This is a genomic window from Acinetobacter sp. ANC_7655, assembly GCF_056784015.1.
Map to the genome: position 1 here is coordinate 1 of NZ_JBWYJB010000008.1, position 57671 is coordinate 57671.

Sequence of the window (57671 nt, forward strand, 5' to 3'; positions counted from 1 at the left end):
CGGTGAAGGTTTCGAACTCAGAACAGACCAATGGGGTGCAGTACGAGCAGGCGAAGGCATACTCATCTCCACCTACAAACAAGAACAAGCCAAAGCAAACCATTTAGATGCAAGTGAAGCTAAACAACAACTCGAAAGTAGCTTAAACAACGCCAAAGCTTTGAGTGAAGTGGCACAAAATCAACAAACTGATCCACTGAGCTTACTCGAAAACCTACAGGGCTATCTCAAGAACTTAGAGAGCGAAGACCAAAGCAAAGCCGCAGCTTTCAAACAAGCGATCATGCTCTTGGCTTCACCAAGTTCAATTGCCGTAGAAAGTAACGAAGACATCCACCTCAGTGCAGATGGGCAGATCAACCAGATTGCACAAGGAAGCATTAACACCAGTACGCAAGACAGCATCATCGGACATGCCAGCAAGAAGATCAGTTTATTTGCCGCGCAAGAGGGAGCGCGACTGTATGCAGGGAAAGGCAAGATTGAGATTCAAGCTCAAGGGGATGGTGCTGACCTGATTGCAAGAAAGGGTGTGCAGATTATTTCCACGGAAGATACGATTTATATCACCAGTCCGAATGAAATTAATCTAACTGCAGGCGGCTCTCAAGTGAAACTAAATGGTTCAGGGGTATTCTCAACCACAGGAGGCAAGTTTGAGGCGAAGGCAGGGCAGCATAAGTTCGTAGGACCTGTGGTAAGTAATAATATAAATTTAAGTTTACCAAGTCTTATGTGTGAGTATAAAGCATTAGATGCATCAGACAGTGGAAGTGCCGCAATTGAACTCGATTGATACAATAAGCCAAATTACTTTAGATTTTAATCAATTTACTGAGGCTAATTATGCAATCTTAGAGTCTGGTTTTTGGCCAGAACTGCATAAACTTTTTGATGAATTTGGTTTAACATATTATTTTGTGGGCTTAAATGTTTTTAAAAATAAAAATATTTGCCCTATATTAATTGATTTGAACAAAATGTCTTTTGATAAGAAAAAAATGATATGGGATGATTTATTTTTAATTACTACGCATTCCTATTTTTCTGAATTTGATAAAATTTATTTGTTGCAAAATTTAATAGAAACTAAATTGAATTTTGATGAGTTTTCTTTATTTCTTGATTCTATTATATCCTTTAATAAAAAAAATGTTTTTAGGGTTTACGATCCGAGAGTTGCTCTTCATTTAGCTGTTGTATTTCCGAATTTTTTGAATCTATCAAATAAAATTGAACGTTGGAGTATATCTATAAATGGTGGTTGGTACAGGTTAAATCTTTTAAAAAAAAATAATTTTAAAATAAATCTAAGTGATGTTGAAATAATCAATGAGAAACTTAGATATGAAGTAGATAATTCAGTATTAGATGTAAATTTAATATTGAGTAAAATATATGGTGAATATGATGTCTAAACTTCCAGACAATTCAAATTGTAAAACATGTAATAAAAAGGGATTGCCAATATATTTAACTAGAATTGGATATCACTCATCTGCAAATAGAAAGTTAATTATAAATAAGCCTAATAATTATCCAGATCTTTCTGGCAAAGGTTCGTATGAATTAAAAAATCTAAGAAATTTAGGGTATATATATGTTTATGATGAGTTAAAACCTAAAGAGATAACCTGTTATAGCAGACATGGTTTAACAAATACATTAAAAGTTAGTCAATTATCATCAACTAATAACACAATATGTAAAATTTGCTCCACTGATGGCAGTCGAGTACTAAATGGAATGTTAATTACCGTTCCTCAAGCTAACACTAAACGCAATGTCTGGATATGTTTTAGTGCACATAAATGGACAAAAAAAACTATCGATAATCATATCAAAGATTCAAAGTTTCGTAGTCATATGACTAAGATATCAATAGGGTCTACTACAGGTTTAGAATATGTTCCAATTAATAAAATAATGGAAATTCAAGATGAGGTAATAAGTAGATTCAAAAAAAACTTATTTAATACAGCAGAAAGATTGAATAAAGGAAAAGGATTATTGGTTGCATTACATGATCCAGTCATGTTATTGGCAGAAATTGAAACTGCTGTTGAGAAAAAATATGTAGCAGTTAATTCTATTAAAGGATACGAAAAGCAATCATTTACTCATCAAACTTTATTAGCTCTTGAAGAGGGTGTAAGAGAAGGGCTTGTATTAAATTATAAGTTTGGTGAGGTTAGAGATAAAGAGACTCAAAGATCTCGAGCTGCAGATTTAGTTTTAAAATCTGGTGATGTATGGAAAAAAAGTGACTATGATTTTGAAATTAGCAAACATCAGGATTTGAGAAAAAAGATCGAAGAAGAATGGAGAAAATATCATAGTAAAATTGATCATTCAGAAAGAAAGGAATGGCTGAAAAAATTTTCTGATGAAAAGAAGAGGCTACATGAAAATAATGTTTTACCCTTGTCAAAAATTTATGAAAAATGGTTGGATTGTAATAGAGTAGTAGCATACTTTTCTAATCAGTTTGATTCATCTGATATGAATAGTGGCATAGCTTACGGTAAAGAAATTATTTTGATGTTAGGTAGTATGGGGGTGCTTGATAATATTCAAAATAAATTGTTAAAGATGATGAGCTACAATGAATTCTCTTCAAAAAATTATATGCTAAATGTTTTTGTATTGAATCAAGATGTTTTAAAGGCGAAGGTGAGAGATTCATTTAAAAAACTAAAACCAGAAGTTGAAAATAAGTTTAGAGATATACCCTGGGATGGGCTTTGGGGAAGTTTCGCAGGTGCATTTCAAAATACTGTTGAGGGTCATGTTGATAAATTAGGTAGTGGTTTTGCAGTCGTTTTTGGTTCCTTATATATACTGTTAGCTCAAGGTATATTAAATGGATTAAATACAGGTTTAGCCGCAATCAGTTATGCTGGATTGTACAGAGTGAAATTCGAACCATTTATTACAAATAACATCAGAACAAGTAAATTGGCTTCAGTGTTAAGAAAAGAGATGATTCTAGCAGCAGCCAGAGAAAATCCTGCTTTAGCGCAGAGTATTAAAACAGATCCAAGAAATTTAAAATTCATGATTGATCAACATATTTTGGATTTAGCAACAAAAACAAATTTGAAAAAACATGTGGTGAAAAGAAACCTTGTAATTGTAAAAGGAGTTTTTAAGAACGTTACAAGTTTTGAACAAGCTTTAAAAGCGGTGACAGTAGATAATATAGATCTTAAAAATGCAGTCTCAAGTGACTTTGATCTGCAATGGCGTGATAGAGTAAAAACGTCAGTTCAAGAAACTCTAAATAGATCTGCCCCCAATGTAACTAAGATGTTTTTAGCTGGTAGTTCTTTAATTATTGGTGCATTCCAAACTTGGGTTTTTGTAAAGTTATGGGATGATGCCTATGGTGATGAAGTGATGGCGCATGATGCCCAGAATAATAGTTACAGAGCTTATGCAGGTGCGATGGCAGCAATTGCTTCGTTTGCACAGTTTGGTGATGCTCTTACAAAACAAGCTGGATTTATGAAAACTTCACTTAATCTAAGTGCTAGATTGTTAGGAGGAAGTGCATCTATTGCTGTCGGCATCATGGATTTATTAGATGCTCCGGATTCTTTTGCAGAAGGTAATTACACATTATTAAGTATGCAAATGGTAAATGGTTTTTTAGGTGTGGGGCTAGGATATGCATTATTGAGAGGATTAACTGTTTTCGGGGTTTATGGATTAATTATCGCAGCTGTAATGATTGGGTTATCAATTATGATAGCTAAATATAAGGACAATGCTCTTCAAGATTGGGTGGAAAGGAGTTCATTTGGAACTTTAAGAAATCAAAGGTATAAAACTTTAGATCAATTGAAATCTCAGTTTGATATATCATTAAAAGCAATTGCAGCATAGGAATAATATGATTAATCACAGGCTTTATGGTGTAACCACTAAATACCCGAAAAAAAAAGAAAATTATCAAGGTGGATATTATCCTATAAAAGATTTACCGATTGTAGAACCAACTGATTATGGCTATATTCGAGAGCTAAACGAAAATTATATTGAATTTTATGATAAAAGTTTTTTTGCAAGAGGTGGTGTTGTTGGGTTGGGTTTAATTTGCCTATTTTTTTTATTAACGCCACTAACTTATTTATTACCTGATCTTTTTACAAAAACAATAAGTGATGATTTTTTTATAATATTATTTTTAACAATATTTGTTATTGCTGGATGTTTTTTATTTAGTTGGTTTGCTGGATATAAAAACTTTATTTCATTTCGTCAATTTCCCATTAGATTTAATCGGAATTTAAAAAAAGTATATTTCCCTAAAATTGATGATAAAGAGTTTGTTGTTGATTGGGGTGATTTAAATGTGACTGTAGAAAAAATAAATATAAAGTCAGATATCGAATATCATGAAATTAAATTTAAGTCTAAGGAAGATATTGAGCAACCTTTTTATTTAGTTAGAAAAGTCAGTGATGAAAAAGATCTATTAAAGTTTTCCTCTTGTTGGCAATTTGTAGTGAATTATATGGAAGGTGAAGAATATAAACATATTAAGAAAAAAAATTATTATTCAAAAGTGTTTGGTATAATTAAAAAATCTTGGTATACACTCTTTGATAATGATTATGTTTTCAAGGAAAATAACGTTAATTCGAAATATGAATATGTGGTTGATGAGGTTGGAAGTTTAAAAAGAAATAAAATTATTGACTATGCTCGATCTTTCTTTTTCTTTTATTATCTTATTTCATTATTAGGTAATCTATTTATTCATGTGTTTAATAGAAATTATTCTTTTAAAGATGATCATGATGCTTGTGAGGTTGAAGGTGTTAGCTTAAATTCAAATAAATTTGGACTCACTCACTATTTAATATGTATTCTATGCGCTTATATAGGGTTATTGTGTTTTACTTCGTTTATTGAATTTATTATGCAAACACGAGGACGTGGGTTTGATAATTATTTGAAGTTTTGGAATTTTCTATAATAAAAAAGCCCTTTCGGGCTTTTTTGTTTAAGGCAATTGCTGAATCGGACTTCCACCCAATGCTTGCAATAACGTCACATAAGCATTGTACTGAGTTTGTTTGGCTTGAACCAAACTTAAACGTGCTTCACGTGTCGTGCGCTGGGCATCGATCAAATTTTTCAGCGCCACAGCACCATTTTTATAACGGACTTGGGTGAGTTGTTCCGTTTTCTCAGCGAGTTGAACATTACGTTCTTGTAAAGCGACTTGTTTGTCTATTTCATTACGTGCGGATAACGCATTTTCAACATCGGCAAATGCTTTATATAGCGTCTGACGGTATTGAATAATAGACTTTTCATATTCAAGTTCATTGACACGCAAATCAAGCTTCATGTCATTCCATTGCAGGAAAGGGAGCGTAAGACCCGCACCCAATATCGCAGCAGGATTCGACAGCACGTTGCTGAGTGATGTGCTTGCGCCTCCTGTGCTAATGCTGCCAGTTAAATTAATCGAAGGATAATAGCTGGCCTTATTGGCATCTTTGTTCGCCAATGCTTTACGTAAACGTAACTCAGCTGCCTGCAAGTCAGGACGACGGGATAAAAGTTCAGCAGGTAAGCCCGATTGAATTTGAGGTAGGGCAGAACGTGGTAAGCGCTGTGGCTCCGCAATATTCAACTGTTGAACAGGTTGATTCAGTAAAACTGCAAGAGCAGTCCGTGTTTCAACTTTTTGTTGTTCGATCTGGCTTAACGTAGCTTTTTGACTTTGAACTGCTTGTTCGGCTGAAGTCAAATCAAGTCCAGAGACAGCCCCAGCACGATATTGGGTACGCACCAATTCATAAGTTTTCTGCGTACTCGCCAAATTTTGTTGAGCCACAGATAGGCGTTCATTAAGATATCCCAATTGCCAATACAATTGTGCAGTTGTTGCAATCAGGCTTTGTGCAGTGGCTTGTAAATCTTGCTCAGTCGCAAGTGCTTCCCATCGAGATGCTTCAGTTTGATTGGCCAATTTACCGAATAAATCCAGCTCATAGCTTAAGCCAGGATAGTTCAGTGAAATACCATTTGAAGAATCACCATCACCATCTAAACTAAAACGATGACCGACCGATGCACCTGCATTGCCAATACGCACACCTTGCTGACTTTCAGATTGCTTGGCTTGAATGCGTGCTTGTTGCAAATTAATCCCAGCAACAGCTAAATCAGTATTACGGGCAATCACTTGTTCAACCAATTGGTTGAGCTGTGCATCACCAAATAATGTCCACCATTGATCATGAAAAGCCTGTTGGTGGATATTTTGGCTGTGTTGTTGGCTGTTTTGAAAGCCCTGTGGAATATCGGCTGCAGGAGCTTGATAAGGCGTTTTCACTACAGCCGCACAGCCGACTAAAGAGCCTGTTAATGCTAAGGTCATGAACAGTTTATGAAGTTGATTACGCATAGTTATACCTTATTATTCTCTTGACAGTGCATCGACAGGATTTAAACGAGCAGCATTTCGTGCTGGGATAAAACCGAATACGATCCCGATTAAACTTGAACAAACGAATGCAGCTATTATTGATGTGGTTGAATACGCCATTTGGAACGTGCCACCAGCAAAGTGTGTAATCAGCTGACCAATTCCCAGTGATAATAACACCCCAAGGATACCGCCTAAAATACACACTAATACGGCTTCAATCAGGAATTGTTGCAAAATATCGCTTTGTCGAGCACCCACGGCCATTCGCACACCAATTTCTTGCGTTCGTTCAGTGACAGACACCAACATAATGTTCATGACACCGATACCACCAACGACTAAAGAAATCACAGCAATCGCAGAAATGAGTAAAGTCATTGTAGCGGTAGTTTGCTGGATGGTTTCACGAATACTGTCCGCATTTTGAGTGAACACGTCTTGCGCCCCGTGGCGTTGAACGAGTAAATTCAAGATTGCATTTTCAGCAGCAGTGCTTGAATATTCATCTTTTACACGAACGATGATGCTTCTCACATTCGACTGTCCAAGCATTCGACTCATGACGGTTGAGTAAGGGAGATAGACATTAAGACTATCTGAATTACCCATTGCACCTTGTTGAGCATCTACGATACCAATAATACGACTAGGTACACTGCCCAATAGAATTACTTGTCCAATAGGATCCGTACCATCGCTAAAGAATGTCTTTTGGGTATTGGTATCAATCACAACATCTTGGGCTTGTTCAGTAACACTATGTTTGTCAAATGGTTGACCTGATTTAAACGTTAAACCACGCACATAGAAAAAGTCTTCACTCACGCCATTGACTGTCGTGGATGCCTCTACATCTTTATATCTTCCCGTGACAGAACTATTGACTGAAGGACTTACACCATCTACGTAAGGCTGTTCCGCTAATGCATCAGCATCAGCAGGGATTAAGGTCTTGGCCTGAGAAGATCGGGAGTTATCACCAAAACCACGTCCTTGGTAGACCGTAATGGTATTGGTGCCCAAACTACTAATATTTTCTAAAATTTGTTTTTGTGATCCATTACCAAGTGCGACAACCGAAACGACAGATGCGATCCCGATAATGATTCCGAGCATGGTCAAAAAAGTACGCATTCGATGAGCATTCATGGCCAGAAGCGCCATGCGGAAAGCTTCACCTAAACGGTCTAAAGCTGAACGCCAAGACGATGTTTTCTTTTGCTCAGCACGAATCAATTCTTCACGTTCAAAGCCATCATCAATCTCAGGAACATTGGGTTCATCAGAAATAATATTACCGTCTGAAATCTCAATAATACGAGTCGCATTTTTGGCAACATTGTGATCATGAGTAACGAGAATGATGGTATGACCTTTGGCATTCAGCTCGCGTAAAATACGCATCACTTCAATACCGCTGTTTTTATCTAATGCCCCAGTAGGCTCATCGGCGAGAATAACATCACCGCCATTCATCAACGCGCGAGCAATCGAAACACGCTGTTGCTGACCACCTGAAAGTTGACTTGGGCGGTTTTGGGTTTTTTCACCTAGCCCTAAATCGGACAAAAGTTGAACCGCACGATCATGGCGTTCAGAAGCATCAGCGCCGGCATAGATCGCAGGGACTTCGACATTACCAGCTGCATTTAAGTCACCAAGTAAATGGTAGCGCTGGAAGATGAATCCGAAATATTCACGGCGTAATTGAGCAAGTTCATCAGGTTCTAGCTCACGTGTTTCGCGGCCCTTAACCTTGTAGCTACCATTGGTCGGTTTATCTAAACATCCTAAGATGTTCATCAGTGTTGATTTTCCTGAGCCTGACTGACCTACAATGGCAACCAATTCTCCAGGATAAATCTCAAGATTTACCCCTTTTAGAATTTGCACAGTAGATTCACCAGCAGGGAATTCACGGGTCAGGTTTTTGACCTCGAGTAGAGGTGTTCTCGTCTGACTCATAATTACATTCTCATTGGACCAGCGCCACCACGTGCGCCACGTTTAGCTGAGTCATTTGATGAATCAGAGCCATCCGCAATTACAACTTTATCGCCTAATTTTAAACCGCGTAAAACTTGTGCTGTTGCACGGTTATTTAGACCGATAAGAACAGGGGTCGGTTTGGCTGTGCCATCTGCTTGAAGTACGCGTACCATAGCCATGGAAGCTTTACCTTGATCGACTAATGCCTTTTCCTCAGCGGTTAATTCTAAACGCTTAGGACGATCAGCTGATGAACGTTCGGCACGCCCTTCACCACGAGCTTGTTCATTACGTTCTTGGGCATTTGAACCCGCATTTGCACCACGCTGGCGAGCAGGACGATTAGAGCTTTGAACAGCAGAAGATGGAATAGTCAGTGCATTCTTTACTTCATCTAACACGATATAAACTTGAGCAGTCATATCAATACGCAATTTTCCATCTTCATTAGGAACATCGAATAGAGCGTTGTAATACACAGCTGTGCTTGATGAAGATGAATTTGAGTTGTTGGTTTCTGTATTGATTGAGTTAGGTGCAGGTTCAACTTGACGCAGTGTTGCGTAATGCTTTTTCTCGCTATTACCTAAAGTAGTGAAATAAACAGTTTGACCTTCCTCAACACGCATAACATCTGCTTCAGAAATTTCAGCCTTAACCGTCATGGTGTCAAGTTTTGCTAATTTCACGATGGTTGGCGCGCTTTGATTCGCGTTCACTGTTTGACCTTCTTCAGTCACAATTGCCACAATTGTGCCATCCATCGGAGCAACGATACGGGTATAGCCTAAATCTTCTTTAGTCGTAGCCAGAGATAAACGAGATTGCTCGATTTGAGCATTCATCGCGACGATATCGGCTTGAGCAGTTTTATAACTTGCTAATGCGGACTCATATTCGGCACGAGAAGTTGCATCTTGGGCATACATGGCTTTTTGGCGATTATATTCCGCCTCAACTTTAGTCAGATTTGCTTGTTTGACTGCCAATTGAGCCAACTGATTTTTAATACTGGCTTCAGCTGTTTTTAGATCATTTTCCTGACGAACGGAATCGATTTGAGCAATCAGTTGACCTTGTTTAACTTGATCGCCCAATTGCACATACATTTTTTTCACCTGACCTGAAACCTGTGCACCAACGCTAACCATTTTGGTCGCTTCTAATACACCTGTTGCAAGGACAGAGTTTTCAATATCACCACGTGTCACTTCAGCGGTAATAAACTGAGGTTGCTCATCTTTAGGTTTAAAGAAATACCAAGCTAAAGCGATAGCTGCAATCGTAATGATCGCGATGATAATCAATTTCGTTGGTTTTATTTTTTGCATGGCGATATTGAAAAATGACGGAAATTAAGCGAATTATAATGATGAAATAAGGATAAAAAGTGTATTTTTCTTAAATAAAATCAATAATCATTTTTATAGTTATAAATAGACCTTGCTCGTTAACTAAGCAAACAAGGTTTTTCCACATAATTCAGCAATGGCTTGTTGCATGAGGTGTTCTGGATTTTCATTATTTTTGCCTTTGATGGCAGCATCGATTCTTAATAGCAATTGTGGCCATGTGAGAAATTGCTTGGGATTAAGACGTCTCAAGGCTTGTTGATAAAGACTGACTTTGGTTTTCCAGATGCCGAGTTGTAATGCATTTTGTGGTTGCTCAAAAAGTTGCATCAGTAAGCGCATTTCTTTGCTTACCGTCCATAATACTAAACTGTGTGGTTCGCCAGCTTCGACTAAATATTGGTATATTTTGATCGCTTGACTTAGGTTGCCTGAAATTAATGCATCGCTTAAGTCAAAAGTGGTATAGCGTGATTGATCTTGTAAGCATTCGAGCAAATGTTGCATTTCAAGATGCTGTACATCGGGGAACGTGTCTGCCAGACGCATTAAGCTGTTTTTAGCAGCCAATAAATTATGTTCGTGGTGGACTTCGAGCCATTGCCATGCATCTTGGCTCAGTTGAATCCCAATTTTATCAGCTTCTATGCTGAGTATACGCTGACGATCTTGCGCATAAGTTGCTGTAAGAGGAACCAAGACGCCATTGGCTTCAATCGTTTGAAAAAACGCCGACTTTAAGCTACTGCTATCTTGCTTAGGCATAATGATCAACAACAAGTTGTGTTCATTATGCTGGATATAATGCTTGAGTAACTTTAACGCATTGGCATCTGGCTTAATGTTGCCATGGACCTCTACTGCGAGATTTTGTGAAAAAAGAGAAAGGCTGTTGAGTGCATTAAATACATTTTTCCAATCAGCAACGCTTTGGATGTCATAGCGCTCTCTTTCCACGTGATTGATGATCCAACTTTGACGGAAAGCATCTAAAAGATTTTGCTCAAGTAAAGGTTCTTGACCATGTAATACCCATGCACCACGTGCTTCGTTTACACGTTTTAATGCTTGTAGATAATCTAACTTCATTCTGAGTTACGGATTTTCAGAGGCAGTAGGTTCAAAAGTTTGTTGCACAGGTAACAGTACATTTGCTTCTGCTTTTGGCAGACGGTTTGCAGCAATTTGACGAGAGATCTGTTGAGCGACATCGTCAATTAAGATTTCACTGAGATATTTATTTTGTTGATCATCTGTGTTCACGGTTGCAACATTATATTGATATGTACGTGTCGCAGTTAAAGTTCGAGGTTTTGTCACCAAGTTACCTTGACGATCTTCGATTTGGAAAGTCACAGAAAGTCTAAGTAGAACTTCAATGAGTTTGCCGTTGAGCTCATGGCGAATTGGCTTATAGTCGATGATACGTAATACATATGCATCGTTGGAATTACTCAGTTGCACACCTGCAGCAGTGAGATAAACACTGAGTTTACGCTCTAAATCAGAAGTATTGGCAGGGAGTGCTAATTCAAGCTTTGTATAAGCCAGTGGCGTTGAAGTTGGATTGGTCCCTTTTAGATGAAATCCACAGCCGACCATAGTTGCGCTTAAGCCTAAAGTTAGAACAGCAATAGCTAAACGTTTGCTCAAATGCATTGTAGATCCTCTGTGTATTTCCTGAGACTCAGGATAAATTTTGAATATTCTGATTGTATGTGCAAAGCCCGTTGACTGGCAACGGGCTTTGTTTGGGAATTGTGAAATCCTTATATTCCCCTCTTTTTAAAAGAGGTGAGAAGCAATGCTTCGCAATGGAAATTAAATCCCTCCAAAGCTCCCTTTCTTGCGCTTTGATCTAAAGCTGTGCTTTATATCTTACTCAGGGAGGCTTTAAGGTTCTTAAACCACCAAATTCACTAATTTATTCGGAACAACGATTTCTTTCTTGGTTGGACCTGTTAAGAATTGTTGTACTTCAGGCAATGCTTTTGCTTGCGCCAGAATGTCATCTTTCGATGCATCTACAGACACTTCAAGTTTGCCACGAAGCTTACCGTTCACTTGAACCACAATGGTTTGTGTATTACGTGTTAATGCAGATTCATCCACTTGAGGGAATAATGTTGCATTTAACTCGATACCAAACTGCGCCAATAACGTTTCACTTAAATGCGGTGCAAATGGAGCAAGTAAAGTTAAAAGCGTCGTAATCGATTCACGTGCAACAGCAACATCGTTATCATCTTTCGCTTCAAACTTATTGTTTGCATTCAGAAGTTCCATCATCGCTGCAATCGCAGTGTTAAATGCATGACGACGTTCGATGTCATCACCCACTTTTTGGATGGTTTCGTGAGTCTTACGACGTAAGTCTTGAGCCGCAGTTGAAAGCGCAGCTTTATCAATCGCTGATGCAGTATTACCTTGTTCAAGGAAACCAGTTGCCAAGCGCCATACACGTTTTAAGAAACGGTTAGCACCTTCTACACCTGCATCAGACCATTCTAAAGATTGATCTGGTGGCGCAGCAAACATCATAAATACACGTGCCGTATCTGCGCCGTATTGGTCAATAATAGATTGTGGGTCGATACCGTTATTTTTCGATTTCGACATTTTTTCTTGACCGCCAACGATAACGTCTTGACCATCACCTTTGTATTTTGCAGATGTGATACGACCTTTTTCATCACGCTCAAGTTCGATATCCGCAGGGTTGAACCACGTTTTCTTACCTGATTCAGATTCGCGGTAATAGGTATCAGCAAGTACCATACCTTGCGTTAACAAGTTGGTGAATGGTTCGTTACCTTGTACTACACCTTCATCACGCATCAATTTGTGGAAGAAACGTGCATATAACAAATGCAGAATCGCGTGTTCAACACCACCGATGTATTGGTTTACAGGAAGCCAAGTTTGTCCCGCTTCAGGTTTAACCATACCACCAGTAAAGTCAGGCGATGCGTAACGAGCATAGTACCAAGATGATTCTACAAATGTATCAAGTGTATCTGTTTCACGACGTGCATCGCCGTTACAGCTTGGACATTTCGTTTCATAGAACTCAGGCATCTTGTTGAGAGGGTTACCTGAACCATCTGGTACAACGTCAGTTGGAAGTACAACAGGAAGTTGGTCTTCAGGTACTGGCACTTGACCACATGTTGGGCAGTTGATCATTGGAATCGGACAACCCCAATAACGCTGACGAGATACACCCCAGTCACGTAAACGGAATTGAACTTTTACATTTGCAAGACCTTGTGGTTCTAATTTTGCAAGGAAAGCATCAAATGCACCTTGGAAGTCTAAACCATCAAATTCGCCTGAATTGACCAATTTACCTTCTTTTGAACCGTACCATTCTTGCCACTGAGTCGCATCAAAATCATTATCATCAGCGCCTTTCGCATCAATGACTTGCTTAATGGTTAAGCCGTATTTGTTAGCAAACTCGAAGTCACGTTCATCGTGTGAAGGCACCGCCATCACCGCACCTGAACCGTATGACATCAATACATAGTTTGCGATCCAAACAGGAACTTCTTCACCTGTTACAGGGTGCTTAACTGACAAACCTGTTGCCATGCCTTTCTTTTCAGCAGTAGCGAGGTCGGCTTCTGCCACAGAACCCATACGGCATTCTTCAATAAATGCAGCGAGTTCAGGATTATTTTCCGCAGCTTTAAGCGCCATCGGGTGTTCTGCTGCAACTGCAACATAAGTTACACCCATTAAAGTGTCAGCACGTGTAGTAAATACAGTTAGGCCATCTGCATAAATTTCAGGATTTGCTGAAGGGAAGGTAATTTCCATACCCTGTGAGCGACCAATCCAGTTACGTTGCATCGTAAGGACTTGTTGTGGCCAACCGTCTTTGAGTGTGTCTAAGTCATCAAGTAATTCTTGCGCATAGTCGGTAATGCGGAAGTAGTACATTGGAATATCACGTTTTTCTACCAATGCACCTGAACGCCAACCACGACCATTTTCTACTTGTTCATTTGCAAGTACAGTTTGGTCTACAGGATCCCAATTTACCGTTGAAAGCTTACGGTAGATTAAGCCTTTTTTATAAAGCTGAACGAATAACCATTGTTCCCAGCGATAATATTCTGGTGTACACGTTGCAAATTCACGATCCCAATCAACCGCAAGACCTAATTTTTTAAGCTGATTACGCATGTAATCGATATTTTCGAAGGTCCATTTTGCCGGTGCAACTTGGTGTGCAATCGCAGCATTTTCAGCAGGTAAACCAAACGCATCCCAACCCATAGGTTGTAATACAGTTTCACCTTTGAGACGGTGGAAGCGGCTGATCACGTCACCAATCGTGTAGTTACGTACATGACCCATATGCAGTTTGCCACTTGGGTAAGGGAACATCGAGAGGATATATCGACGTGGACCTTCTACAGTGTCGGCAACTTTAAAGGCTTTGCGAGATTCCCAGTCCTGTTGAACTTGGGGCTCAATCGCACTGGCTTGGTATTCAGAGTCAATGTGAGTAGTCATATACGTAATACAAGAGAACGGTTAAAAAATTTAGCGCACAGCATAGCGCAAAAAGCACCTAAAAGTGAATTTTACAGACTGAAAATGGATGCAAAACTTAAATTAAGATCAAAAAGACAAATTCACTCATTTGAAACTTGAGTTTCGCTTAATGGAGCAGCATTTGTGTTTTGTGACTCAGTATTTGAAGCACTCTTTGTTTGCTGTTGCGTTGGTATCGTTTGAGTCTGTGAGGTTTGAGGAGCTTCGCTCTGGTTTGTATTTGTATTGACAGATGTTGTTGGTGCTTTCCAACCATACGTTTCAACTTTCCCTTTCTTTTTTGCTGATTTTGGTGGTGGGGTGGTGGTGTAGTGGGTTGAACCATTTTGATCGACCCATTTGTAATATTCTTTTGCCTGCACCATAGATGAACAAATAGAAACGAAAACGACCGTTGATGCTAAACAAGAAAGTTTTAAAGATGATGCTAGTGAATTCATGACTTCACCTATAAAGAAATAAGAGGGGAATGAGTTTTTTTACACGTTTATATCGCAGTATTTTGCGAGAAACTGATGAAGATTAATTGGTTTTATTTTAATCAAAAAAATCATTTTGCGTATAAATTGTTTTATATAAATATTAAAAATAAGTGTTTGAAATTTTTTTTATAAATCATCCAACCAAAAGTTATCGTTTGAAAAATAATCGGTTGGTAAATAAACAATAAAAAGGTTTCGGCAAACCTTGACTTTGGTCGTGAAAAAACTAAAAATGCTGCTCTAGTTTTATATGTTTTGTTCGATCACCCTTCGAATAAATATCATAGCTTGCAATAACGTTGTCTCTAAGCCGAGACAATGAAATAGCAGAAATATGTTTATCCCAACATGTTGAATATGCAGTCGCAACTCAAACGGTTGTGATCGAAAAATTTTATTATTGCAGCAAAAACGATGAAATATGTGTGCTATAACAGTGCATACAAACGAATGAATGAAACACGACTTATGTCTCCCATAACCGTCGTGGAAATAAGATTAGGGTGAATACGTTGGAACTTTTATCTGGTGGTGAAATGCTTGTTCGCGCATTGGCGGACGAAGGCGTTGAACATGTTTTTGGATATCCAGGCGGCGCAGTTTTACACATTTACGACGCGCTATTCAAACAAGACAAAATTAATCATTACCTCGTGCGTCATGAGCAAGCTGCTGGTCATATGGCAGATGCATACTCGCGCGTAACAGGTAAGACAGGTGTTGTACTGGTGACCTCGGGTCCAGGTGCGACTAACACTGTGACACCAATCGCGACAGCTTACATGGACTCAATCCCAATGGTGATTTTGTCTGGTCAGGTTGCAAGCCATTTGATTGGTGAAGATGCATTCCAAGAAACGGATATGGTTGGTATTTCTCGTCCAATCGTGAAACACAGTTTCCAAGTGCGTCATGCGAGTGAAATTCCAGCGGTTATTAAAAAAGCTTTCTATATCGCGTCATCAGGTCGTCCAGGTCCTGTGGTTGTTGATATTCCAAAAGATGCAACAAACCCTGCTGAAAAATTTGCATACGAATATCCTGAAAAAGTAAAAATGCGCTCTTACCAGCCGCCACATCGTGGTCATACTGGTCAGATCCGCAAAGCTATTGATGAATTGATCAATGCTAAACGTCCTATTATTTATACGGGCGGTGGTGTTGTTCAAGGCAATGCATCACATTTATTGACTGAATTAGCACATCTATTGGGTTATCCAGTAACCAACACATTGATGGGGCTAGGTGCATTCCCTGGTAATGATCCTCAATTTATTGGTATGTTGGGTATGCATGGGACATATGAAGCGAACATGACCATGGGTCACGCTGATGTGATTCTATGTGTTGGTGCGCGTTTCGATGACCGTGTAACCAATAATCCTGCAAAATTCTGTCCAAATGCGAAAGTGATTCACATTGATATCGATCCTGCGACGATTTCAAAAACAATCATGGCGCATATCCCAATCGTGGGTGCTGTAGAGCCAGTTCTTCAAGAAATGTTAGCGCAATTAAAACAGCTGAATATTTCTAAGCCGAACCCTGAAGCTATTGCGGATTGGTGGAAACAAATCAATGAGTGGCGTCAGGTTCATGGTTTGAAATATGAAAAACCAACTGACGGTACGATGAAACCTCAACAAGTTGTTCAAGCTTTAGATAAAGTAACGAACAGCCAAGCAATCATCACTTCTGACGTTGGTCAACATCAGATGTTTGGTGCGTTGTATTACAAATACACACGTCCACGTCAATGGATTAACTCAGGTGGCTTAGGCACGATGGGTGTTGGTCTTCCATATGCGATGGCGGCTAAGCTTGCATTCCCTGACCAACAAGTTGTTTGTATTACAGGTGAAGCATCCATTCAGATGTGTATCCAAGAGCTCTCAACATGTAAGCAATATGGCCTAAATGTTAAAATCTTGTGCTTAAACAACCGTGCTTTAGGTATGGTGAAACAATGGCAAGATATGAATTATGAAGGTCGTCACTCAAGTTCATATGTTGAGTCATTGCCTGACTTTGCGAAGTTGATGGAAGCTTACGGACATGTAGGTATTCAAATTGATCATGCGGATGAGCTTGAATCGAAGCTTGCAGAAGCAATGGCGATTAATGATAAATGTGTATTCATCAACGTGATGGTTGACCGTACTGAGCATGTTTATCCGATGTTAATCGCGGGTCAATCTATGACAGATATGTGGTTATCTAAAGGGGAGCGCACAGCATGAGACATATCATCTCTGTTCTCATTGAGAACGAATCTGGCGCGCTTTCACGTTTAGTGGGTTTGTTCTCACAACGTGGTTATAACATTGAAACTTTGAACGTTGCGCCAACAGAAGACCCAACAATGTCTCGTTTGACATTGACGACTTATGGTGATGATCACAAGATTGAGCAAATCACAAAACAACTCAACAAACTTGTTGAAGTGGTTAAAGTGGTTGACCTTTCTGAAGGTTCACACATTGAACGTGAATTGATGTTAATCAAAGTAAAAGCTTTGGGTTCTGCGCGTGCTGAAATTAAACGCACAGCAGATATCTTCCGCGGACAAATCGTGGATGTAACACCAACGACTTACACGATTCAAATCGCGGGTACAACTGAGAAAATTGATGGTTTTATTGATGCTTTGGCAGAGAATACCATTCTTGAAGTTGTACGTTCAGGTGTGTCTGGTATCGCACGTGGCGAAAAAGTTTTAACAATCTAATTTTTTATTAACAAATTCTTCCCTCCTCCGAGAGGAGGGGGTTGGCGAACCACATTAACATTCGCTAATCAAACGGAAGCCAAAGCATTTTAGCGGAGACAGCAATGCAAATTTTTTATGATAAAGACTGCGACTTATCTATCATCCAATCTAAGAAAGTAGCAATCATTGGTTACGGTTCACAAGGTCACGCTCACGCGCTTAACCTTAAAGATTCTGGCGTTGACGTAACTGTTGGTTTACGTGCTGGTTCTGCTTCTTGGAAAAAAGCTGAAAATTCTGGTCTTAAAGTTGCTGAAGTTCCTGCTGCTGTAGCTCAAGCTGACGTAGTAATGATCTTGACTCCAGATGAATTCCAAGCTCAACTTTACCGTGATGTAATTGAGCCAAACATCAAGCAAGGTGCTACTCTTGCATTTGCTCATGGTTTCTCTGTTCTTTATAACCAAGTTGTTCCACGTGCTGACTTAGACGTAATCATGGTTGCTCCAAAAGCACCTGGTCACACTGTACGTTCTGAATACCAACGTGGTTCAGGTGTTCCTGATCTTATCGCGATTCACCAAGATGCTTCTGGTAATGCACGTAACCTTGCGCTTTCTTACGCTTCAGGTGTTGGTGGCGGTCGTACAGGTATTATCGAAACTTCATTCCGTGAAGAAACTGAAACTGACCTTTTCGGTGAGCAAGCAGTTCTTTGTGGTGGTGCTGTTGAACTTGTTAAAATGGGCTTCGAAACTCTTGTTGAAGCTGGTTATGCGCCAGAAATGGCTTACTTCGAATGTCTACACGAACTTAAATTGATCGTTGACTTAATGTTCGAAGGCGGTATCGCGGACATGAACTACTCTGTATCTAACAATGCTGAGTACGGTGAATATGTTACTGGTGTCGAAGTAATCAACGAACAGTCTCGTGAAGCGATGCGTAATGCGCTTAAACGTATTCAATCTGGTGAATATGCGAAGATGTTCATCCAAGAAGGTGCATTGAACTACCCATCTATGACTGCTCGTCGTCGTCAAAACGCTGCTCACGGTATCGAAGTCACTGGTGCTAAATTGCGTGCGATGATGCCTTGGATTCAAGCAAACAAAATCGTAGACAAAGAAAAGAACTAATTTTCTTATCTAGCTGATTTTTATGCTATAAAAAACCCTGCGAAAGCGGGGTTTTTTTGTGGGATAAGAATAATGATTTTATATAAGTATGTGGGTTTTGAGGCGGGTTTAAAAATATTAGAGACAAATAGCTTGGGGTTTTCAAATCTAGAAGATTTGAATGACCCATTTGAATGTACAGGATTTGGTTTTTATAATTTAGATGTTCCAGTGTCAGTTGCTATTAATGCATTTAGAATTAATTTCTCAAGAAAATATGCGGTCTTGAGCTTAACAAGATCTGCCCTTAATCCATTAATGTGGGCACATTATGGTGATAGTCATAGAGGAATAGTTATTGGTGTAGATACAAAAAAAGCAGGTTTTGATGATGATAATAAATTTATTATACCTTCAACCAAAGGAGAGCTTAGATATTTAAAGACTGTTCCAAAAGGAGTTTTAAAAGCCAATATTGATGACCTAATGATTGTGGGAGATTCTGAAAACTTGAATTGGCGTACTAAGGAGGATTTATTGAAGCATGCTTTGCTATACAAGATGCAAGAATGGGCTTACGAGGAAGAAATCCGAATTGTAAAAAATTTAAGTTCTGTTGAGTTTGGATATCATTCTTCTAAGCTTACTGAAGCGATAATCGATAATCAGATTTGGAGAAGAGTTCAACTGGAAACACGACCAATTTATACATTGCAATTGCCTGCAGAATCCATTGTGGAAGTGTATGTTGGAAAAAATGCTTATATTGATCAACGTAGAAAGCAAGACAAAATCAAACCAATCATAGATCATAAAGTTGAGAGGATTGAACAGTTAAAAATGATTTGTCAGCTAAGACAAATACCATTAAAGGGTGTAAGTGTGAACTTAGAAACTTGGGCTTTGCAAAGCCGAATAATTAGTTTGGATTAATTCTTAATTTTAGTTGTCTATTTCTTATTTTTAAATTCTATCCTTTTTTATATCTCCCAAAAGCTAAATATAAAGTGAAGGTTCATATCTTATTTGGTGAAATTATTTTTATATTGCTAAACCCTATTTAGGCCATTTACTGATTAAATCCAAAACTAATTTTAATAATTTTCATAACCTCAGGATATTGATAATAAGTCACCGATATTTTAGGAACTTTGAATTCTGAGACTTGTCTTTTTGTAATGCATTGAAAAAAAAGACGACAGGCATGATAAAAATAGTCATTAAAAAGTAACTCAATGACAGGTAGATTAAGTTGCAGTCGACAGAGGCTTAGCTAAACACAATAATCAGTATCTAACAAGAACACTTAATAACTCAAGGATTGAGGTTGGGAATGAAATTAACGTTTGTATGTTACTTATTGGCGATCTTGCCAATCTGTGGATGGGCGCAACAAACAACTGATATTGAGCAAAAAACGCCAAATAGTGATGCTGAGCTTGTCTTAGATAATGTTCGCATATCAATGCAGCGGTTATTGAGGTCAACAGACAACGAATATTTTTTGAGTCTTTATATGGATGTGCTTCATCCAAATGCAACGCTTACTTCCTTCAAAGACAACGTCACTATCCAATTAAAAGGGGAGCAAAAAGGCGATCAAGTTCTTTTTAAAGCAGAACAACCGAGTGATGATTCAAATGCAATTCAAGAGTTGAAAGGACAGCTTAACTATAAAACGAATGTATTTAAATCTACATTGGTCAATCATGCGGGTGTGATTCGAATAAAGAAATTCGAGCCTGCTTTTAAAGTAAAAAATATGTCTGATGTGAGTTTTAATTTCTATGGCATATCTAAAGCTAACTATCCTTTCAAACGATTTATGACACGTATCGAGGTGTTTGACAAAGCCAATCAAAAAAGCATGCAAATACTTGAAGGCTTTCAAGCGTTTCCCAATAGTATTGGTTATATGGATGTGAATTTTGATGGTTACTATGATGTAGTGCTCTCTGATCTGTCAGAGGATAAAACGCTTCAAGATCGTCGTTTTATTTACTGGATTTATGATTCTGTTCAACAAAAATTTAACCGTGCAGAGCAGTACGAGCAAATCGTTGGATTTCCACTGTTACATGGTGATAAACAGCACATCGATTTTTCTAATGGACAGGTTTATACAATTGTTGAAGGCAGTTTGAAACCAGTTGCAGTTAACGCTGAACAAGAAACTAAACAATTAGAAGATCGGACATCATCAGAATCCTCTGTAGCACTTCAAGGAGAAAACTTGGAAAAACGGATTGAAGAACCACCAGTTAACTCTGGTCAAAAGCAAGAGAATGAGCTAGGCAGTGATGTAGATCGTGTTCAAGAGCAAGAGCCTTAAAAATGTGAAAATTTGAATGAGCCTTATGACAAGGCTGTCATGAAACCATCATCATATTGAAATTATGTTCTTTTAAATTTTAGGAATAACATTAATAAAAGGTGTGATGATGGCACTCCTAAACATGCAAGTAATAAAACAAAAAAAACTCTTTGAATTATTGGATATCAAAAAAAATACGTTATTTGAGGATTTTATTCTTCTCCCTGAGGCTGATCAGCCTAAACGACATCCTCAATTAAAAATTGCCATTGTGACTGAGACATGGTCACCAGAGATTAATGGTGTTGCAAACTCGCTGATGAATTTATGTCTGGGTTTGCAGAAGCGAGGTCATCAAATTTTGTTGATACGTCCTCAACCCAAAGTGAAATGTAAACGGTTTAAACCTGATGCAGAGTGTTGGGTGCATGCTCAAGCGATTCCGAAATATCCCACCTTACAGTTCGGTTGGCCACAGTTTTCTAAAATCTCAAAAGCGGTTGAGGTATTTAAGCCAGATGTTGTGCATATTGTGACAGAGGGACCATTGGGATTTGCGAGTCTAATGGTAGCTAAATCTCAGAATATTCCTGTTTCAAGTGGTTTTCACTCTGCCTTTCAAGAGTTTAGTCGATACTTTGAGTTTCCTTTTCTCGTTAAACCTATCTCAAAATATTTAACATGGTTTCACAATAAGACAGACGTGACTTGTGTGCCAAGTTTAGATACACAGCATGCTTTAAAACAAATGGGAGTAAGCGGTGAGTTAAGGGTGGTGGGGAGAGGTGTTGATACCCAATTATTTAATCCGAATAAAAGATCGGAGTTGCTCAGAGAGCAATGGAATGCAAATGAGCATACACGAGTTCTGATTTCCGTTGGTCGGTTGTCACCTGAAAAAGAAGTAGACCAGATTATTCGGACTTTTTTGAAAAAGAAAGGTGAGGTTGATCATTATACTAAATTGGTAATTATCGGAGATGGGCCAGATCGAGTAAGGCTTGAAGACCTTGCGAATCATCACCCTGATATTATTTTTATGGGAAGTTTGACTGGTGATGATTTGGCATGTGCATATGCCAGTGCAGATGTGTTTATTTTTCCAAGTCAAGTTGAAACCTTTGGAAATGTCGCGCTTGAAGCATTGGCAAGTGGCTTGCCTGTGGTGGCTTATGATTATGCATGTGCCAAACTGCATGTTGTGCACAATGAAACGGGATGGCTGATCCCTCTCGGTGATCTAGATATGTTCGAACGAGCAATGACAGCAACATTGAATCAACCCGATTTAAAAATAATGGGTGAGAAAGCGCATCTTGCAGTTGCTGCAACAGGATGGTTGAAACCTGTTATTGATTTTGAGCAAGCGTTATTTTTTGCTGTGCATCGTACTTTATTTCACTAAGTTATCTTGAATTTGTAGATTCTTGTCGCGTGTTTGAGGGTGGTCGGTGAATCAGTCATCTATTCTAATTATGACAAGTATTTAATGAAATCATCATCATAATGAAATGATCCATCTCTAAAGTAAAAGTATGAAAAAAATACAAAAGAGGTGTGATGATGGGAATCATGGACACTGTATTGCCTAGATCGACAACGCAATATGATCACCAGAGGCTAAAATTTAAAAATCAAAACTCCGATCGGGATGTATCGGTGCTTGAGCAATTGGGGCGATCTAGATTAAAAATAGCTGTCGTTACGGAGACATGGCCGCCAGAACTGAATGGTGTTTCATTGTCTTTACTACAGATTTGCAAAGGTCTACAGAAACTTGGTCACAAAATTCTATTGGTACGACCTTCACAAAAACAAATATGTTCGGAATTTTCACCGAACCGTGAGTGTTTGGTGAATGGTCAAACCATTCCGAAGTATGCCCATATGCAATTTGGCTGGCCACAGTATGGCAAAGTGGCTAAAGCTTTTGATGAATTTCAACCAGATTTGGTGCATATCGTGACGGAAGGACCATTAGGTTTAGCGGTACTTCAGCTCTCAAAAAACAAAAAGATTCCTGTGAGTAGTGGTTTTCATTCTGCTTTTCATGACTTTAGTCGTTTTTATGATCTTGCATTTATGGTCAAGCCGATTCAGCACTATCTCAAATGGTTTCATAACAATACGCAATTGACCTGTGTACCAAGTCAGGACTCGGCTGATGCGATACGTAACTTTGGTGTTACATGTCAAGTTGAAGTGATTAAGACTGGGGTGGATGTTGAAAAGTTTTCACCTACTTTTCGAAGTGTGCAACTCAGACGACAATGGGATGCTTGTGAGAATACAACTGTCCTGCTTTATGTTGGTCGTGTTTCACCTGAAAAAGAAATTCAGGTGTTAATTGATGCCTATTTAAAACTTAAAACACAAACAACGCGCAGATTTAAGTTGGTCATCGTGGGGGATGGGCCCGATTATTCGCGTTTGGTTCGTCAAAGCAAACATACCGATATCATCTTTACTGGAAGCTTAAGTGGTACAAATCTTGCTGAATCATTTGCAAGCGCAGATGTATTTGTTTTTGCCAGTCAAGTAGAGACTTTTGGCAATGTCGTGCTTGAAGCGATGGCGAGTGCATTGCCTGTCGTTGCTTATGATTATGCTTGTGCTAAGCAGTATTTAGATGCGGAAACAGCATGGTTAGCACCTTTGGGTGAGCCTGCAACCTTGGTTCAATATATTGTTAATCTGCCCCAGAACAAACGCTTGCATGCAATGGGGATGCAAGCAATGAAAAAAGTACAACAAGTCGGATGGCAACATCCAGTTCAACAACTCGAACATGCATTTTATCGTGTCGTGCAGCAGAAAACGCTCATGGCTTGAAGGATAGGAGTAGAGTGAAATGAATTTTAAAAATACCAAAATAAAAATACTCGATCTTGATCTAAGAGGATGTCTCTATTTCAATAATCTATCGCATACACAAAGTATTGCACTCATATTTAAAATTATTAGTCGGCTCGGAGATGGAGTTTTTTGGTACATGATGGTGGCGTTGGTGTGGCTACTGCAAGGACCGCAATACACTATTCAAATTTTATATATTGTTGTTGCTGCTTCGTTAGGTACGCTGATTTATAAAATTTTAAAAACAAAAACAGTACGTCCACGACCATACCAAGTTCACCAAGTTATTCATATCGGCGAAAGACCACTAGATCATTTTAGTTTTCCATCTGGTCATACATTGCATGCAGTAATGGCAACAATCGTATTGGGTTATGTAGAGCCTGTCTTGCTGATTATGATGATGCCATTTACCATTTTGGTTGCGTTGTCGCGCATGGTATTGGGATTGCATTACCCAACTGATGTTTTAGTTGGTGCCTTAATTGGGGCGACGGTTGCGAGTGGTATTATCTTGGCTGCTCCAGCATTGAATATCATATTGTGAGGGTAAGTTGATTGCATGGTAAGGCGTACAAAAGCAATATAATTGTACGTCTTGATTTGCTTTTTGCTAAAATTAAGCCATGAATTTACCAAAGATGATTTAGGAATAAGTATGGGTTTACGTTGGACAGACACCCTTGATATCGCAATTGAACTGTATGAAGCCCATCCAGATGTAGATCCACAATGGATCCGTTTTACTGATCTTCATGCATGGGTTTGTGCGCTTCCAGAGTTCGAAGATGATCCAAACAAATCAACAGAAGGATTGTTAGAAGCAATTCAAATGGCTTGGATTGACGAAGCTCGATAATTCATCGATCGAAAAAAACCATTTTTTTACACGCGAAAAGCAGATAATCGCGCATTATTCGGTATAATGCGCCAAAATTTTCATGTCAATTTGACTAAAGGAGCCAATCATGGCTATTGAACGTACTTTATCTATCGTTAAACCAGATGCAGTTGCTAAAAACCACATCGGTGACATTTTTGCTCGTTTCGAAAAAGCTGGTCTTAAAATCGTTGCGACTAAAATGAAACATTTAACTCAAGCTGAAGCTGAAGGCTTCTATGCTGAGCACAAAGAACGTGGTTTCTTTGCTGACCTCGTTGCGTTCATGACTTCTGGTCCAGTTGTTGTATCAGTTCTTGAAGGTGAAAACGCAGTTCTTGCTCACCGTGACATCCTTGGCGCTACTAACCCTAAAGAAGCTGCTCCAGGTACAATCCGCGCTGACTTCGCTGTAAGCATCGACGAAAACGCTGCTCACGGTTCTGACTCTGTAGCATCTGCTGATCGTGAAGTTAACTACTTCTTCGCTCAAACTGAGATCGCTCCACGTACTCGTTAATTCGCAGTATTCAAACCAGATAAGTGCTATACTGCTTATCTGGTTTTTTTATTTCTGAAAGATTTTATTGCTTGAAAATTGAGCATGTTCTTTTATCCCACATTATGGTTTAGGTAATACTCATGAATTCTGAAGTTGTCGCTTCATCCGTCAATTTAGATGAACAACAGCCCACTACTGTTCAAGTACAGCAGGCTGATACTGTACAGAAAGTGAATTTACTTGGCCTGTCACGTCCGCAAATGGAAAAATTCTTTGAGGAAATGGGGGAGAAAAAGTTCCGTGCGGGTCAGGTGATGAAATGGATTCATCAGTTCTTCGTTACTGATTTTGCTGAAATGACTAATATTTCAGGGAAATTACGTGAAAAACTTGAAAAGATTTGTGAAATTAAAGCACCAGAAGTCGTGCTTAAAAACTATTCTAAAGATGGAACACGTAAGTGGGTATTTCGTGTAGGTGATGGTGCGGGTTCTTTGGTTGAAACAGTATTGATTCCTGCTGAGGATAAAACGGGTTCGCGTAAAACCTTATGTATTTCATCACAAGTCGGTTGTGCTTTGGACTGTTCGTTCTGTTCAACAGGAAAACAAGGTTTCCAACGCGATTTAACACAGGCTGAAATTATTGGTCAGTTGTGGATGGCGAACTATTCCTATATGGAAGATGTGCCAGTTGCTGAGCGTGAGCGCTCTGTGACCAACGTGGTAATGATGGGTATGGGCGAACCATTATTGAACTATGACGCTGTGCTTAATTCAATGCGTATCATGCTTGATGATTTCGCCTATGGAATGTCTAAACGCCGTGTCACATTGTCAACGTCAGGGGTTGTGCCGAAGATAGATCAATTGGCTCAAGACATCGATGTTGCGCTTGCAATTTCATTGCATGCAACCAATGATGAGTTACGTAACGAATTAGTACCAATTAATAAAAAATATCCCTTAGAGCAACTCATTGCAGCGTGTCAGCGTTACATCACTAAAGATGGTAATGAAAGTGCACGTAAGCATGTCACAATTGAATATGTCATGTTAGACGGGGTCAACGATCATCCTGAACATGCACAGCAGATGATTAAGTTGTTGAAAAATTTACCAAGTAAAATTAACTTGATTCCATTTAATCCATTCCCACATGCACCATACGGGCGTTCGAGCCGAAATCGCATCATTTCTTTCCAAAAAACTTTGTCTGATGCTGGTTTTGTGTGTACGATTCGTCAGACACGTGGGGATGATATTGACGCAGCTTGTGGTCAATTGGTAGGTCAAGTGGCTGACCGTACTCGTCGTGCAGAACAATGGAAGAAAAAAGTGCTAGAACGTAATGAAATTATGCGTTCACAAGGCTAGTTGTATCATTTAGATGTGAATGATTAAAAAGAGGGAGGCATCATTTGAGCAAGCCGATGTATAAAAAAATAGTCATGACGATGACAGTCGCTTTATCTGGATTGCTTTTCTTTGGATGCCAAACTACCAGTGGCGATACGAGCAAAAAGGATCCTGAGAAATCAGTGAAAGTTCGTACCCAAATGGCGGCTGAATATATTCGGAATGGGAATTTAGATGCTGCCAAACGTGTGCTTGATCAGGCATTAGAGGTTAATTCGCGCGATTCAACTGCAAATATGATGATGGGGGTGTTGCTTCAGCAAGAAGGAAGTGACATCAACATGCAACGTGCAGATCATTATTTTTCTCGTGCTATTTCAATTGATCCTAAAAATGCGCAAGCACGTAACAACTATGGTACGTATTTGTATCAAGTGAAGCGATATAATGATGCTGTTAAACAGCTTTCAATTGCAGGCGCAACGCTTGGATATGACCAACGTCATCGTGCATTAGAAAACCTTGGGCGGATTTATCTCATTCTAGGGGATATACCGAATGCTGAAAAAACGTTCAAACAAGCACTGCAAGTCAATCGTGACTCGACTGTTTCAATGATAGAGTTAGCAGAGATATTTTATCTGCAAAAGAATAATATTGCCGCGCGTCAGCTATATGAGCAATTTGTACTCAAAGTTGGCCAGCAAAATCAAGGTGCGCGAGCACTCTGGATTGGTTTACGTATCGCACGTGCCAATGGTGATAGAACGGGAATGTATGTGCTGGTGAATCAGTTGCGTACTTTATTTCCAAATAGTCAAGAATTTCAACGTTATTTGCAATTACAGTTCAATACTGAGGCCGTATGGAAGTAAATCCTAATTCACAGCAACCTACTGGTTCAAACGTAGCACCTAATGCTTTAGGAAATATTCAACGCCCTGGCGAGTATTTGCGTCAAATCCGTATTTCTCAACAACGTGATCTGGTCAAAGTTGCTGGTGATTTGAAAATGCCAGTAAAAACGCTTGAAGCGTTAGAGCAAGACGAATACAAATCGTTGCCAGAAGCGACTTTCATTAAGGGATATTATCGTTCGTATGCGAAGTATCTCAAAGTTGATGCCTCTGCTTTGATTCAACGTTTTGATGAAATCTATCAAAATGATACAGGTTTACTGCCAAATCATGCTTTGAACAATTCTCCAATTAAAATTATGGGGAAACTTCCTGGCTCGAAAAGCGTACGTAATCGCAAGTGGATTAAACGCATCGTGATTGCGTTAATTATTTTGGGCGTGGCTTGGCTATTAATCTCCGCAATCCAAAAATGGGCGGCTAAAGGTGATTCGTTAAACACTGATACGAATCAATCGAACAATGTCCAAATTCTGACCTTAAACAATGGTACAGGCACGACTGAAGCAGTATCAGGCGATACGATGAATCTCAGTTTTAGCCGCCCTACATCAGTACACATTGTTGACAGTACGGGTAAAGTTTTAGCAACTGGACGCCAATCAACTGCGATTAGTTTGAATGGACAGTCTCCATTCCAAATTCGATTAGATGATGCTCAAGCAGTTTCATTAAGTTTAAATAATGAAAATATTTCATTGTCACCATATACCGTAAACGGAAAAGCTGAATTCCGTTTATCACGTTAATGGGTTAAAGGTAAAACGATGATCGAGAATCCGATTCGACGCAAACCAACACGTAAAATTCGCGTAGGTTCTGTGTATGTGGGTGGCGATGCGCCAATCAGTATTCAAAGCATGACCAATACTGAAACTTGTGATGTAGCTGCAACAGTTGCACAAATTCAACGTTGTGTGGATGCTGGCGCAGATATTATGCGTGTGTCTGTACCGAGTATGGAAGCCGCTGCTGCTTTTGGAGAAATCCGTAAACAAGTGCAAGTTCCACTCGTTGCCGATATCCATTTTGACTATAAAATTGCTTTGGCTGTTGCAGATTTGGGTGCAGATTGTCTGCGTATCAACCCAGGGAATATCGGTTCAGAAGCAAAAATTCGCGAAGTGGTTGCTGCGGCTCGTCACAACGATATTTCAATGCGAATTGGTGTCAATGCAGGCTCTCTCGAAAAAGATATTCAAAAGAAATATGGTGAGCCAACAGGTCAAGCTTTGCTTGAGTCAGCAATGCGTCATATTGATATTTTAGATCGTTTGGATTTCCAAGAGTTTAAAGTGTCAGTGAAAGCATCGAATGTCTTTTTGACGATGGATGCTTATCGTTTGTTGTCACAACAAATTGACAATCCTTTACATTTAGGGGTGACTGAAGCTGGAATTTACCGTACTGGTTCGGTGAAGTCGGCAATTGCACTGGGCGGATTGTTAATGGAAGGCATTGGCGACACCATGCGAATTTCATTAGCAGCGGAACCTGAGGAAGAAATCAAAATTGGTTTTGATATTCTTAAATCTTTGGGCTTGCGTTCAAATGGTATTAACTTTATTGCTTGCCCAAGTTGTTCACGTCAAGAATTCAATGTCATCAAAGTGATGCAAATGCTTGAAGAGCGTTTGGAAGATGTACGTACTCCAATGGATGTTTCTGTCATCGGGTGTAAAGTCAACGGTCCTGGTGAAGCTAAAGAAGCTGATATTGGTGTAGTGGGTGCAAGTCCACGTTCACTGGTGTATCGTAATGGTGAAAAGAGTCATTTAATTGACACAAATCAATTGGTTGATGAAATCGAAAATATGGTTCGTCAACGTGTTAACGAGCTTGAAAAAGCTAAATCAAAAGAGATTATTCGCACAGGTTTTTCTGAGTAGATCATGAGTTCAATCGTCGCAATCAAAGGTTTTAATGACATTCTCCCAACGCAAACCCCAGCTTGGAGACGTCTTGAACAGCATCTGTCTGGTTTGATGGATGCCTATGGCTATCAACAAATTCGTTTGCCGATGGTTGAACAGACAAACTTGTTCAAGCGTTCTATTGGTGATGCAACGGATATCGTTGAAAAAGAGATGTATACGTTTTTAGATAAAGGTAATCCTCCTGAGTCTTTGACTTTACGTCCTGAAGGTACTGCGGGTTGTGTACGTGCTATGCTCGAACATAATTTGCTTCGTGGTGCGACACCGCGTGTTTGGTATATTGGACCGATGTTCCGTTATGAAAAACCGCAAAAAGGTCGTTACCGTCAATTCCATCAATTTGGTGTAGAAACGTTTGGTGTTGCAACTCCTGATCAAGATGCTGAACTGATTTTGATGACTGCGCGTCTGTGGAAACGGATGGGTGTTGCGGACAAAGTTCAATTAGAGCTCAATACTTTAGGTGAGTCAGATGAACGTGCAGCTTATCGCGCAGCCTTGGTTGAGTTTTTAGAATCACATAAGTCAGATTTAGATGAAGATTCGCAGCGTCGTTTAACGACGAATCCACTGCGTATTTTGGACTCAAAAGATGCAAAAACTCAAAGCATTTTAGAAAATGCGCCTAAACTTCATGACTTTATGGGTGAGGAGACGCTGGCACATTTCCAACAATTACAGCAATATCTAACTGATGCAGGTATTTCATTTGTCATTAACCAAAAGTTGGTTCGTGGCTTGGATTACTATAATAAAACTGTATTTGAATGGACGACGACACATCTGGGTTCACAGGGTACGGTTTGTGCTGGTGGTCGTTATGATGGTTTAGTGGGTCAGTTAAAAGGTAAACCAGATCAATCGGTTCCTGCGGTTGGTTTTGCAATGGGTATTGAGCGTTTATTGCTTCTTTTAGAACAAGTAGAAGACAATAAACCAGTACGTGATTGTGAAGTATTTTTACTTGCAGATCCTGCGACGCAAGGTAAAGCTTTAGTTTTGGCTGAGCAAATTCGAGATCAACTTGAAGCTGCAAGCAGTTCAGTGCGTCTGAAAGTTGGCTCTCAAGGCTCGATGAAAAGTCAAATGAAAAAAGCGGATCAGTCTGGTGCAATTTATGCCTTAATCTTTGGTGAGCGTGAAGCTGAGGCGCAACAACTTTCAGTCAAAGAGTTAGCTACAGCAGAGCAGACACAAGTAGCGGTCAATGACATTGTGCCGTTCATCATTGATAAACTATCTTCAAAATAAATTTAAGAACATAAGGAAAGGGCGATCATATGAGCGCAATGACTGACGAAGAACAACTGCATACAGCAAAGTCGTTTTTTAAGAAATATGGATCGGCGTTGATTACGCTGATTCTTCTTGCCCTGATCGCCTTTTTCGGATGGGAATATTGGAAAAAGAAAAACGCAGCAGAAGATCAAATACAGACTGCTAAAGTACAGCTCTTGGTTGATGAAGCGAAAGCTGCAACAACTGATCCTAAAGTAGCGACTGCTTTGGATGGAACTGCTGAAAAAATTGTAAAAGAAAATCCTGATTCGATTCATGCGGTTCAAACGCAATTTGTAATGGCAAAATTGGCTTATGACCAAGAGAATTATGCCAAAGCTGAACGTGAATTGAAAAAAATTGAAAATGCTCAAATCAAAGATGAAGGTTTACAACACATCATTAAGCTTCGTTTAGCAGATGCTCAACTGGCACAAAAAAAATATGATGAAGCTTTAAAAACATTGTCTGGTTTGACTTTGCCCGCTTTCAAAACAACTGTAGATGAAGCACGTGGCGATATTTATATTGCTAAGAATGATATTGAAAATGCGAAAAAAGCTTATCAGAGCGCATGGGATAACTTAATTGCAACTAAACAAGAACGCCAAATCTTACAAATTAAACTCGAAAGTGTTGGCATATTAGTAGATGATCCTGAAATTGAGCGCCCAATTTTAGATATACAAACGGATGAGTCTTAATGGATAGAAAGTATAAAATTTCTTTTGTTCTAGCGACATTGTCGTGTGCACTAATGGCGTGTACAAGCAATACGGTGAAAGAAGAAAAGGTGAAACCTAATCCGTTGCCTAAAATTCAGCAATCGGTGAGCTTAGCACCTATTTTTTCACATAATGTTTCAGCGACGGATGCTGCTGATCCATTGCGTTTGAGAATGGCGAATGATCAAGGTGTTTTATACTTTTTAGATCCTAAGGGACAGGTTTCTGCATATCAAGGTAAGCAGCGTGTCTGGGAAAAACAAGTTACCAAGCTTGGTTTAAGTTCAGGTGTTGAAGCGGCCAATGGGTTAGTGATCGTCGGTAACAAGAAAGGTCAACTGTTTGCTCTCGATCAAAAAACGGGTGATATCCGTTGGACTGCGCAATTAAGTGGTGCAATTTTGAGTGCGGCGCTTATTCAGACTGGTCGAGTGATCGTTGTTGCAAATGACGGTACGGTGTTTGGTCTGGATGAAAAAACAGGTCAACAAGTATGGACCTATCGTATGCCAAACGAACAATTGAGCTTACGCGGTCAAGCTTCACCTGTGCGCTTAGACCCACGAACAGTGTTAGTGGCCTCGTCAAATGCATACGTGTACGCAATTGATAGTCTCACTGGAACTTTGCGTATGCAAAGACGTGTGGCAGTCAGCGATGGTCGTTCTGATATACAGCGTTTAGTTGATGTGGATGCAGATCCAATCGTTGCAGGACAATTGGTTGTAACCACTAGCTATCAAGGCCAAGTCACTGTACTAGATCTAGTTTCGCAACGTGTGATTTGGAGTGAAGATGCAAGCAGTATTAATCGTGCTGAAGTTGCAGGTCGCCAAGTCTTCGTCACGCAAACAGATGGTAAAATTGTATCGTTTGATCTGGTGACGGGTCAGCCGTTATGGACTAATGATCAATTGCTTAACCGTCAATTAAGCAACCCCGTAATGTTAGGTCAGTATTTAGTGGTAGGTGATTATGAGGGGGTACTCCACCTTGTAGATCCTAAAAATGGTCAACTTGTTGGCCGTGAAAAAACGCGTGGTGAAGTACGTTCGTTGCGTGTAGTGAACAATCAGCTTTACTCAGTGACACGTACAGGCGCACTTACAATTTGGCAGAATCGTTAATTTTTTCTCTGCTTATGGTAAACTAGTCGCTGAATACATATTTTAAGTTCGGGGTGTTGAATTTTCAGACCCCGACATTTTTATTTTTAAGTAGATGATTCGTCTAACTTCTTCCACAGTTTCTGATGCTCAGGCCAATTGAGTTGGCTGATCTTGTTAAAGGTTAATCTATGAAACCCGTTATTGCGCTCATTGGTCGTCCGAACGTCGGAAAATCAACGCTGTTTAACCAGATTACCAAAAGTCGTGACGCGCTTGTTGCAGACTTTGCCGGTCTTACTCGTGACCGTAAATATGGTGATGCAGTTTATCAAAATAAATCATTTATCGTTGTAGATACTGGCGGTATCGGTGAAAACGAAGGTGGGATCGACTCTTACATGGCAGAGCAGTCTAAAACTGCGATTCATGAAGCAGATATGATTATCTTTGTTGTCGATGCGCGTGCAGGTCTTCTAGCTTCTGATGAACAGATTGCGCGTGAGTTACGTACACTCGGTAAAAAAGTATTTTTAGTTGCCAACAAAGTCGATGGTGTCCATGCAGAGGCAGCATTGGTTGAGTTTTTTAAGTTGGGTATGGGTGAACCGATGCAAGTGGCTGCAAGCCATGGGCGTGGTGTTCAACAAATGCTCGAAGAAGTGCTTGAAGATGTGCCAGAAGATGACCTAAGTGAACAGCGTGATGAAGATACTGGGCTTCGTCTAGCGATTATCGGTCGTCCGAACGTAGGTAAGTCAACATTAGTTAATCGCCTGTTAGGTGAAGAACGTGTCGTTGCTTTTGACCAGCCTGGTACTACACGTGACTCAATTTACATCCCATTTGAGCGTGATGGTCGAAAATATACGCTCATTGACACTGCCGGTGTTCGTCGTAAAGGTAAAGTGGATGAAATGATTGAGAAATTCTCAATCGTAAAGACTTTACAAGCAATGAAAGATGCCAACGTTGTCGTTGTTGTTGTTGATGCGCGTGAAGGTATTGTTGAGCAAGACTTGCATTTGATTGGATATGCGATTGAAGCTGGTCGTGCGATGGTGATTGCGATCAATAAATGGGACAATATGTCAGAATATGATCGCAAACAATGTAAATTGGATGTTGAGCGTCGTTTTGACTTTATTCCATGGGCAAAAATCCATTTAATTTCTGCTTTGCATGGTACAGGTGTGGGTGAGCTTTATCCTTCAATCCACCGTGCATATGAATCTTCACGTTTGAAAGTATCTCCAGCGAAAATCACTGAGATCTTAAAAGATGCAACAGACGCGCATCATCCACCTAAAGTTCAAGGCCGTGCAATTAAAATGCGTTATGCGCATATCGGTGGTCAAAACCCGCCTACGATTGTGATTCACGGTAATAAAGTTGATAAAACCCCAGCTGACTATCGTCGTTACTTAGAAAACGTGTTCCGTAAAGTGTATAAACTAGAGGGTACACCTGTAAAAATTGAATTTAAAACTTCAGAGAACCCATTTGAAGGTCGTAAATCTCAAATTGACGAGCGTACTGCGGCACGTAAACGTCGTTATGTACAGAAGTTTAAGAAAGCCGAGAAGAAGTTCAAACGCGGTTAATCAATTGTAAATTTAGTCCAGAAAGCCCAAATGTGAAGTTTGGGCTTTTTTTATCATGCGAATAAATTAAGATAAATGGAATCACTGAGAACGTTATTATGACCCGTCATATTCAAATTGATATTTCAAAAATTTCTTCTTTTTTTCAAGTTCCTGAAAATCTCACACGCACAGAAGAAATTAGTCTTAGAAAAAAAATGATTTACCAATATCGCAACAGCTTACTAGGAAGTAAATTAAACAGAACAATAAAAAATGAGGATATTGACCAAACGAAAGATGGAAAACCTTTTTTGAAAAAAATCTCAAACTTTGAGTTTAACCATAGTCATAGTCAACATTATTATGCTTTAGTTACATCACATCATATTCGAGATTTGGGTGTGGATATTGAGGAGCTGAATCGATCAATTCGATTCGAAGCTTTAGCCAAACATGCATTTCATCCACTGGAATATGCGATATGGGCAGAATTGGATTTTGATTCTCGCTATTGGTTTAAAGTCTGGACCATTAAGGAAGCAATTTTGAAGGCACATGGGATGGGAATCCGTATGAGCTTAAATGAGTTGAATACCAATGCCCATACCACACACATGGGTGGGGTTTGTGAGCATCCAGTCTTAGGGGTATTTGCTTATCAGAATTTTGAAATCATGGATTGTATGCTGACAGTCGCATGGCGAAGTGAATACTCTTGCCGTGGTTTTGCAATTCCTCAAATTCAAATCACTCAACATTAAAAAAGCCCATCATTTGATGGGCTTTTTGTATTGAATGTTTATTGAGGAATTTCTTCTTCCTCTTCAAATTCAGGTTTTACTTGAACAATAAAGTCTTGGCGGTTCAGACCACGCCACAATGCAAATGCAGTACCGATATAAATCGAAGAATATGTTCCGACAAAAACACCGACAAACATTGCAATCGAGAACCATTTCAAACCATCGCCGCCCATGATCATCATAGCAACGACCACAAGCAATAGCGTCATCGAAGTGTGGATGGTACGACGTAAGGTTTCAGTCAATGCAATATTGATGATCTCAAGAGGTTCTGCCCCACGAATTTTACGGAAGTTCTCACGAATACGATCCGAGACAACAATATTATCGTTTAATGAGAAACCAATAATCGCTAGAAGAGCAGCTAAAACGGTTAGGTCAAATGGCCACTGCATCAATGCAAAAATACCAAGAGTCACGATAATATCGTGAAATAGCGATAGAACTGCACCCATTGCCAACTTGAATTCGAAGCGAATCGTCACATAAATCAGCATGATAATCAGAGCCAAAGCCACAGCACCTGCTGATTTAATGTAAAGTTCGTTTCCGACTTGACCACCAACAACATCTACCTTAGGTACAGTCACGGTATTATTGTCTAATTGAACTGCGGTGGTAATTGATTTGGTTAGATCTTCCGCTTCAATATCTTCTTGTACGGGCATACGAACCATTAAATCTCGTTCAGAACCTAAGGTTTGAACAACCGCATCATTAAAACCCGCATCACTTAATGCTTGCGTCACTTCAGAGGGTTTTACAGGATTGGCATAATTCAGTTCAGCTGCAACACCGCCAGTAAAGTCTAATCCTAAATTCAGACCTTTAGTCGCGATAAAGAAGATACTTGCAATAGTCAGGATGATTGAAAGCCAAGCTGCTGGCTTTGCAATCTTCATGAAAGGAATTACGCGTTCGTTGTCTGGACGGCCGTATTGTTTTGATTCGAGTTGAGTATTTTCAGTCATGATAGATCTCCTAAATGCTCAACTTTTTCAAGTTACGTTTTTTACCGTAAATGATCTGTACAATTGCACGGGTTACTGTAATCGCAGTAAACATCGAGCAAACAATACCAATCATGAGTGTCACGGCAAATCCTTTGATCGGACCAGTACCAATGGCAAAGAGGATAAATGCAACAAGGAATGTGGTTAAGTTCGAGTCAAAGATGGTGTTATAAGCTCGATCATAACCTGCAACAATCGCCTGTTTAGGCGATGCTCCCCATTTGATTTCCTCGCGTATTCGCTCGCAAATTAGAACGTTTGCATCCACCGCCATACCGATGGTAATAACGATACCTGCAATACCTGGCAGCGTTAATGAAGCACCGATCCAAGACATAACCGTCAAGATCATTGCTAAGTTGAATACTAGAGCGAAGTTCGCAATGACACCGAATAAGCGGAAGAATACCACCATCCAAATTGCGACCAAGATGAATCCAATTTGAGTGGATAGTACACCCTTATCGATGTTTTCTTGACCTAAGCTTGGACCGATAACACGCTCTTCAACAAAGTACATTGGCGCAGCGAGCGCACCTGCACGAAGCATTAAAGCTAGCTCAGCTGCTTCTTGGGGTGAATCTAAACCAGTAATACGGAACTGTGAACCCAGTACTGCTTGAATATTTGCTGCATTAATGACGACAGATTCAGTATATGGTGTGCGTACTTCAGTTTGTGCACCTGTTTCAGGATCTTCAACGTAACTGATACGTTGTTTATTCTCAATGAACAGTACCGCCATACGCTTACCAACAGCGCTACGAGTCGCATCTGACATTAACTTACCACCTGCATTATCAAGGGTAATGTTAACTTCTGCTGTACCACTATCTTGTCCAAAGCCTGAAGAAGCATTTTGTACACGCTCACCCGTCAGAATACGATTACGGTTAAGTAAAAGTTCACGACCACTGTCTAAAGATTCATAGGCGAATACTTCTGTCCCTGGAGGTAAGGGTTGACCATTATATTTCCCTGAATAAGGATCAATATATTGATCATTTAGATCAGACACCAAACGGAATTCTAAGTTTGCTGTACGACCTAAGATACGTTTTGCTTCAGCTGTGTCTTGGACACCTGGTAATTCAACCACAATACGGTTGCTACCTTGGGTTTGAACCAATGCTTCTGCAACACCAAGTTCATTAATACGATTACGAAGTGTTGTTAAGTTTTGATCTAACGCATACGACTGAATTTCTTGCTTTGTGGTATCTGTATAGGTTAAACGAAGACTGGCACCATTTTCAGTTGCAAGTGCTTGTTGAGTATATTTATTGCCGTTACGACGAAGTTGATCCATCGCTGCTGCACGATCTTCATTGTTAGCAAATTGAACAGTGATCGCATTGTTATTCAATGAAAGACTATTGAATTTGATCTTGTTCTCACGGAATTCGCGTCGCAAATCAGCAGCCGATGTTTCCATGCGCTGCGCAATCGCTTTGTCCATATCCACCTCAAGGAGGAAGTGGACACCACCACGCAAATCAAGACCAAGTTTCATTGGTCGTGCACCGATTTTCTGTAACCATTCAGGTGTTGTTGGCGCGAGGTTTAATGCAACAACATAGTTTTCACCCAGACCTTCACGTAGGATATCTTTTGCTTTTAATTGGGCTTCAGAACTGTCTAAACGTAGAAGGGCAGCATTTTGAGTAAAGCTGTTATTGTGGGATTGGATATTGTTGCTTTTTAATAGTTGCTCTGCTTTTTGAATCACTGTGTCATCAATGACAGAACCAGCTTTTGCACCAGAAATTTGGACAGCTGGTTCATCAGGATACAAACTTGGCAGGGCATATAATGTACTCACGACTAGTACAACTAGAATGAGTAAATATTTCCATGCTGGGTAACGCATTCGCTTTCTTCTTAAAATGAAAAAAGTCGTGCAGCTGCACGACTATTTTATAATTAAAGGTTATTTAGAGTGCCTTCAGGTAATACTGAAATCACACTTGCACGCTGAATTTTAACTTCGTTGCCACGGTTTAATTCAACCACAGCGAAATCACCTTCGATTTTAGTAATACGGCCCATTAAACCGCCTGCAAAAACGATTTCGCTGCCAACGCCTAAGCTCTCAACCAAAGTGCGATGTTCTTTCGCACGTTTTGCTTGAGGGCGCCAAATTAAGAAGTAGAAAATTGCAATGAATACTGCAATCATCAATAAGTTAGCAACTAAGCTTGGTTGTTGTGCAGCTTCACCAGCTGCGTGTGCAGTCGAAATAAAAAGGCTCATTTCATTTTCCTAAACTAAAAATATCAAAAAAGATGATAAAAAATCGGCTTGTTCAGCAATTTACATTGTCTTTTTGCTCAGCGCAAATACTGATGTATTAATCTTGCGGACAAGGAGGTACTTCAAGCCCACGGCGTGCATAAAAATCGTGAACAAAATCATCAAATGTTCCGTTATCTAATGCATCACGCATCATTTCTGCTAAACGCAAGTAATAACGAAGGTTATGAATTGTGCCAAGCATTGATGCAAGCATCTCACCACATTTTTCTAAATGGTATAGATACGAACGGGTAAAGTTGGTACAGGTGTAACAATCGCAATGCGGATCAAGTGGGCTTTGATCATGGCGGTATTTCGCATTTCGTATACGCACTAAACCGTCCGTAACAAAATAATGTCCATTACGTGCGTTACGAGTTGGCATTACACAATCAAACATGTCTACACCACGACGAACAGCTTCAACGATGTCTTCTGGTTTGCCAACACCCATTAAATAACGTGGTTTATCCGCAGGCATTTGCTCTGGAAGATAATCAAGGACCTTGATCATCTCTTCTTTTGGCTCGCCTACAGAAAGACCGCCAATCGCATAACCATCAAAACCGATTTCTTTTAATCCATTTAGTGATTCTTGGCGGAGGTCTTCATACATGCCGCCTTGAATAATACCAAACAGAGCATTGCGGTTTTTTAACACATCATGATGTTGAGTCTTACAACGCTTTGCCCAACGCAATGAAAGTTGTAGAGATTTCTGAGCTTCTTCGTGAGTCGCTGGATAGGGTGTACATTCATCAAAAATCATCACGATATCTGAATTCAATGTATGTTGAATATCCATCGAAATTTCAGGAGAAAGAAAGACTTTAGAGCCATCAATTGGAGAGCGGAATGTTACGCCGTCTTCTTTGATACTACGCATTGCGCCTAAGCTAAATACTTGGAAGCCACCAGAGTCAGTCAAAATTGGTTTATTCCATTTCATAAAACCATGTAGACCACCGTGCTCACGAATGACATCTAGACCAGGGCGTAGATATAAATGAAAGGTATTTCCTAAAATGACCTGTGATTTAATTTCTTCAATATCACGTGGGAGCATGCCTTTAACAGTACCGTAAGTTCCGACAGGCATAAACATCGGTGTTTCAACGACACCATGTTCCAAGGTTAAGCGTCCGCGTCGAGCGCGACCAGACTGACCTAATTTTTCAAACTTCATAAATTGTCCAAATCGAGGCGAAAAAACAGTTCGCTGATTGATAGCGATAAAGCGCTCTATTTTCCTAGATTCGCGCAGTTTATGCTAGAAAAATTACATTATTCTTAACGACTTGGATTTTTGTTTATGAAAAATTACAAGAGATTCATGATCTTGCTAAACAATGAAGATATCTGCTTATTTTTTGCCCAGCTATACAGTTTTTAGCATATCTTAATATGAATAAATCGTAATGGATAAACAACGTGATTCTCTAAGATATTGCCACTTTTTAAGGTGGAATCCTTATTTGAAATTAGGGCGATAATCAAAATTTTGTTGAGCTTGATGATCTGTAAATGGGCGAATAGGTTTCTTTGCGAGGCTGATACTGTTGATTAAGTTATTTGGAAAAATTTGAATCAAGTTATTAAACTCTTCGACATTTCGATTGAATATTGAAATTGCAGCACTGACATTTTCATTTTGCTCTTGAATGTCATGCATCATTTGGTTGTAAAGCTGATCAGCTTTGAGATCTGGATAATTCTCAACAACCACATTTAAACTTTTCATTAACGACTGACTTAGCGCTTCAATATGCTGAAGCTGAGCTACATCAGTTGATTGTGTATTGAGATTTAGGATTTGTTGGCGTAAGGCTGTGATATTTTCTAATGTTGATTTTTCAAACTCAGTGTATTGAGATAAATTTTGCTCAAGATGCTCTAATGTTTTAATTTTCTGACGTTCAAAATTTGCGACATCTGACCAAGCACGCTGAGAAGCATTCAAATATCGAACGATATTATTTCGAACCCATATTCCCCAAACAATAATCAAAACAAAGATGGAAAGAAAAATGAATAAGCCCACACGCATTACCTAATATGATCGTTATTATGCAACTAAGTTTAGCATGCTCTGTTTGAGTTGTTGATAATTTGGCATGGTTAATGTTCTTAAGTAACCGCGCAAAGCGGATATATTTTTAATGTCTTTGATTTCAAGCTTGTGCGTGACTTCAAATAAATCGCGCTCTCCCAAATAGCACATGATTTGGTCATGAGGGTGGAAAATTAAGTCGCCCTGGTGAAGTCGATAAAATTCAATTAGTTTGAGTGTGGTTGATGGCGTCATGATCTTTGCGAGTTGTAAGCGGTCTGTACCGTAAATCTGAACTTTTTTACGTAGCTCTAAATCGCTGCTCTCCCAGTGCTCTGTATATGGTGCTGTGAACCCTTTCTTTCTACTGGTTGTCGCTAATCCTAGTGGTGATATATCAAATACAAATACGCCCCAATGATGACGTTCAATTTTTTTTAATTTTTGTGGTGTTTTGTTTTGCTCAGGCAGATTGATTTCATCAATAAATCGGTAATGAAAAAGCATAACAGGAAAATCTTGATTTTGCGCGTTTTTCCATGTGGTGGAGGCAAACTTTAAAATATCATTGGCATGGTTACCTTCGTTAAACAAAGGAAATTTTTGCCTTAGCTGACTTATGATCAAGGTGTTATGTCTATTTGTTCCAAGGTGTGATGGCGTTGAATAAGCTTCTATACCGAATTTAAAACCAATCATTCGCTCTTCAAGAAATGAAATCACTTCATGAATAGGTTTATTCGGTTCATAAATTATATATGCAATCAGGATAAGTATCGCCGATGCGCTATATGCCATCCATTTTAATGTGTCAAAAATAGGAAAGAGCGAAAAAACACTGAATATGATGGCAAGCGTAACTAAAAATTTAGGTATGCCATTGTGAAAAAAGAGTTGGGTATTCGAACCCCATGGATGTAATCCTTGCAGGATGTCATCAGAATGTTGAGCAGAACGTCCAAGAGCCCAAAGCCGATCAACACTGGCCATAATTTGCTTGTTCTTTCGGGTGCGAAGGTGAAGCAGTTGCTGAACAGAATCAATCGGCATAGATCAGATCCTAATCTTTTGCTTGGTCAATCAACATTGCGTCACCATAACTAAAGAAACGATAGCGTTCTTTTACAGCATGTTGATACGCATTCAAAATATAATCACGATTGGACAGGGCTGAGACAAGCATTAATAATGTTGATTCTGGAAGGTGGAAGTTAGTAATTAAGCGATCTACTACTTTAAATTCATAACCAGGATAAATAAAAATCTGAGTATCACCAGTCCAGCCCTTCAGTTGGCCATCATTGGCTTGAGCCGCACTTTCAGTTGCCCGTGTTGCAGTCGTTCCGACGGCAATCACTTTATTGCCTCGATCTTTAGTCACCTTAATCAACGCCATAGCTTCATCGCTGACTTGGCACCATTCACTGTGCATGATGTGATTTTCGATATCAGTGGTGCGTACTGGTAAGAAGGTACCTGCACCCACATGTAAGGTGACAAATGTCTTGTTTACACCTTTATCTTCAAGTTTTTTTAATAGTTGTTCATCAAAATGTAGAGAAGCCGTTGGAGCAGCAACGCTAGCAATTTTTGTAGGATCATTAAATACGGTTTGATAACGAACAGTATCAATATCTTCTGCTTCTCGGTTGAAGTAAGGTGGAATAGGCAATGCACCATACTGATCCAATACATCTAAGATTGGTTTGGAAAATTCCACCACATAGAGATTTTCATGGCGCCCTTGAACCGTAACTTTAACCTCATCTAATCCGACAAAAAGCTCAGCACCTGGTTTTGGTGAGTTACTTGCTTTGATATGGCAATGAGCAATAAATTGATCAAGCATTCTTTCAACCAGAACCTCAATCGCACCACCCGAAGCACGCTTACCTTTCAAGCGAGCTTTCATTACCTTAGTATCATTGAGAACTAATAAATCACCTTCATTAAACAGGTCTAAAATATCGGTAAATTGGTGATCGTCATATTGACCATCGGCTTTAAGATGAAGTAAGCGAGAAGCGCTTCGCTCTTCAAGAGGGTAACGGGCAATAAGTTCGTCAGGGAGTTCAAAGTTAAAATCAGAAAGTTGCATAAGAATATAAAAATGGAATCAGCAAAAATTTTGGCATTAGTATATGCTTTTTTTGCCCAGTTCGAGTTGAGTTTGGTGGTTAAAAAAGCATAATGCATGCTATTGATTTAAAAATAGGCGCTTGAGTCAGGTTATGCATTGACAAAGAAAAGAAAAACGATATTATACCGAACACAACCTTTCCCGAGGTGGTGAAATTGGTAGACGCGGCGGACTCAAAATCCGCTGTCAGAGATGACGTGTCGGTTCGAGTCCGACCCTCGGGACCAAATACTTAAAGGCCTTCAAGCATATTCAGACTTGAGGGCCTTTTTATTTGTTTTAAATAAATAAAGGAATTTTAAAATTTCAAATGAAGATTTGATGAATAATATAAGATAAGGATTGAGTAAATTTTATTTTAATAATAAATAGTTATGGTTTATTCAATCGATCTTCACTAGACGCTTACGTTTTATAAAGTACGACTCATGCTTTAGCTAGATATTCAGCCCTCAAAAATGCACTTTCTTAATATTTGAGAATGTATTAGTCTTGATGAAATAAGGTTTCATTTCTTTACTGTGAAATGAAAAAATAAAATGTAATCGATCATTATTCCCCTTTACTCCATGGCAGGATGTAGACATGAAAATAGAATTTATAGATGTCGATCAAGCTGATCAGCTCAGTGCCTGCAAAATGTCTCTTTTACTCGGTGTATCAACGCCAAAAAATCAACTTGAGAGTTTTTTAAGATTTGCGCGTGGCATTTTAAATGCGGAGTCAGCAATCTTAGCTTTTCATGATGAACCATATGTGTGGCATTCTTCTCCAAATGGATTTAAAGCTTTTAATGCCAATAAAAAAGCAAAATTATTACCATATTTCGCGGGTCAAACTTCGATCAGTCGTGATCATCCTAATTATTCATCTTTTTCAGCACATATTCATCAACTCGGAGTTGATCACGAGCGAATTATAGCCATTGATTTAAAAGTGAATGATGATTTTTCAATTGGTCAAGTGATTTTATTTGATAATCAGCACCAACCTTTTGATGATCAAAATTTAGAACTGGTTTATGATTTCTCAATGAGCTTAATTCGTATATTAGAGCTTCATTCGGATTATGCGGAACTCAAAGAATTATATGAACAACAATCGGCGCTTAATTTCAGTAAAACAAAGTTCTTTCAAATCATTGCACACGATTTACGCGCACCATTTCATGGCTTATTAGGTTTTTCTGATGTATTGGCCAATGAGCGTGAAAGTTTGGATGAGGACAGTGTACAGAATATCGCTGAGTATCTACATGATACCGCTCAATCGACTTATAACTTATTGGAAAGCCTATTAAATTGGGCAATGGCTGAAGGTGGGAGATTTGTCTATCACCCTATTCAGTTTGAGCTTAAACAGGTGACAAAAATCGTTTTTGATGTTTTAAACACGTTGGCTGTGAAAAAAAATATTCAATTAATTGAAAGTGTGCCGCAAGAGTTAAAAATCTTTGCCGACATTAATATGATCACATCAGTGATTCAAAACTTGGTATCCAATGCTTTGAAGTTTACTCATGTGGATGGAACTGGAAAAGTTTATATCGAAGCATCAAAATGCGATCAAGGTGTCGAAATTGCCATTCGAGATACAGGTTTAGGTATGACACCACAGCAAATTGAGAAGCTTTTTCAACCGGATTTGAAGGTATCTATTCGTGGTACATCTGGTGAAAAAGGTGCTGGTTTAGGTTTGGTGTTATGTAAAAGATTTGTTGATTTGAATCATGGTGAAATTTGTGTCAGTTCTCAACAAGGTCAAGGTACGACTTTTAAAGTCATATTACCTGAAGCAGACACTCATGCAGCGTTACCTGCCACCCCAAATACGAGTAATCAAACATCTTTGGAAAAAGTGAACTAAATAGTCCACAAATTGCGTAAGGACTGATATAAAAGAGTTTTAGATTTATTCAGGCTTTTTTTCAAATGAATGCTGATCAGTTGCAAAAAACTCTTAGAGCCAGTCAATACGCGGAACAAGTTTATAATTTACATCAAACATTATTAGAACAAGATTATTCATCTGATCAATTTAATAAATTTTTAAGTACTGAACAAATCTATCAAATTGTACAAAAAGAACTTGATGACATTCAGGATGAAAAAGAATGGATGCAAAAAATTCGAATTTTGCGAGCACGTTTAATGTTTCGGTGGATTTGGCAGGATGCGAACCGCCTCATTTCAGTTATTACATTGACTCGTGAGCTTTCAGACTTTGCCGATGCCAGTATTGATGCAGCCAAAAGCTTCGCTTATCGTCCATTGCAAGCCAAACATGGAGAGCCGATCGGCTATAACGGTAAGCTTCAAGACCTTATCGTGATTGCAATGGGTAAATTGGGGGCTCAGGAACTTAATTTATCCAGTGATATTGATCTTATATTTGCCTTCGATGAGCAAGGTGAAACCAATGGTCGTAAATGTATTGATGTTCAGCAATTTTGCATCCTTTGGGGGCAAAAAATTATTTATTTGTTGGAACATATCACCGCAGATGGATTTGTATTCCGAGTGGATATGCGATTACGACCATGGGGTGATGGTTCAGCACTTGCAATCAGTCATGCGGCACTCGAAAAGTATCTCAGTCAACATGGACGTGAGTGGGAGCGTTATGCATGGATAAAGGCGCGTATTGTTACAGGAGGAAAGGAAGGGGATGAGCTTCTGGAAATGACTCGACCTTTTGTATTCCGCCGTTATGTGGATTACACCGCTTTTGCAGCGATGCGTGAAATGAAAGCGATGATTGAGCGTGAAGTTCAACGTAGAAATATTGAAGATGATATTAAACTTGGTGCAGGTGGTATTCGTGAAGTCGAGTTTATCGTTCAAGTTTTCCAGTTGATTTATGGTGGTTCAAAACTTGAGCTACAAGACCGTCAATGTTTAGTGAGTCTACATCATTTGGGGGTTGTTGGATTACTTGAACCTGAAGTGGTGGATGAGCTTGAAAATGCTTATTTATTCTTGCGTCGTGTGGAACATGCCATTCAAGCGTTGAACGACCAACAAACGCAATCACTGCCTACAGAACCTGACCAAAGAAATCGCATCGTAGAGACACTTGGATTTGAGAGTTGGGATGCTTTCTTAAATGTTCTCAATGATAAGCGCGCTATAGTAACTTATCAGTTTGAGCATTTAATTAAAGAAAAAGAAGTAGATCCATTGGTTGAAAGCTTTAGCCAAATAGAGCAGCAATTGAATGAAGTTTTAGATGAGTCTGCTAAAAATTTGGTTCGTGAATTTTGGTATGGACATGCCATAAAAAAATTACCCGCTAAAGCAGTTAATCGTTTAAAAGAGTTTTGGCCTCATCTGATTCAAGCTGTTCTTGAATCGGATAATCCACAAGTCGCTTTGGTAAGGCTGATGCCACTGGTTGAATCTGTGATGCGGCGAACAGTCTATTTGGTGATGTTAATTGAAAGTAAAGGAGCATTACAGCGACTCGTTAAAATGGCGACTGTAAGCCCATGGATTTGTGAAGAGTTAACTCATTATCCAGTTTTACTCGATGAGTTTTTATCGATGGATTTTGAGTTACCTAAACGCCAAGATTTGGAGGATTCACTCAGACAGCAGCTGCTGCGTATTGAAATTGATCAAGTGGAAGATCAAATGCGCGTATTGCGCTTATTTAAAAAATCGAATGTTTTGACTGTAGCAGCAAGTGATGTATTGGCTGAAAGTCCACTGATGCGTGTGTCTGATGCGCTCACCGATATTGCTGAGGTTTCAGTTCAAGCAACTTTGAATTTAGCATATCAAATTACAGCAAAAAAACATGGTTACCCAGTAGATGCAGATGGTCAACGTTGTTCAAAAAATCATATGGCATTCAGTGTCATTGGGTATGGGAAATTAGGCGGTATTGAACTTGGGTATGGTTCAGACCTTGATTTAGTCTTTATCCACTATATGGATGAGCAGGCAGATACAGATGGCTTGAAACCAATTAGTGGTTTTGAATTTGCGATGCGTGTTGGGCAAAAGCTCATGTCGCTGATGACAACCCAAACTTTAGATGGTCGTGTGTATGAGATTGATACACGATTGCGTCCTTCAGGAGAAGCTGGGCTTCTCGTCACAAGCCTTAAGGCTTTTGAGCAATACCAACTTAAAAATGCATGGCTTTGGGAGCATCAAGCGATTGTTCGTGCGCGTAGTATAGCGGGTGAGCAAAGCTTAAGAGAAAAGTTTGAGGAATTACGCTGTCGTATTTTAACTTTGCCTCGAAATGAAGAAACGGTGAGAGCAGAAGTGCTAAAAATGCGTCAAAAAATGAAAGACCATTTAGGCTCATCAAATGAGCAAAAAAAAGATGGAATTTTTCATTTAAAACAGGATGCAGGTGGTATCGTTGATATCGAATTTATGGCACAGTATGCAGTATTAGCATGGAGTGGGACGAATCCTGATCTCGCCCATTACTCCGACAATGTACGAATCCTTGAGGATGCCGCAAAAACTGGCTGCTTATCCAGCGCCGATGCGACAGCATTGATTCAAGCTTATCTCCGTGAACGTGCCGAGAGTCATCGTTTAGCCCTTGCAAATCAATCCATGCAAGTGAGTGCTGCGAATTGGCTCGATACCCGTAAGGTCGTTTGCAAGCTATGGCAAAGATTAATAGATCCAACTGCATCAGTAGTTGGATAGAAATGACTGTGTATAAAAATTTGGAGTTTAGGTCATGAATTTGGCTGATCGTGATGGTTTTATTTGGCAAGATGGACAATTAGTTGATTGGCGTGAAGCAAAAACTCACGTCTTAACACACACTTTACACTACAGTATGGGTGTGTTTGAGGGTGTCCGTGCCTACGAAACTCCGAATGGAACGGCAATTTTCCGTTTAAAAGAACACACTAAACGTCTTTTAAACTCTGCCAAAATTTATCAAATGAAAGTTCCGTTTGATCAGGCGGCATTAGAACAAGCTCAAATTGATGTGGTGCGTGAAAATAAATTAGCTTCTTGCTATTTACGTCCAATTATCTTTATTGGTTCGGAAAAGCTAGGTATTGCAGCGACGGATAATACAATTCATGCAGTGGTTGCTGCGTGGAGCTGGGGCGCTTACCTTGGTGAAGAAGCAATGGCGATGGGTATTCGTGTAAAAACTTCTTCTTTTACACACCATCACCCTAACGTGACGATGTGTAAGGCGAAAGCATCAGGAAACTATACGCTGTCTATTTTGGCACACCAAGAAGTTGCGCACTCAGGTTATGACGAAGCAATGTTACTTGATCCACAAGGTTATGTGTGTCAAGGTTCAGGTGAAAACGTATTCTTAGTGCGTGATGGCGTGATTCATACCCCTGATATCGCTGGTGGTGCTCTTGATGGTATTACTCGTCAAACCATTATTACGATTGCGAAAGACCTTGGATATGACGTTGTAGAGCGCCGTATCACACGTGATGAATTCTATATCGCTGATGAGGCATTTTTTACAGGTACAGCGGCAGAAGTAACGCCAATCCGTGAATATGATGATCGTCAAATCGGTGAAGGTGTTCGTGGTCCAATCACAACACAAATCCAAAAAGCATACTTCGATGCCGTACAAGGTAAAGACCCTAAATATGCTCACTGGTTAACATATGTGAAGTAATTAATGCTTTGAAAAAAAGGACTCAATTGAGTCCTTTTTTAATCATCTTTACCAAAAATATCTCTGGTATACACTTTATCTGCAACATCATTTAGTTTATCGCAATGACGATTACTAATAATTAAATCTGCTCTTTTTTTAAATTCTTCCAGTGTTTTGATGATTTTTGAGTTTTGAAATTTTTTCTCTGAAAGTGTGGGTTCGTAAATAATGATCTTGATTCCTTGTGCTTTGAGACGACGCATAACACCTTGTATTGCTGACGATCGAAAATTGTCTGAACCACTTTTCATGGCCAAACGATATATCCCAACAACGCTAGGGTATCTCTCCAAAATAGACTGTGCAATAAAATCTTTGCGAGTAATATTCGCGTCTACAATGGCTTGAATTAAATTGCTTGGAACTTGGTCGTAGTTGGCGAGTAATTGTTTAGTATCTTTAGGAAGACAATATCCGCCGTATCCGAATGATGGATTGTTATAAAATTTACCAATTCGAGGATCTAAACAAACACCCTCGATCATTTGGCGAGTGTCCAATCGGTATATTTGAGCGTAAGTATCTAGTTCATTGAAGAATGCAACGCGCATAGCTAAATAGGTGTTTGCAAAAAGTTTGATTGCTTCTGCCTCGGTGGAGTCAGTGAACAAGACTGGACAATCTTTTTTATAAGCACCCTCTATGAGCATGTTTGCAAATTGATGTGCTCGTTCAGAATTTTCACCCATTATAATTCTTGAAGGATATAAGTTATCCAGCAATGCTTTTCCTTCTCTGAGAAACTCAGGTGAAAATATAATATTCTGTGTTTCAAATTTACTTTTTAGTTGTTGGGTGTAACCTACAGGAACTGTCGATTTGATAATGATCGTCGCTAATGGATTGATACTTAAAATCTCAGTGATCACAGATTCAACACTTGAAGTGTCAAAATAATTGGTTGTAGGGTCATAATCAGTTGGTGTCGCAATAAGAATATAGTCTGCCTGAAAATATGCATCCACAGCATTAGTTGTTGCTTTAAAGTTTAATGGTTTATTACTTAGAAAATCAGAGATTTCTGTGTCTTGTATAGGTGAGATTTTCTTGTTCAATAAATTTACTTTATTTTGATCAATGTCTAAGGCGGTGACTTCATGATGTTGCGCTAAAATCATCGCATTTGAGAGACCGACGTACCCAGTGCCGACAATAGTAATTTTCATTATTTTAGTTCAAGCCAGATTAAATTTAATTTGACAAAATAGGGTTTCTAAGACGTGACAATTTAATGAAGATTTGATTTCAATTTTGACGAGTTTGAATTCTTATCGTTCAAGAATATTTTAACTCTGTGGTATGATGCAGCTATTGATTAGGTGGAATAAAACGGCATGTCAATACATGAAAACAATGTCTTATTAGAAGAAGAGATTGCACAAGAACAGAACATTGTTTTGTGTATGAAGTGGGGAACCAAATATGGTTCTGAGTATGTGAATCGTCTTTACAATATGGTGAAACGACACACGACTGTTGATTTCCAGATGGTTTGTCTCACTGACCGTACAGAAGGAATTGATCCAAATGTTAAATGCTTTCCTATTCCACCCTTAGCATTGCCTGAAGGCGCGCCTGAGCGTGGTTGGAACAAACTTTCAACTTTTGAGCCTGACTTATATGGCTTAAAGGGTAACGCGCTATTTTTAGATTTGGATGTTGTTATCGTTGATAACATGGATGATTTTTTCACTTATCCAGGTGATTTTTTAATTATTCACGACTGGAAACGACCATGGCGAATCACAGGTAATAGCTCAGTATATCGTTTTAAATTGGGCGCTTTCCCTGGATTATTACCATATTTTCGTGAGAACTTTGATGAGATCCGAAAAAAATTCCGTAATGAACAAGCCTATTTGTCATGGTATGTAGATAAACATGCGAAGCAAACCTATTGGCCAGATAGCTGGTGTAAAAGTTATAAATATCACTGTTTACAAAAAATCCCAATGGCGTTTTTTAAGCCACCAGTAAAACCTGAAGGTGCTAAAATTATTATTTTCCATGGTGAGATTAATCCACCTGATGCTGTGAATGGTGGCGGTGGTAAATGGTACCGCTATGTGTTGCCAAGTCAATGGATTAAGGATGCTTGGCAATAATAGTTGCCTTTTAATGGTGGTTTATAATGCCTGTTAGAAAAAAAAGTAAATTCGAACAATGGTTCTCCTTTAGTCGGCATCAACGTCGTTTTGGTGCAGATGAGGTCTATGCGCAATTTGAAGGTATAGATATTAATGCGTTGAAAGAAAACTTGATTGAAGGTGATGAAACACGCTATACCCATGGATCAGCGAAAGATTTGAAGCAGCATATAGAGCAGCTCAAAGATGAGTTCGTAGGTCAACCTGCGTTGAATCATTATCATGCTAGTCTAATTGTATTGGTGCGCCGAGATGTTGATACGACAGATAACTATCTAAAATTTAAATCTTTATGGCTTAAAGAGCGAGATTTTTTACTGAAATCCTTAAATATACGATGGTTAATTTCAGCGTGTGATACTTTCATTGATCATGATGAAGATTCTCTTCTGAAAGCAATTTTGATGAATGCTGTGGTTCTTATTAATACTTTAAAGCTTCAGGAAACGGAACGCTATTTATGTGATCATCAGATGGAAGAAAATCTAGAGTGTCTAAATCATTTACAGTCACAACGTTATGCTCTATTTGATGGTACATCTGCTTTTGCAGTGGGTACTGATGATACATTGAGAAATATGCGTTGGCGTTTAGACCAGATATGTACTGATCATCCATTAGGTCAATTGGTTATTGAAATTTTTGAGCGGATTAATCAAGACGTTAATGATACTGTCTATGTGCGTTTTAAAAAAAGACATACGCGTGAAAAAACACGTTGGTGGTAATCCATGCAGATCTTGATTATAAATCTTGAGCGTTCAAAAGAGCGTTTGGCTTTTCAGACTCAACAGTTTGATGATTTGGGTTTATCTTTTCAGCGTTTAGCTGCTGTATCAGTTGATGATATCGATGATTCACTATATCAATTATTAGGGTTTGGTTGGCAAAGACCTTTGCGTAAGGTGGAAGTAGCATGTTTTTTGAGTCATCAGAAAGCTTGGGAAACTGTTATTAAAACTAATGAACCAGCATTGATATTAGAGGATGATGCAGTCTTATCATGTCATATTCCTCAGTTACTTGAAGAAATACAAAATTATAATTTTAAAGATATAGATTTAATTAATTTTGAAGTACGTAGTCGTAAAAAAATTATTTCTAAAAAGCCAGAATATCAATTAGTCGCTGGACAAACTGCACTATATAATCTATATCAAGACCGAACAGGTGCAGCAGGATATTTACTCTATCCATCCGGCGCAAAGAAGTTATTACAACGTTTAGCAGAAACCTCACCTGCAATTGCTGATGCTTTTATTTTTAGCCATTATGGATTGAAGAGTTTACAAGCTGAGCCAGCCGCAATTATTCAAGAAGATCAAATGGTAGCTTATGGTCTTGTACCTGCTGAGCAGTTTGAGTCAGTGATCGGACGTTCAGAACATCACAAGCCAATTTATTCTTCTGCTATGGAAAAAAGAGTATTTAGAAAGAGACGGATCATCGGTCAGTTGGCTATGGGATATCGCTATATGCAAGTTATATTTAAAGCGCAAAAGCGATTTATTCGTCTCGATAAGGCACAGTTTTAACAATATTGAATATCGAATTATGAAGAAAAAAAAGGTTGTACTTGCTATTTTTACTTTACAAGGTAATGGTGCTGAACGTTTCGCATTAACTTTAGCTAAAGGAATAAATAATGCAGGGCATGAAGCACATATTGTTTATTTCAAAGATATTATAGATTTACCTATTCCTGATGGAGTGAAGACACACTTCTTTAATTATCAAAAATTTCGTGGCATACCTAAATTTATGCGCCAAAGTATCGCTGCCAAAGCCTTTGATCGCTTTGTGCGTCATCAGATTGGTGAGCCAAATTTGGTACTGTCCAACTTATATCCAGTCGATTTTATTTTAAGTCGTAGTCAGTTGCCCAATGTACATTTTGTGATTCATAACACCACTAGTTTGGAGTATGGTCAACGTCTGACTAAGGCCTTTAAAAAGCAGTTGGGCAAAGTGTATTTAGCCAAGCCCTGTGTGGCGGTTAGCCAAGGGGTGGAAGCTGATTTTAAAGATATTTTTGGTGCTGATAGCAGGGTTCAGACAATCTATAATCCAATTGATGTCGATGCTGTTCGACACGCAGCATCAGAATTTATTCCTGATCTACCTCAGCCCTATTTGGTCAATGTTGGAAAATTTAAGCAGCAAAAACGTCATGATGTGTTGATTCGTGCGTATGCACAAGCACAGCTGGATCTGCCTTTAGTCTTGGTGGGTACAGGCGAGCTGATGGCTGACAATCAGCGTTTATGCCAAGAACTAGGGGTATCGGATAAAGTTCACTTTCTCGGCTTTCAAAATAATCCGTATCCATTTATTCAACATGCACAAGCGATGGTCGTGTCCTCAGACTTTGAGGGATTTAGTATTGCAATTTTAGAAGCATTAGCTTTAAATACGCCCGTTTTAAGTACGGATTGTCCATCTGGTCCTAGTGAAATTTTAGATAAAAATTTTTTAGTTCCGGTTGGTAATATTGATAAGCTAGCTAGTAAGATGTCTGAAATTTCATCATGCGATAAAATCTATAATCCTGCTTTATCTCGAAAATTTAAAGTTCAAACGGCTGTTGATGAATATTTAAGCCTTGGTGATTGTAGTGCACAAAGTTGAAGAAAAAATCAAGTTATCTGTCATTATTCCTGTTTATGGTGTAGAAGACTATATTGAAGACTGTATATCATCACTTTATAGTCAATTAACTACGGAAGTGGAATGTATTTTTATTAATGATGGTTCAAAAGATAGATCTATTGATATTTTAAAGAATTTTTTAAATAAACAATCCTTTAAAAAAAATATTAGGATTATTGATCAAGATAATCAAGGGCTAAGTATGGCACGTAATAATGGTGTTGATTTAGCTGAAGGTGATTATGTATCTTTTATTGATTCTGATGATTATGTCCTAAATGATTATATAGAAGAAATTATTAATGTGATTGATCATAACAAGAATGTTGATCTTATACATTTTAATGCGATCGAGGAAAACAAATTTTTAACTCAAAAACCACTTGTATTAGCTGATCAAATAGGGTTAATTAATAATGTAAATGAAGAGTACTTAAAGAGAATTTTTAAAAAAAACAAGTGGTATGCATGGTTGAGGGTTTATAAAAAAGACTTATTAAAAAACATTAGATTTCCTAAAGGTTATTATTTTGAAGATATGCTTGCTGTGCCGTTTTTATATAATGAAAATATAAAAATTTATGAATTAAATAAAACATTAATTTTTTATAGGTATAGACCATCTAGTATAAGTAATTGTAGTGTTAATAAAAAACACTTAGAGAGTTTATTTTATGGGGTGGATTTGTTTAGAGACAATCGTGATAAGTGTCATTTTAAACAAGTGTATATTCATTTAATATTAGGATTATTTAATAATTATATAAAAATGAATTTTAAAAAGTATTGTTGTTTTATCAATTCAATTAAGTTTAAAGATTTGAATTATATTAAAAATAATTCAAATGAGTTGCATTGGAAAGTAAGGTGGATGTTGAAAACCCCTAAATTTTTTTACCTATACAAAAATTGGCTAGGACTTAGGAAACATAAATAAATATAATAGGGTATTTACAGTGTTCTATTATTTATTATCCGTATTTCCTTTAATCACCATATAAATCAATGCAGCGATTGAACCAAATGCGGCAATAAAACTACTCGTACTAAAGAACACGATACGCTGATAAGTACTGAGGTTAAATAGTTGTTCATTCAAGATATAACGCATAAATGCCCATTGTACAATGCAAAATACAATAATAATGATTGTATGACGACGAACATCAGGACGCATAGCCATATGAATGAACTCTTAAATATTTTCTGCGATTATGCCATTTTTAAGCATGTATCTCAATGAAATAAAAAACCCTGCAGTTGCAGGGTTTTTATTTAGATCAACAAAACTTTATTCTTGTGATTCAGCTTTTGGTTTTTCACGTAAGCGAATACCAAGATCACGAAGTTGAGTTGATTCAACTGGTGCAGGTGCTTGTGTTAAAGGACATTCCGCAGTTTTCGTTTTCGGGAATGCAATCACATCACGGATTGATGAACCACCTGTCATTAACATCACAAGACGGTCTAAACCGAATGCCAAACCACCGTGTGGAGGTGCACCATAACGTAAAGCGTTCAATAAGAAGCTGAATTTCTCTTCTGCTTCTTCTTCACCAATACCTAAAGCTTCAAAAATTGCTTTTTGCATTTCTAGGTTATGAATACGAAGCGAACCACCACCGATTTCAGTACCGTTAAGTACCATATCGTAAGCAACAGACAATGCAGCACCTGGGTTGTTCTTCACTTCTTCTACGCTAGATTTAGGCAGCGTGAATGGGTGGTGAACAGAAGTCCATTTTCCATCATCAGTTTCTTCAAACATTGGGAAATCAACAACCCAAAGTGGTGCCCACTCGCAAGTTGCCATCTTCATGTCATGACCGACTTTGATACGTAAAGCACCCATTGCATCGTTTACAACTTTCGCTTTATCTGCACCGAAGAATACGATATCGCCATTTTCAGCACCCACACGTTTTAATAGATCAAGAACGATTGGCTCGATGAATTTCACGATAGGAGATTGTAAGCCTTCGATACCTTTTTCAAGTTCGTTAACTTTGATATACGCCAAACCTTTTGCACCGTAGATGCCAACAAATTTAGTGTACTCGTCGATTTGGCTACGTGGAAGAGAGCCTGCACCTGGAACACGTAATGCAACAATACGACCTTTAGGATCTTTAGCAGGGCCAGCGAATACTTTGAACTCTACGTCTTGCATTAAATCTGCAACGTCAACGAGTTTAAGTGGAATACGTAAGTCAGGCTTGTCAGACGCATAGTCGCGCATTGCATCTGCATAGGTCATACGTGGGAACTTATCAAATTGAACATTAAGAAGTTCTTTAAACATCTTAACTGTTAAACGTTCCATTAAATCCATGATGTCATCGTCACTCATGAACGATGTTTCAACGTCGATTTGTGTAAATTCAGGCTGACGGTCAGCACGTAAGTCTTCGTCACGGAAACATTTAGCAATTTGGTAATAACGATCAATACCACCCACCATTAACAATTGTTTAAACAACTGTGGTGATTGCGGAAGAGCGTAGAAACTACCATTTGATACACGGCTTGGAACTAAATAGTCACGCGCACCCTCAGGAGTCGCACGTGTCAAAATAGGTGTTTCAACGTCTAAGAATCCATTTTCTTCGAAATAGTTACGAATAAGGTTTGTTAATTTAGAACGGAAACGTAAACGCTCTAACATTTCTGGACGACGAATGTCCAAGAAACGATATTTCAAACGAATTTCTTCTGAAATATTAGTATTATCATCATTTAATGGAAATGGTGGAGTTTCAGACGCTGCTAGAACTTCAATTTCTTTACCTAATACTTCGATTTGACCACTCACCATGTTGGCATTTTCAGTACCAGCATAACGACGGCGAACACGACCAGTAATTTTTAATACAAATTCAGAACGAGCTTTATCAGCTGTTTCGAAAGCTTCTGGTGTATCAGGATCAATAACCACTTGAACTAGACCATCACGGTCACGCATATCAAGGAAAATTACACCACCATGGTCACGGCGACGGTGTACCCATCCGCAAAGTGTAACGGTTTGATCAATTTGAGCTTCGGTTAATGAACCGCAGTAATGAGTTCGCATCATAGCGTTAAAAATCCAACTATATGGGTTAATGAAAGCGTATACGTAAACAGCGTAACGCCTTTATACAAAGGGTGAATTATGCCTCTTTGAGACTACAGTCACAAGGAGAAGATTATGAAAGCACTATTATTTAATGCAAATTTAAAATTAAGACGATCCTTCGAATAATTCCAATTGATCTAAGATTTGAAAAACAAGCGTACAAATCGCAAACGTCAATAGAAAGCCTCTAAAGAAATAATTAATTGAGAAGCCAATGTAACCATATAGGTCATTTAAAATGGCTGTATTGTAATTAGAGTAGAAATGAATAAATCCAAATAATCCACCTAATATTGAAATTAGCACGGATACCACAGCAAAAATAGTGATAGAACGGGTTACTCTGAATGATTGACGGTAAGTACAAAAATACTGTTTTGCAAACCATAAAATAAAGGGCAAAACAATAATAGAGGTACCGACCTGTAAAATTCGATGGAGGGGGTAGTGTTGTCCGAAAAGATTGATTTGTTTAGCTAATAGGTCATGAAAAGCAAAGGTTCTGTAATCAACATGAGTTAAACCATCCCAAAGGATATGACTGCTGATACCCAAGATTAATGAAATATTGATCAGCACCAAGAATTGAAAGACAGATCTAAAGTTCGAGAGTTTTAAGGGATTGTAAATACCAACCCATCTAAAAAAAGTAGGTCGTAATAGTGCATACCATAATAGACAGAATGCCATTCCCACCAATAAATTGGGATATAGCAATGCGCTCCATTGATGTGAGATTTGGATATGTTCGTCTGTAAAAAGACGAAATAAGTCAGGGACCATGCAACCAATTGCTAGAGCAGAAATAGGAAGTGTTCCTTTCGATGCTTTATGCAAAATTGGTGCGAGTACAGCATGTGAAATTGTAAAGGGCATTGCTGAAATATATCAAAAAAATGCTATCCGAATTTTATAGATTAACATTGATATGTAACCCATTGGTTTAATTATATGAAGGTAATTAATTTGGAGTAAATGAATGAAATATGATTGAAGTTTGGTTGAAATGTTATATTATAACAATAATTGTAAATTCTCGAATTTTGAGCTTGTCGTATGAACTTTCATAAAAATATCATTACTGCCTCCGTCTTGGCAGTGATAGCATCCGCAGCACATGCTGATCAAAAACAAAAAAATGTTCAATTAGATACAATTTCTTCTACCGCACATCCATTGGTTCAAACAGCTGCTGACTTCGCTGTAGCGGATCATGTAATTGATCAAAAAAAATTATCTGAAAGACCAACAACCATAGGTGATGCGTTAGCCGATGAGTTGGGTGTTTATTCTAATCAGTATGGAACAGGTGCAAGTCGTCCTGTGATTCGTGGCCAAGATGGACCGCGTGTAAAAGTTTTACAGCATGCTTCTGAAACTGCAGATGTATCAACACTTTCTCCTGACCATGCCGTAACGGTTGATCCTATTTTGGCGAAGCAAGTGGAAGTTATCCGAGGACCTTCAACATTACTGTACGCAGCTGGAACTGTGGGTGGTTTAGTCAACGTGACTGATCAAAAAATACCGACACAAATGCCAGCTAATGGTCTAGAGGGGCAAGTGGGCGTCCGCTACAACTCTGGGAGTGATGAAAAACTTGCGAGTGCAGGTGTAACAGCAGCTATAGGTGAAAATTTTGCACTTCGTGTT

General features: G+C 38.8%; 50 protein-coding genes and 1 tRNA gene (1 of these 51 running past the window's edge). 33 read left to right on the top strand and 18 right to left on the bottom strand.

All coding sequences use genetic code 11. The features are described from left to right. From AC1M9N_RS09445 to AC1M9N_RS09460, 4 genes are all read left to right on the top strand, one after another. Positions 1–796 (top strand): DUF2345 domain-containing protein (locus AC1M9N_RS09445; protein ID WP_481954649.1); only part of this gene is annotated, 796 nt, incomplete at its 5' end. Continuing rightward, positions 768–1418 (top strand): hypothetical protein, encoded by a 651-nt coding sequence (locus tag AC1M9N_RS09450; RefSeq protein WP_481954650.1) that lies wholly within the window; start codon positions 768–770, stop codon positions 1416–1418. The genes AC1M9N_RS09445 and AC1M9N_RS09450, both read left to right, overlap by 29 nt. Continuing rightward, positions 1411–3888 (top strand): T6SS effector BTH_I2691 family protein, encoded by a 2478-nt coding sequence (locus tag AC1M9N_RS09455; protein WP_481954651.1) that lies wholly within the window; start codon positions 1411–1413, stop codon positions 3886–3888. The genes AC1M9N_RS09450 and AC1M9N_RS09455 overlap by 8 nt, the downstream gene beginning before the upstream one ends. 7 nt (positions 3889–3895) lie before the next feature. Further along, entirely contained in the window at positions 3896–4984 is a 1089-nt protein-coding gene (locus AC1M9N_RS09460) for a hypothetical protein (RefSeq protein WP_481954652.1), read from the top strand. A gap of 27 nt (positions 4985–5011) precedes the next feature. On the opposite strand, the gene AC1M9N_RS09465 is transcribed toward AC1M9N_RS09460, so the two are convergent. The 7 genes from AC1M9N_RS09465 to AC1M9N_RS09495 form a co-directional block, all read right to left on the bottom strand. Next, complete coding sequence (locus AC1M9N_RS09465; protein ID WP_481954653.1) at positions 5012–6427, bottom strand: efflux transporter outer membrane subunit; 1416 nt, start codon at positions 6425–6427, stop codon at positions 5012–5014. 12 nt (positions 6428–6439) lie between these two features. After that, a complete protein-coding gene (locus AC1M9N_RS09470; RefSeq protein WP_481610172.1) occupies positions 6440–8416 on the bottom strand; it encodes a MacB family efflux pump subunit in 1977 nt (658 codons plus the stop codon). A gap of 2 nt (positions 8417–8418) precedes the next feature. Then, a complete protein-coding gene (locus tag AC1M9N_RS09475; protein ID WP_481609047.1) occupies positions 8419–9771 on the bottom strand; it encodes a MacA family efflux pump subunit in 1353 nt (450 codons plus the stop codon). A gap of 123 nt (positions 9772–9894) precedes the next feature. After that, on the bottom strand, positions 9895–10881 hold the full coding sequence (holA, locus tag AC1M9N_RS09480) for a DNA polymerase III subunit delta (RefSeq protein WP_035270157.1): 987 nt from the start codon (positions 10879–10881) through the stop codon (positions 9895–9897). 6 nt (positions 10882–10887) lie between these two features. Further along, a complete protein-coding gene (locus AC1M9N_RS09485; protein ID WP_035270158.1) occupies positions 10888–11451 on the bottom strand; it encodes an LPS-assembly lipoprotein LptE in 564 nt (187 codons plus the stop codon). 243 nt (positions 11452–11694) lie between these two features. Further along, positions 11695–14316, bottom strand: coding sequence for a leucine--tRNA ligase (gene leuS, locus AC1M9N_RS09490; protein ID WP_481953620.1), 2622 nt, complete (start codon positions 14314–14316; stop codon positions 11695–11697). Positions 14317–14438: 122 nt separating this feature from the next. Then, a complete protein-coding gene (locus AC1M9N_RS09495) occupies positions 14439–14798 on the bottom strand; it encodes a DUF4124 domain-containing protein (protein ID WP_180000565.1) in 360 nt (119 codons plus the stop codon). Positions 14799–15352: 554 nt separating this feature from the next. Between AC1M9N_RS09495 and AC1M9N_RS09500 the strand changes: the two genes are divergently transcribed. The 19 genes from AC1M9N_RS09500 to AC1M9N_RS09590 all read left to right on the top strand — a co-directional run bounded on the left by AC1M9N_RS09500 (position 15353) and on the right by AC1M9N_RS09590 (position 34888). Beyond that, a complete protein-coding gene (locus AC1M9N_RS09500; protein WP_035265632.1) occupies positions 15353–17080 on the top strand; it encodes an acetolactate synthase 3 large subunit in 1728 nt (575 codons plus the stop codon). Beyond that, positions 17077–17568, top strand: a complete 492-nt coding sequence (ilvN, locus tag AC1M9N_RS09505; RefSeq protein ID WP_035265631.1) for an acetolactate synthase small subunit — start codon at positions 17077–17079, stop codon at positions 17566–17568. The genes AC1M9N_RS09500 and ilvN overlap by 4 nt, the downstream gene beginning before the upstream one ends. 104 nt (positions 17569–17672) lie before the next feature. Further along, positions 17673–18689, top strand: a complete 1017-nt coding sequence (gene ilvC, locus AC1M9N_RS09510) for a ketol-acid reductoisomerase (RefSeq protein ID WP_035265630.1) — start codon at positions 17673–17675, stop codon at positions 18687–18689. A 72-nt stretch (positions 18690–18761) separates the two neighbouring features. Beyond that, complete coding sequence (locus AC1M9N_RS09515; RefSeq protein WP_481953619.1) at positions 18762–19601, top strand: DUF2971 domain-containing protein; 840 nt, start codon at positions 18762–18764, stop codon at positions 19599–19601. A 400-nt stretch (positions 19602–20001) separates the two neighbouring features. After that, positions 20002–21000 carry an XAC2610-related protein gene (locus AC1M9N_RS09520; protein WP_481614140.1) on the top strand — a complete coding sequence of 333 codons (999 nt, stop codon included), beginning with the start codon at positions 20002–20004 and terminating at the stop codon, positions 20998–21000. Positions 21001–21106: 106 nt separating this feature from the next. Next, a complete protein-coding gene (locus AC1M9N_RS09525) occupies positions 21107–22387 on the top strand; it encodes a glycosyltransferase family 4 protein (protein ID WP_481954654.1) in 1281 nt (426 codons plus the stop codon). Positions 22388–22542: 155 nt separating this feature from the next. After that, positions 22543–23814 (top strand): glycosyltransferase family 4 protein, encoded by a 1272-nt coding sequence (locus AC1M9N_RS09530; protein ID WP_481953616.1) that lies wholly within the window; start codon positions 22543–22545, stop codon positions 23812–23814. Between the two features lie 19 nt (positions 23815–23833). Next, on the top strand, positions 23834–24385 hold the full coding sequence (locus tag AC1M9N_RS09535; RefSeq protein ID WP_481607944.1) for a phosphatase PAP2 family protein: 552 nt from the start codon (positions 23834–23836) through the stop codon (positions 24383–24385). A 111-nt stretch (positions 24386–24496) separates the two neighbouring features. Continuing rightward, positions 24497–24697 (top strand): Fe-S cluster assembly protein IscX, encoded by a 201-nt coding sequence (iscX, locus tag AC1M9N_RS09540; protein ID WP_035265625.1) that lies wholly within the window; start codon positions 24497–24499, stop codon positions 24695–24697. A 109-nt stretch (positions 24698–24806) separates the two neighbouring features. Then, entirely contained in the window at positions 24807–25238 is a 432-nt protein-coding gene (ndk, locus tag AC1M9N_RS09545) for a nucleoside-diphosphate kinase (protein ID WP_035265623.1), read from the top strand. A gap of 122 nt (positions 25239–25360) precedes the next feature. Further along, a complete protein-coding gene (gene rlmN / locus AC1M9N_RS09550; protein ID WP_481607943.1) occupies positions 25361–26596 on the top strand; it encodes a dual-specificity RNA methyltransferase RlmN in 1236 nt (411 codons plus the stop codon). 56 nt (positions 26597–26652) lie between these two features. Next, complete coding sequence (gene pilW / locus AC1M9N_RS09555; RefSeq protein WP_179998933.1) at positions 26653–27453, top strand: type IV pilus biogenesis/stability protein PilW; 801 nt, start codon at positions 26653–26655, stop codon at positions 27451–27453. Further along, complete coding sequence (locus tag AC1M9N_RS09560) at positions 27444–28244, top strand: RodZ domain-containing protein (RefSeq protein ID WP_481589257.1); 801 nt, start codon at positions 27444–27446, stop codon at positions 28242–28244. The genes pilW and AC1M9N_RS09560 overlap by 10 nt, the downstream gene beginning before the upstream one ends. Positions 28245–28262: 18 nt before the next feature. Continuing rightward, positions 28263–29384 carry a flavodoxin-dependent (E)-4-hydroxy-3-methylbut-2-enyl-diphosphate synthase gene (ispG, locus tag AC1M9N_RS09565; RefSeq protein WP_092767631.1) on the top strand — a complete coding sequence of 374 codons (1122 nt, stop codon included), beginning with the start codon at positions 28263–28265 and terminating at the stop codon, positions 29382–29384. Positions 29385–29387: 3 nt separating this feature from the next. Continuing rightward, positions 29388–30683, top strand: a complete 1296-nt coding sequence (gene hisS, locus AC1M9N_RS09570; RefSeq protein ID WP_481954655.1) for a histidine--tRNA ligase — start codon at positions 29388–29390, stop codon at positions 30681–30683. A gap of 29 nt (positions 30684–30712) precedes the next feature. Beyond that, positions 30713–31414, top strand: a complete 702-nt coding sequence (locus AC1M9N_RS09575; protein WP_481593519.1) for a YfgM family protein — start codon at positions 30713–30715, stop codon at positions 31412–31414. Further along, positions 31414–32562 (top strand): outer membrane protein assembly factor BamB, encoded by a 1149-nt coding sequence (gene bamB / locus AC1M9N_RS09580; RefSeq protein WP_092767625.1) that lies wholly within the window; start codon positions 31414–31416, stop codon positions 32560–32562. Before AC1M9N_RS09575 ends, bamB begins: the two co-directional genes overlap by 1 nt. Before the next feature lie 170 nt (positions 32563–32732). Continuing rightward, on the top strand, positions 32733–34145 hold the full coding sequence (gene der / locus AC1M9N_RS09585; protein WP_035265604.1) for a ribosome biogenesis GTPase Der: 1413 nt from the start codon (positions 32733–32735) through the stop codon (positions 34143–34145). Between the two features lie 98 nt (positions 34146–34243). Further along, positions 34244–34888 carry a 4'-phosphopantetheinyl transferase family protein gene (locus tag AC1M9N_RS09590; RefSeq protein ID WP_481596018.1) on the top strand — a complete coding sequence of 215 codons (645 nt, stop codon included), beginning with the start codon at positions 34244–34246 and terminating at the stop codon, positions 34886–34888. A gap of 38 nt (positions 34889–34926) precedes the next feature. Here AC1M9N_RS09590 and secF read toward each other — a convergent pair whose 3' ends face one another. The 7 genes from secF to queA form a co-directional block, all read right to left on the bottom strand. Beyond that, positions 34927–35904 (bottom strand): protein translocase subunit SecF, encoded by a 978-nt coding sequence (gene secF / locus AC1M9N_RS09595; protein WP_481596076.1) that lies wholly within the window; start codon positions 35902–35904, stop codon positions 34927–34929. Positions 35905–35911: 7 nt separating this feature from the next. Continuing rightward, on the bottom strand, positions 35912–37813 hold the full coding sequence (gene secD / locus AC1M9N_RS09600; RefSeq protein WP_035265600.1) for a protein translocase subunit SecD: 1902 nt from the start codon (positions 37811–37813) through the stop codon (positions 35912–35914). Between the two features lie 53 nt (positions 37814–37866). Next, positions 37867–38196: a preprotein translocase subunit YajC gene (yajC, locus tag AC1M9N_RS09605; protein ID WP_481954656.1), complete on the bottom strand. Its 330-nt coding sequence runs from the start codon at positions 38194–38196 to the stop codon at positions 37867–37869. A gap of 97 nt (positions 38197–38293) precedes the next feature. Continuing rightward, positions 38294–39424: a tRNA guanosine(34) transglycosylase Tgt gene (gene tgt / locus AC1M9N_RS09610; RefSeq protein WP_035265598.1), complete on the bottom strand. Its 1131-nt coding sequence runs from the start codon at positions 39422–39424 to the stop codon at positions 38294–38296. 285 nt (positions 39425–39709) lie between these two features. Then, positions 39710–40279: a LemA family protein gene (locus AC1M9N_RS09615; protein ID WP_481587159.1), complete on the bottom strand. Its 570-nt coding sequence runs from the start codon at positions 40277–40279 to the stop codon at positions 39710–39712. Positions 40280–40303: 24 nt separating this feature from the next. After that, positions 40304–41278 carry a hypothetical protein gene (locus AC1M9N_RS09620; protein ID WP_481954657.1) on the bottom strand — a complete coding sequence of 325 codons (975 nt, stop codon included), beginning with the start codon at positions 41276–41278 and terminating at the stop codon, positions 40304–40306. A 70-nt stretch (positions 41279–41348) separates the two neighbouring features. Next, on the bottom strand, positions 41349–42386 hold the full coding sequence (gene queA / locus AC1M9N_RS09625) for a tRNA preQ1(34) S-adenosylmethionine ribosyltransferase-isomerase QueA (protein WP_481954658.1): 1038 nt from the start codon (positions 42384–42386) through the stop codon (positions 41349–41351). A gap of 182 nt (positions 42387–42568) precedes the next feature. Here queA and AC1M9N_RS09630 point away from each other — a divergent pair. The 4 genes from AC1M9N_RS09630 to AC1M9N_RS09645 all read left to right on the top strand — a co-directional run bounded on the left by AC1M9N_RS09630 (position 42569) and on the right by AC1M9N_RS09645 (position 48062). Continuing rightward, positions 42569–42655 (top strand) — tRNA-Leu (locus AC1M9N_RS09630). A gap of 358 nt (positions 42656–43013) precedes the next feature. Continuing rightward, the gene (locus AC1M9N_RS09635; RefSeq protein ID WP_481954659.1) at positions 43014–44294 is read left to right on the top strand and encodes a sensor histidine kinase; all 1281 of its coding nucleotides are present in this window, start codon (positions 43014–43016) and stop codon (positions 44292–44294) included. Between the two features lie 65 nt (positions 44295–44359). Continuing rightward, positions 44360–47101, top strand: a complete 2742-nt coding sequence (glnE, locus tag AC1M9N_RS09640; protein WP_481954660.1) for a bifunctional [glutamate--ammonia ligase]-adenylyl-L-tyrosine phosphorylase/[glutamate--ammonia-ligase] adenylyltransferase — start codon at positions 44360–44362, stop codon at positions 47099–47101. A gap of 34 nt (positions 47102–47135) precedes the next feature. Continuing rightward, complete coding sequence (locus AC1M9N_RS09645) at positions 47136–48062, top strand: branched-chain amino acid transaminase (protein WP_481954661.1); 927 nt, start codon at positions 47136–47138, stop codon at positions 48060–48062. 38 nt (positions 48063–48100) lie between these two features. On the opposite strand, the gene AC1M9N_RS09650 is transcribed toward AC1M9N_RS09645, so the two are convergent. Then, a complete protein-coding gene (locus AC1M9N_RS09650) occupies positions 48101–49270 on the bottom strand; it encodes a nucleotide sugar dehydrogenase (protein WP_481954662.1) in 1170 nt (389 codons plus the stop codon). A 168-nt stretch (positions 49271–49438) separates the two neighbouring features. Here AC1M9N_RS09650 and AC1M9N_RS09655 point away from each other — a divergent pair, with 168 nt between their 5' ends. Genes AC1M9N_RS09655 through AC1M9N_RS09675 form a run of 5 tightly spaced genes read left to right on the top strand, consistent with a single transcriptional unit; the run spans position 49439 to position 53837 of the window. Continuing rightward, positions 49439–50209, top strand: a complete 771-nt coding sequence (locus AC1M9N_RS09655; RefSeq protein WP_035265587.1) for a hypothetical protein — start codon at positions 49439–49441, stop codon at positions 50207–50209. 26 nt (positions 50210–50235) lie between these two features. Further along, positions 50236–50979: a hypothetical protein gene (locus AC1M9N_RS09660; RefSeq protein ID WP_481954663.1), complete on the top strand. Its 744-nt coding sequence runs from the start codon at positions 50236–50238 to the stop codon at positions 50977–50979. A 3-nt stretch (positions 50980–50982) separates the two neighbouring features. Continuing rightward, positions 50983–51786, top strand: coding sequence for a glycosyltransferase family 25 protein (locus AC1M9N_RS09665; RefSeq protein WP_481954664.1), 804 nt, complete (start codon positions 50983–50985; stop codon positions 51784–51786). A gap of 19 nt (positions 51787–51805) precedes the next feature. Further along, positions 51806–52879, top strand: a complete 1074-nt coding sequence (locus tag AC1M9N_RS09670) for a glycosyltransferase (RefSeq protein WP_481954665.1) — start codon at positions 51806–51808, stop codon at positions 52877–52879. Then, positions 52866–53837 carry a glycosyltransferase family 2 protein gene (locus AC1M9N_RS09675; RefSeq protein WP_481954666.1) on the top strand — a complete coding sequence of 324 codons (972 nt, stop codon included), beginning with the start codon at positions 52866–52868 and terminating at the stop codon, positions 53835–53837. The genes AC1M9N_RS09670 and AC1M9N_RS09675 overlap by 14 nt, the downstream gene beginning before the upstream one ends. Before the next feature lie 27 nt (positions 53838–53864). On the opposite strand, the gene AC1M9N_RS09680 is transcribed toward AC1M9N_RS09675, so the two are convergent. The 3 genes from AC1M9N_RS09680 to AC1M9N_RS09690 all read right to left on the bottom strand — a co-directional run bounded on the left by AC1M9N_RS09680 (position 53865) and on the right by AC1M9N_RS09690 (position 56894). Next, the gene (locus tag AC1M9N_RS09680; protein ID WP_481954667.1) at positions 53865–54083 is read right to left on the bottom strand and encodes a hypothetical protein; all 219 of its coding nucleotides are present in this window, start codon (positions 54081–54083) and stop codon (positions 53865–53867) included. A 108-nt stretch (positions 54084–54191) separates the two neighbouring features. Continuing rightward, positions 54192–55976, bottom strand: a complete 1785-nt coding sequence (aspS, locus tag AC1M9N_RS09685) for an aspartate--tRNA ligase (protein WP_035265578.1) — start codon at positions 55974–55976, stop codon at positions 54192–54194. Between the two features lie 147 nt (positions 55977–56123). Next, entirely contained in the window at positions 56124–56894 is a 771-nt protein-coding gene (locus AC1M9N_RS09690) for a DUF4184 family protein (RefSeq protein WP_481609067.1), read from the bottom strand. A gap of 180 nt (positions 56895–57074) precedes the next feature. Here AC1M9N_RS09690 and znuD point away from each other — a divergent pair, with 180 nt between their 5' ends. Beyond that, positions 57075–57671, top strand: partial view of a zinc piracy TonB-dependent receptor ZnuD gene (znuD, locus tag AC1M9N_RS09695; protein ID WP_481954668.1) — the 5' portion only. The gene runs 1551 nt beyond the window's last position; 597 of the gene's 2148 nt are visible here — the first part of the coding sequence; its start codon is at positions 57075–57077; the stop codon falls past the right edge of the window.

What these genes read in the sequence shown, in the direction of transcription:
- AC1M9N_RS09525 (WP_481954654.1), top strand. Translation starts at nt 21,107, where the DNA reads ATGATGGCACTCCTAAACATGCAAGTAATAAAACAAAAAAAACTCTTT.
- bamB (WP_092767625.1), top strand. Translation starts at nt 31,414, where the DNA reads ATGGATAGAAAGTATAAAATTTCTTTTGTTCTAGCGACATTGTCGTGT.
- holA (WP_035270157.1), bottom strand. Translation starts at nt 10,881, where the DNA reads ATGAAGTTAGATTATCTACAAGCATTAAAACGTGTAAACGAAGCACGT.
- AC1M9N_RS09465 (WP_481954653.1), bottom strand. Translation starts at nt 6,427, where the DNA reads ATGCGTAATCAACTTCATAAACTGTTCATGACCTTAGCATTAACAGGC.
- leuS (WP_481953620.1), bottom strand. Translation starts at nt 14,316, where the DNA reads ATGACTACTCACATTGACTCTGAATACCAAGCCAGTGCGATTGAGCCC.
- AC1M9N_RS09680 (WP_481954667.1), bottom strand. Translation starts at nt 54,083, where the DNA reads ATGGCTATGCGTCCTGATGTTCGTCGTCATACAATCATTATTATTGTA.
- AC1M9N_RS09575 (WP_481593519.1), top strand. Translation starts at nt 30,713, where the DNA reads ATGAGCGCAATGACTGACGAAGAACAACTGCATACAGCAAAGTCGTTT.
- AC1M9N_RS09470 (WP_481610172.1), bottom strand. Translation starts at nt 8,416, where the DNA reads ATGAGTCAGACGAGAACACCTCTACTCGAGGTCAAAAACCTGACCCGT.
- ispG (WP_092767631.1), top strand. Translation starts at nt 28,263, where the DNA reads ATGATCGAGAATCCGATTCGACGCAAACCAACACGTAAAATTCGCGTA.
- AC1M9N_RS09655 (WP_035265587.1), top strand. Translation starts at nt 49,439, where the DNA reads ATGTCAATACATGAAAACAATGTCTTATTAGAAGAAGAGATTGCACAA.
- AC1M9N_RS09650 (WP_481954662.1), bottom strand. Translation starts at nt 49,270, where the DNA reads ATGAAAATTACTATTGTCGGCACTGGGTACGTCGGTCTCTCAAATGCG.
- AC1M9N_RS09590 (WP_481596018.1), top strand. Translation starts at nt 34,244, where the DNA reads ATGACCCGTCATATTCAAATTGATATTTCAAAAATTTCTTCTTTTTTT.
- pilW (WP_179998933.1), top strand. Translation starts at nt 26,653, where the DNA reads ATGTATAAAAAAATAGTCATGACGATGACAGTCGCTTTATCTGGATTG.
- AC1M9N_RS09620 (WP_481954657.1), bottom strand. Translation starts at nt 41,278, where the DNA reads ATGGCCAGTGTTGATCGGCTTTGGGCTCTTGGACGTTCTGCTCAACAT.
- AC1M9N_RS09690 (WP_481609067.1), bottom strand. Translation starts at nt 56,894, where the DNA reads ATGCCCTTTACAATTTCACATGCTGTACTCGCACCAATTTTGCATAAA.
- hisS (WP_481954655.1), top strand. Translation starts at nt 29,388, where the DNA reads ATGAGTTCAATCGTCGCAATCAAAGGTTTTAATGACATTCTCCCAACG.
- ndk (WP_035265623.1), top strand. Translation starts at nt 24,807, where the DNA reads ATGGCTATTGAACGTACTTTATCTATCGTTAAACCAGATGCAGTTGCT.
- AC1M9N_RS09475 (WP_481609047.1), bottom strand. Translation starts at nt 9,771, where the DNA reads ATGCAAAAAATAAAACCAACGAAATTGATTATCATCGCGATCATTACG.
- AC1M9N_RS09460 (WP_481954652.1), top strand. Translation starts at nt 3,896, where the DNA reads ATGATTAATCACAGGCTTTATGGTGTAACCACTAAATACCCGAAAAAA.
- rlmN (WP_481607943.1), top strand. Translation starts at nt 25,361, where the DNA reads ATGAATTCTGAAGTTGTCGCTTCATCCGTCAATTTAGATGAACAACAG.
- ilvN (WP_035265631.1), top strand. Translation starts at nt 17,077, where the DNA reads ATGAGACATATCATCTCTGTTCTCATTGAGAACGAATCTGGCGCGCTT.
- AC1M9N_RS09670 (WP_481954665.1), top strand. Translation starts at nt 51,806, where the DNA reads ATGAAGAAAAAAAAGGTTGTACTTGCTATTTTTACTTTACAAGGTAAT.
- AC1M9N_RS09535 (WP_481607944.1), top strand. Translation starts at nt 23,834, where the DNA reads ATGAATTTTAAAAATACCAAAATAAAAATACTCGATCTTGATCTAAGA.
- der (WP_035265604.1), top strand. Translation starts at nt 32,733, where the DNA reads ATGAAACCCGTTATTGCGCTCATTGGTCGTCCGAACGTCGGAAAATCA.
- AC1M9N_RS09560 (WP_481589257.1), top strand. Translation starts at nt 27,444, where the DNA reads ATGGAAGTAAATCCTAATTCACAGCAACCTACTGGTTCAAACGTAGCA.
- AC1M9N_RS09485 (WP_035270158.1), bottom strand. Translation starts at nt 11,451, where the DNA reads ATGCATTTGAGCAAACGTTTAGCTATTGCTGTTCTAACTTTAGGCTTA.
- AC1M9N_RS09530 (WP_481953616.1), top strand. Translation starts at nt 22,543, where the DNA reads ATGATGGGAATCATGGACACTGTATTGCCTAGATCGACAACGCAATAT.
- AC1M9N_RS09665 (WP_481954664.1), top strand. Translation starts at nt 50,983, where the DNA reads ATGCAGATCTTGATTATAAATCTTGAGCGTTCAAAAGAGCGTTTGGCT.
- tgt (WP_035265598.1), bottom strand. Translation starts at nt 39,424, where the DNA reads ATGAAGTTTGAAAAATTAGGTCAGTCTGGTCGCGCTCGACGCGGACGC.
- AC1M9N_RS09515 (WP_481953619.1), top strand. Translation starts at nt 18,762, where the DNA reads ATGATTTTATATAAGTATGTGGGTTTTGAGGCGGGTTTAAAAATATTA.
- AC1M9N_RS09635 (WP_481954659.1), top strand. Translation starts at nt 43,014, where the DNA reads ATGAAAATAGAATTTATAGATGTCGATCAAGCTGATCAGCTCAGTGCC.
- aspS (WP_035265578.1), bottom strand. Translation starts at nt 55,976, where the DNA reads ATGATGCGAACTCATTACTGCGGTTCATTAACCGAAGCTCAAATTGAT.
- secD (WP_035265600.1), bottom strand. Translation starts at nt 37,813, where the DNA reads ATGCGTTACCCAGCATGGAAATATTTACTCATTCTAGTTGTACTAGTC.
- AC1M9N_RS09660 (WP_481954663.1), top strand. Translation starts at nt 50,236, where the DNA reads ATGCCTGTTAGAAAAAAAAGTAAATTCGAACAATGGTTCTCCTTTAGT.
- queA (WP_481954658.1), bottom strand. Translation starts at nt 42,386, where the DNA reads ATGCAACTTTCTGATTTTAACTTTGAACTCCCTGACGAACTTATTGCC.
- glnE (WP_481954660.1), top strand. Translation starts at nt 44,360, where the DNA reads ATGAATGCTGATCAGTTGCAAAAAACTCTTAGAGCCAGTCAATACGCG.
- AC1M9N_RS09495 (WP_180000565.1), bottom strand. Translation starts at nt 14,798, where the DNA reads ATGAATTCACTAGCATCATCTTTAAAACTTTCTTGTTTAGCATCAACG.
- yajC (WP_481954656.1), bottom strand. Translation starts at nt 38,196, where the DNA reads ATGAGCCTTTTTATTTCGACTGCACACGCAGCTGGTGAAGCTGCACAA.
- AC1M9N_RS09455 (WP_481954651.1), top strand. Translation starts at nt 1,411, where the DNA reads ATGTCTAAACTTCCAGACAATTCAAATTGTAAAACATGTAATAAAAAG.
- iscX (WP_035265625.1), top strand. Translation starts at nt 24,497, where the DNA reads ATGGGTTTACGTTGGACAGACACCCTTGATATCGCAATTGAACTGTAT.
- ilvC (WP_035265630.1), top strand. Translation starts at nt 17,673, where the DNA reads ATGCAAATTTTTTATGATAAAGACTGCGACTTATCTATCATCCAATCT.
- AC1M9N_RS09645 (WP_481954661.1), top strand. Translation starts at nt 47,136, where the DNA reads ATGAATTTGGCTGATCGTGATGGTTTTATTTGGCAAGATGGACAATTA.
- AC1M9N_RS09520 (WP_481614140.1), top strand. Translation starts at nt 20,002, where the DNA reads ATGAAATTAACGTTTGTATGTTACTTATTGGCGATCTTGCCAATCTGT.